The sequence below is a fragment of the Kitasatospora sp. NPDC093102 genome (genome assembly GCF_040683915.1).
Lineage (GTDB): Bacteria > Actinomycetota > Actinomycetes > Streptomycetales > Streptomycetaceae > Kitasatospora.
The window spans coordinates 56,993-112,549 of the sequence record NZ_JBFBFA010000008.1 but is presented as its reverse complement, the minus strand read 5'-3'; the positions used below and the strand labels follow the sequence as shown (position 1 = coordinate 112,549).

Annotated in this window: 51 protein-coding genes, 1 tRNA gene, 1 pseudogene and 1 riboswitch (2 of these 54 only partly in view); of the genes and pseudogenes, 15 read left to right on the top strand and 38 right to left on the bottom strand. The window is 73.4% G+C overall.

What is annotated here, in order from left to right; genetic code table 11:
* Positions 1 to 510, top strand: the 3' portion of a protein-coding gene (locus AB0O11_RS14305; protein ID WP_363385724.1) for an LLM class flavin-dependent oxidoreductase. Its footprint begins 777 nt before the window's first position; only the last 510 of its 1,287 coding nucleotides appear in the window; its start codon lies off the left edge, out of view; it ends in the stop codon at positions 508 to 510.
* A 202-nt stretch (positions 511 to 712) separates the two neighbouring features.
* On the opposite strand, the gene AB0O11_RS14300 is transcribed toward AB0O11_RS14305, so the two are convergent.
* Entirely contained in the window at positions 713 to 1,459 is a 747-nt protein-coding gene (locus AB0O11_RS14300; protein WP_363385721.1) for an MBL fold metallo-hydrolase, read from the bottom strand.
* Between the two features lie 245 nt (positions 1,460 to 1,704).
* On the bottom strand, positions 1,705 to 1,896 hold the full coding sequence (locus AB0O11_RS14295; RefSeq protein ID WP_224284985.1) for a MarR family transcriptional regulator: 192 nt from the start codon (positions 1,894 to 1,896) through the stop codon (positions 1,705 to 1,707).
* Between the two features lie 195 nt (positions 1,897 to 2,091).
* Here AB0O11_RS14295 and AB0O11_RS14290 point away from each other — a divergent pair, with 195 nt between their 5' ends.
* Positions 2,092 to 2,541, top strand: a complete 450-nt coding sequence (locus tag AB0O11_RS14290) for a type II toxin-antitoxin system PemK/MazF family toxin (protein ID WP_363386093.1) — start codon at positions 2,092 to 2,094, stop codon at positions 2,539 to 2,541.
* An 18-nt stretch (positions 2,542 to 2,559) separates the two neighbouring features.
* Here AB0O11_RS14290 and AB0O11_RS14285 read toward each other — a convergent pair whose 3' ends face one another.
* The 7 genes from AB0O11_RS14285 to clpS form a co-directional block, all read right to left on the bottom strand.
* A complete protein-coding gene (locus tag AB0O11_RS14285; RefSeq protein WP_363385717.1) occupies positions 2,560 to 3,528 on the bottom strand; it encodes a cysteine synthase in 969 nt (322 codons plus the stop codon).
* 74 nt (positions 3,529 to 3,602) lie between these two features.
* A complete protein-coding gene (locus AB0O11_RS14280; RefSeq protein WP_224282816.1) occupies positions 3,603 to 3,881 on the bottom strand; it encodes a MoaD/ThiS family protein in 279 nt (92 codons plus the stop codon).
* Positions 3,882 to 4,013: 132 nt separating this feature from the next.
* A complete protein-coding gene (locus AB0O11_RS14275; protein ID WP_310593142.1) occupies positions 4,014 to 4,133 on the bottom strand; it encodes a putative leader peptide in 120 nt (39 codons plus the stop codon).
* 139 nt (positions 4,134 to 4,272) lie between these two features.
* A complete protein-coding gene (locus AB0O11_RS14270) occupies positions 4,273 to 4,704 on the bottom strand; it encodes a M67 family metallopeptidase (RefSeq protein ID WP_363385714.1) in 432 nt (143 codons plus the stop codon).
* Positions 4,705 to 4,775: 71 nt separating this feature from the next.
* Positions 4,776 to 6,230 (bottom strand): amino acid permease, encoded by a 1,455-nt coding sequence (locus AB0O11_RS14265; RefSeq protein ID WP_363385711.1) that lies wholly within the window; start codon positions 6,228 to 6,230, stop codon positions 4,776 to 4,778.
* Between the two features lie 200 nt (positions 6,231 to 6,430).
* Positions 6,431 to 7,003: a DUF2017 domain-containing protein gene (locus tag AB0O11_RS14260; RefSeq protein ID WP_363385709.1), complete on the bottom strand. Its 573-nt coding sequence runs from the start codon at positions 7,001 to 7,003 to the stop codon at positions 6,431 to 6,433.
* Positions 7,004 to 7,149: 146 nt separating this feature from the next.
* Positions 7,150 to 7,443: an ATP-dependent Clp protease adapter ClpS gene (gene clpS, locus AB0O11_RS14255; RefSeq protein ID WP_363385707.1), complete on the bottom strand. Its 294-nt coding sequence runs from the start codon at positions 7,441 to 7,443 to the stop codon at positions 7,150 to 7,152.
* 139 nt (positions 7,444 to 7,582) lie between these two features.
* Between clpS and AB0O11_RS14250 the strand changes: the two genes are divergently transcribed.
* Entirely contained in the window at positions 7,583 to 8,917 is a 1,335-nt protein-coding gene (locus tag AB0O11_RS14250) for a nicotinate phosphoribosyltransferase (protein ID WP_363385704.1), read from the top strand.
* Between the two features lie 207 nt (positions 8,918 to 9,124).
* Positions 9,125 to 9,715 carry an isochorismatase family protein gene (locus tag AB0O11_RS14245; protein ID WP_363385701.1) on the top strand — a complete coding sequence of 197 codons (591 nt, stop codon included), beginning with the start codon at positions 9,125 to 9,127 and terminating at the stop codon, positions 9,713 to 9,715.
* Between the two features lie 342 nt (positions 9,716 to 10,057).
* On the opposite strand, the gene AB0O11_RS14240 is transcribed toward AB0O11_RS14245, so the two are convergent.
* Positions 10,058 to 11,062: a hypothetical protein gene (locus AB0O11_RS14240; RefSeq protein WP_363385698.1), complete on the bottom strand. Its 1,005-nt coding sequence runs from the start codon at positions 11,060 to 11,062 to the stop codon at positions 10,058 to 10,060.
* A gap of 256 nt (positions 11,063 to 11,318) precedes the next feature.
* On the opposite strand from AB0O11_RS14240, the gene AB0O11_RS14235 reads away from it, so the two are divergent.
* Together AB0O11_RS14235 and AB0O11_RS14230 are read left to right on the top strand one after the other, a co-directional pair.
* On the top strand, positions 11,319 to 11,918 hold the full coding sequence (locus AB0O11_RS14235; RefSeq protein ID WP_363385695.1) for a hypothetical protein: 600 nt from the start codon (positions 11,319 to 11,321) through the stop codon (positions 11,916 to 11,918).
* 648 nt (positions 11,919 to 12,566) lie between these two features.
* Entirely contained in the window at positions 12,567 to 13,007 is a 441-nt protein-coding gene (locus tag AB0O11_RS14230) for a hypothetical protein (RefSeq protein WP_363385692.1), read from the top strand.
* 45 nt (positions 13,008 to 13,052) lie between these two features.
* On the opposite strand, the gene AB0O11_RS14225 is transcribed toward AB0O11_RS14230, so the two are convergent.
* Complete coding sequence (locus AB0O11_RS14225; protein WP_363385689.1) at positions 13,053 to 13,652, bottom strand: DinB family protein; 600 nt, start codon at positions 13,650 to 13,652, stop codon at positions 13,053 to 13,055.
* 228 nt (positions 13,653 to 13,880) lie between these two features.
* Between AB0O11_RS14225 and AB0O11_RS14220 the strand changes: the two genes are divergently transcribed.
* Entirely contained in the window at positions 13,881 to 14,462 is a 582-nt protein-coding gene (locus AB0O11_RS14220; protein WP_363385687.1) for a GNAT family protein, read from the top strand.
* On the opposite strand, the gene mycP is transcribed toward AB0O11_RS14220, so the two are convergent.
* The 4 genes from mycP to AB0O11_RS14200 form a co-directional block, all read right to left on the bottom strand.
* Complete coding sequence (mycP, locus tag AB0O11_RS14215; protein WP_363385684.1) at positions 14,456 to 15,550, bottom strand: type VII secretion-associated serine protease mycosin; 1,095 nt, start codon at positions 15,548 to 15,550, stop codon at positions 14,456 to 14,458. The genes AB0O11_RS14220 and mycP overlap by 7 nt on opposite strands.
* Positions 15,551 to 15,754: 204 nt before the next feature.
* Positions 15,755 to 17,191 (bottom strand): hypothetical protein, encoded by a 1,437-nt coding sequence (locus tag AB0O11_RS14210; RefSeq protein WP_363385682.1) that lies wholly within the window; start codon positions 17,189 to 17,191, stop codon positions 15,755 to 15,757.
* Between the two features lie 38 nt (positions 17,192 to 17,229).
* The gene (locus AB0O11_RS14205; protein ID WP_363385679.1) at positions 17,230 to 17,679 is read right to left on the bottom strand and encodes a hypothetical protein; all 450 of its coding nucleotides are present in this window, start codon (positions 17,677 to 17,679) and stop codon (positions 17,230 to 17,232) included.
* A gap of 97 nt (positions 17,680 to 17,776) precedes the next feature.
* The gene (locus tag AB0O11_RS14200) at positions 17,777 to 18,490 is read right to left on the bottom strand and encodes an endonuclease V (RefSeq protein ID WP_363385676.1); all 714 of its coding nucleotides are present in this window, start codon (positions 18,488 to 18,490) and stop codon (positions 17,777 to 17,779) included.
* A 222-nt stretch (positions 18,491 to 18,712) separates the two neighbouring features.
* Between AB0O11_RS14200 and AB0O11_RS14195 the strand changes: the two genes are divergently transcribed.
* Positions 18,713 to 18,994 (top strand): hypothetical protein, encoded by a 282-nt coding sequence (locus tag AB0O11_RS14195; RefSeq protein ID WP_363385673.1) that lies wholly within the window; start codon positions 18,713 to 18,715, stop codon positions 18,992 to 18,994.
* A 36-nt stretch (positions 18,995 to 19,030) separates the two neighbouring features.
* Here AB0O11_RS14195 and AB0O11_RS14190 read toward each other — a convergent pair whose 3' ends face one another.
* Together AB0O11_RS14190 and AB0O11_RS14185 are read right to left on the bottom strand one after the other, a co-directional pair.
* Complete coding sequence (locus tag AB0O11_RS14190; protein WP_363385670.1) at positions 19,031 to 19,753, bottom strand: RDD family protein; 723 nt, start codon at positions 19,751 to 19,753, stop codon at positions 19,031 to 19,033.
* Positions 19,754 to 19,825: 72 nt separating this feature from the next.
* Complete coding sequence (locus AB0O11_RS14185) at positions 19,826 to 21,415, bottom strand: RDD family protein (RefSeq protein ID WP_363385668.1); 1,590 nt, start codon at positions 21,413 to 21,415, stop codon at positions 19,826 to 19,828.
* A gap of 405 nt (positions 21,416 to 21,820) precedes the next feature.
* On the opposite strand from AB0O11_RS14185, the gene AB0O11_RS14180 reads away from it, so the two are divergent.
* Positions 21,821 to 22,237 carry an SsgA family sporulation/cell division regulator gene (locus AB0O11_RS14180; protein WP_363385665.1) on the top strand — a complete coding sequence of 139 codons (417 nt, stop codon included), beginning with the start codon at positions 21,821 to 21,823 and terminating at the stop codon, positions 22,235 to 22,237.
* 128 nt (positions 22,238 to 22,365) lie between these two features.
* Here the strand turns inward: AB0O11_RS14180 and AB0O11_RS14175 are convergent, their stop codons facing one another.
* From AB0O11_RS14175 to AB0O11_RS14165, 3 genes are all read right to left on the bottom strand, one after another.
* Positions 22,366 to 23,766: a glycosyltransferase 87 family protein gene (locus tag AB0O11_RS14175; RefSeq protein WP_363385663.1), complete on the bottom strand. Its 1,401-nt coding sequence runs from the start codon at positions 23,764 to 23,766 to the stop codon at positions 22,366 to 22,368.
* Between the two features lie 150 nt (positions 23,767 to 23,916).
* Complete coding sequence (locus AB0O11_RS14170; RefSeq protein ID WP_363385661.1) at positions 23,917 to 25,425, bottom strand: HAMP domain-containing sensor histidine kinase; 1,509 nt, start codon at positions 25,423 to 25,425, stop codon at positions 23,917 to 23,919.
* Entirely contained in the window at positions 25,422 to 26,126 is a 705-nt protein-coding gene (locus AB0O11_RS14165; RefSeq protein ID WP_363385658.1) for a response regulator transcription factor, read from the bottom strand. The genes AB0O11_RS14170 and AB0O11_RS14165 overlap by 4 nt, the downstream gene beginning before the upstream one ends.
* 134 nt (positions 26,127 to 26,260) lie before the next feature.
* Here AB0O11_RS14165 and AB0O11_RS14160 point away from each other — a divergent pair, with 134 nt between their 5' ends.
* Positions 26,261 to 26,809: a hypothetical protein gene (locus tag AB0O11_RS14160; protein WP_363385655.1), complete on the top strand. Its 549-nt coding sequence runs from the start codon at positions 26,261 to 26,263 to the stop codon at positions 26,807 to 26,809.
* Positions 26,810 to 26,836: 27 nt separating this feature from the next.
* Here AB0O11_RS14160 and AB0O11_RS14155 read toward each other — a convergent pair whose 3' ends face one another.
* Positions 26,837 to 27,379: a VOC family protein gene (locus AB0O11_RS14155; protein ID WP_363385652.1), complete on the bottom strand. Its 543-nt coding sequence runs from the start codon at positions 27,377 to 27,379 to the stop codon at positions 26,837 to 26,839.
* A 204-nt stretch (positions 27,380 to 27,583) separates the two neighbouring features.
* Between AB0O11_RS14155 and AB0O11_RS14150 the strand changes: the two genes are divergently transcribed.
* Positions 27,584 to 28,141: an Lrp/AsnC family transcriptional regulator gene (locus AB0O11_RS14150; protein WP_363385649.1), complete on the top strand. Its 558-nt coding sequence runs from the start codon at positions 27,584 to 27,586 to the stop codon at positions 28,139 to 28,141.
* A gap of 374 nt (positions 28,142 to 28,515) precedes the next feature.
* On the opposite strand, the gene AB0O11_RS14145 is transcribed toward AB0O11_RS14150, so the two are convergent.
* The 3 genes from AB0O11_RS14145 to AB0O11_RS14135 form a co-directional block, all read right to left on the bottom strand.
* Positions 28,516 to 29,322 (bottom strand): S16 family serine protease, encoded by an 807-nt coding sequence (locus AB0O11_RS14145; RefSeq protein ID WP_363385647.1) that lies wholly within the window; start codon positions 29,320 to 29,322, stop codon positions 28,516 to 28,518.
* 38 nt (positions 29,323 to 29,360) lie between these two features.
* Complete coding sequence (locus AB0O11_RS14140; protein ID WP_049654777.1) at positions 29,361 to 30,011, bottom strand: helix-turn-helix domain-containing protein; 651 nt, start codon at positions 30,009 to 30,011, stop codon at positions 29,361 to 29,363.
* A 393-nt stretch (positions 30,012 to 30,404) separates the two neighbouring features.
* The gene (locus AB0O11_RS14135; RefSeq protein ID WP_363386091.1) at positions 30,405 to 32,237 is read right to left on the bottom strand and encodes a DEAD/DEAH box helicase; all 1,833 of its coding nucleotides are present in this window, start codon (positions 32,235 to 32,237) and stop codon (positions 30,405 to 30,407) included.
* Between the two features lie 310 nt (positions 32,238 to 32,547).
* On the opposite strand from AB0O11_RS14135, the gene AB0O11_RS14130 reads away from it, so the two are divergent.
* The gene (locus tag AB0O11_RS14130; RefSeq protein ID WP_363385645.1) at positions 32,548 to 32,973 is read left to right on the top strand and encodes an SsgA family sporulation/cell division regulator; all 426 of its coding nucleotides are present in this window, start codon (positions 32,548 to 32,550) and stop codon (positions 32,971 to 32,973) included.
* A gap of 125 nt (positions 32,974 to 33,098) precedes the next feature.
* On the opposite strand, the gene AB0O11_RS14125 is transcribed toward AB0O11_RS14130, so the two are convergent.
* From AB0O11_RS14125 to AB0O11_RS14115, 3 genes are read right to left on the bottom strand one after another with little or no spacing between them, the layout of a single operon-like run.
* Positions 33,099 to 35,660 carry a rhomboid family intramembrane serine protease gene (locus AB0O11_RS14125; RefSeq protein ID WP_363385642.1) on the bottom strand — a complete coding sequence of 854 codons (2,562 nt, stop codon included), beginning with the start codon at positions 35,658 to 35,660 and terminating at the stop codon, positions 33,099 to 33,101.
* Positions 35,657 to 36,982: an alpha/beta hydrolase-fold protein gene (locus AB0O11_RS14120; RefSeq protein ID WP_363385640.1), complete on the bottom strand. Its 1,326-nt coding sequence runs from the start codon at positions 36,980 to 36,982 to the stop codon at positions 35,657 to 35,659. The genes AB0O11_RS14125 and AB0O11_RS14120 overlap by 4 nt, the downstream gene beginning before the upstream one ends.
* Entirely contained in the window at positions 36,979 to 37,623 is a 645-nt protein-coding gene (locus tag AB0O11_RS14115) for a class F sortase (protein WP_363385638.1), read from the bottom strand. The genes AB0O11_RS14120 and AB0O11_RS14115 overlap by 4 nt, the downstream gene beginning before the upstream one ends.
* 402 nt (positions 37,624 to 38,025) lie before the next feature.
* Here AB0O11_RS14115 and AB0O11_RS14110 point away from each other — a divergent pair, with 402 nt between their 5' ends.
* On the top strand, positions 38,026 to 39,333 hold the full coding sequence (locus AB0O11_RS14110) for a hypothetical protein (RefSeq protein WP_363385636.1): 1,308 nt from the start codon (positions 38,026 to 38,028) through the stop codon (positions 39,331 to 39,333).
* A gap of 3 nt (positions 39,334 to 39,336) precedes the next feature.
* Here AB0O11_RS14110 and AB0O11_RS14105 read toward each other — a convergent pair whose 3' ends face one another.
* Both AB0O11_RS14105 and AB0O11_RS14100 read right to left on the bottom strand, forming a co-directional pair.
* Positions 39,337 to 40,776 carry an MFS transporter gene (locus AB0O11_RS14105; protein ID WP_363385633.1) on the bottom strand — a complete coding sequence of 480 codons (1,440 nt, stop codon included), beginning with the start codon at positions 40,774 to 40,776 and terminating at the stop codon, positions 39,337 to 39,339.
* Between the two features lie 94 nt (positions 40,777 to 40,870).
* Positions 40,871 to 41,185 carry an SMR family transporter gene (locus AB0O11_RS14100; RefSeq protein ID WP_363385630.1) on the bottom strand — a complete coding sequence of 105 codons (315 nt, stop codon included), beginning with the start codon at positions 41,183 to 41,185 and terminating at the stop codon, positions 40,871 to 40,873.
* Positions 41,186 to 41,229: 44 nt separating this feature from the next.
* Positions 41,230 to 41,295: riboswitch (guanidine-III (ykkC-III) riboswitch) on the bottom strand.
* A gap of 85 nt (positions 41,296 to 41,380) precedes the next feature.
* On the opposite strand from AB0O11_RS14100, the gene AB0O11_RS14095 reads away from it, so the two are divergent.
* Positions 41,381 to 41,452 (top strand) — tRNA-Cys (locus AB0O11_RS14095).
* A gap of 84 nt (positions 41,453 to 41,536) precedes the next feature.
* Here AB0O11_RS14095 and AB0O11_RS14090 read toward each other — a convergent pair.
* The 6 genes and pseudogenes from AB0O11_RS14090 to AB0O11_RS14065 form a co-directional block, all read right to left on the bottom strand.
* A complete protein-coding gene (locus AB0O11_RS14090) occupies positions 41,537 to 43,864 on the bottom strand; it encodes a xanthine dehydrogenase family protein molybdopterin-binding subunit (protein ID WP_363385627.1) in 2,328 nt (775 codons plus the stop codon).
* A 719-nt stretch (positions 43,865 to 44,583) separates the two neighbouring features.
* Positions 44,584 to 45,030: pseudogene (locus AB0O11_RS14085) on the bottom strand ((2Fe-2S)-binding protein); the annotation flags it as partial.
* 77 nt (positions 45,031 to 45,107) lie between these two features.
* Entirely contained in the window at positions 45,108 to 45,974 is an 867-nt protein-coding gene (locus tag AB0O11_RS14080; RefSeq protein ID WP_363386089.1) for an FAD binding domain-containing protein, read from the bottom strand.
* Between the two features lie 302 nt (positions 45,975 to 46,276).
* A complete protein-coding gene (locus AB0O11_RS14075; RefSeq protein ID WP_363385624.1) occupies positions 46,277 to 47,887 on the bottom strand; it encodes a beta-N-acetylhexosaminidase in 1,611 nt (536 codons plus the stop codon).
* A gap of 118 nt (positions 47,888 to 48,005) precedes the next feature.
* Positions 48,006 to 48,284: a DUF3039 domain-containing protein gene (locus AB0O11_RS14070; protein WP_359904233.1), complete on the bottom strand. Its 279-nt coding sequence runs from the start codon at positions 48,282 to 48,284 to the stop codon at positions 48,006 to 48,008.
* A 62-nt stretch (positions 48,285 to 48,346) separates the two neighbouring features.
* Positions 48,347 to 48,931 (bottom strand): YqgE/AlgH family protein, encoded by a 585-nt coding sequence (locus AB0O11_RS14065; RefSeq protein ID WP_363385622.1) that lies wholly within the window; start codon positions 48,929 to 48,931, stop codon positions 48,347 to 48,349.
* A 305-nt stretch (positions 48,932 to 49,236) separates the two neighbouring features.
* Between AB0O11_RS14065 and murA the strand changes: the two genes are divergently transcribed.
* On the top strand, positions 49,237 to 50,577 hold the full coding sequence (gene murA, locus AB0O11_RS14060) for a UDP-N-acetylglucosamine 1-carboxyvinyltransferase (protein WP_224282584.1): 1,341 nt from the start codon (positions 49,237 to 49,239) through the stop codon (positions 50,575 to 50,577).
* A 73-nt stretch (positions 50,578 to 50,650) separates the two neighbouring features.
* Here murA and AB0O11_RS14055 read toward each other — a convergent pair whose 3' ends face one another.
* From AB0O11_RS14055 to AB0O11_RS14045, 3 genes are all read right to left on the bottom strand, one after another.
* The gene (locus AB0O11_RS14055) at positions 50,651 to 50,935 is read right to left on the bottom strand and encodes an HU family DNA-binding protein (protein WP_030242980.1); all 285 of its coding nucleotides are present in this window, start codon (positions 50,933 to 50,935) and stop codon (positions 50,651 to 50,653) included.
* Positions 50,936 to 51,443: 508 nt separating this feature from the next.
* Positions 51,444 to 52,916, bottom strand: a complete 1,473-nt coding sequence (locus tag AB0O11_RS14050; RefSeq protein ID WP_363385619.1) for an NAD-dependent malic enzyme — start codon at positions 52,914 to 52,916, stop codon at positions 51,444 to 51,446.
* 351 nt (positions 52,917 to 53,267) lie between these two features.
* Positions 53,268 to 55,557, bottom strand: the 3' portion of a protein-coding gene (locus AB0O11_RS14045; protein ID WP_363385616.1) for a UvrD-helicase domain-containing protein. 14 nt of this gene lie beyond the right edge of the window; only the last 2,290 of its 2,304 coding nucleotides appear in the window; the start codon falls outside the window, past its right edge; the stop codon is at positions 53,268 to 53,270.

Here is a 55,557-nt window from a genome sequence, read left to right as displayed (position 1 = left end):
GGCGACACCGACACCGAGGCGGCCGAACGGGCCCACGAGATCCGCCGGGCCCAGGTCGGTCCGCAGACCGCCATCGCCTTCCTGGAGCAGGTCTGGGGCGTCGACCTGTCCGGCCACGACCCGGACGGCCCGCTGCCGGCCGTCGACCCCGACCCCGACAGCGGCCTGGTCCAGGGCCGGGTCCGGCACGCCGACCCGGTGGCCGTCGCCGAGCGGTGGCGGGCGGTGGCCGCGGAGAAGAAGCTGACCAGCCGCGAACTGGTGATCGAGCTGACCGGCCGGCAGTCCTTCATCGGCTCGCCGGCCACCGTCGCCGCGCAGATCGACCACTTCGTGCAGAACGACGCGGCCGACGGCTTCATCCTCGTCCCCCACCTCACCCCGGGCGGCCTGGACGAGTTCGTCGACCGGGTGGTGCCGCTGCTCCAGGAGCGCGGGGTGTTCCGCACCGACTACACCGGCCCCACCCTGCGGGACCACCTCGGGCTGCCCGTCCCCGGACGGCGCTGACCGGAGAGGGAAGCGCCGGATCCGCCGGACCGGCCGCCGGCAGGCACAGCACGGCGATCCGGCGGCCGGTCATCTCCGCTTCTCCCGCGCCGAGTTCGGTTGACCGCGCGGCCCGCCCGGGCGTTCCGGACGGGCCGCGCACGGCGGTCGGTCAGCTGGTGCGGCGACGACGGCTCAGGACGGTGGAACCCCGCCGGCCTGCTCAGACCTCGTACACCGCACCGGCCCGGGCGATCTCGACCGGACCGGGGTAGACGGCCGCGGCGTCCCGGCGGTTGTGCTCGGCGTCGGTCCACGGGGGGATGTGGGTGAGGACGAGCCGGCGGGCGCCGGCCGCGGCGGCGTGCTCGCCCGCCTCGCGGCCGTTGAGGTGGACGGCCTGGTAGGTGTCGCGCCCGTCGATGTACGCGGCCTCGCAGAGGAAGAGGTCGGTGTCGCGGGCGAGTTCGACGAGTTCGGCGCTCTCGCCGGTGTCCCCGCTGTAGACCAGCGAGCGGCCGCCGTGCTCCAGCCGGAAGGCGAAGGCGTCGACGGGGTGGTTGACCTGGGCGACGCCGATCCGGAACGGGCCGAGCTCGAAGCTGCCGGGGGTGAGGGTGCGGAACTCGAACACCTCCTTCATGCCGGGGTTCTCCGGCATGTCGTAGGCGCGGGCGAGCCGCTCGGCGGTGCCGGCCGGACCGTACACGGGCAGCAGTTCGGGGCAGCCCTCGGCGCGGTAGTTGCGGGCCACCCAGTAGGCGCACAGGTCGACGCAGTGGTCGGCGTGCAGGTGGCTGAGCAGGACGGCGTCGACGTCGTAGAGGCCGGTGTACTTCTGGAGGGCGCCGAGGGCTCCGTTGCCGAGGTCGAGGACGACGCGGAAGCCCTCGGCCTCGACCAGGTAGCTGGAGCAGGGCGAGTCGGCGGACGGGAAGCTCCCCGAACACCCCACCACGGTCAGTTTCATCCGAGCCCCTCCGCCCCGACACATCCTGGCTGCTGCTGGAAAACGGCATCGCCGTCCTCCACCGGAACCGCATGGAAAACAGCATGGAAAACGGCAGGCCGGGGCCGGTGGACCGGCCGGTGGCACTGCATTGGTGTGTCGAGGGTAAGGGCGGAGCGGCACTTTGCCCCCGTCTCCGTGCCGGGCTGTGGGCGGAATCACCAGAACGCCGGGAGCGGGAGCGGGGGCGGTTGACGGGCCGGGGATCAGCGGCGGCCGGGCCGGTTTCGGGCCCAGCTGCGGATGGTGGAGGGGTACCAGCGCGGGTGGCCGTTGCCGTCGATCACGTCCGGGTCGGGCAGCAGCCGGTGCCGGCGGTAGCTGCGGACGGTCGCGGGCCGGACGTTGATGTGACGGGCGATCTCGGCGCAGGACCACAGCTCGGGGCCACGGGTCACGGGGGCACCTCCGGGGACGGGGGCGGACGTTCGTGACGCAGCCTGGCCGGGCCGGTCGGGGCTCCGTGCGCAGAACGGGCATTGTGGCAGTTCCGTGACGAACCGGGGGCAATGCGCGGACAATTGCCCAATCGTCACAGCCGTCACGGTGGTGGCGTTCACCCTCGGCCCGGTACGGTTCGCCGCATGAACGGCATGACCGCTACCTGGCTCGTCCTGTCGCTGCTGGGCGTCGCGCTGCTGGCCGCCGCCGCGGCGGCGCTGGTGCGGCGCACCCGTCCGGCCCCGCGCCCGGCCGGGCCGACCGGTCCGCGGCCGCGGACGGGGGCCGGCCCGGAACCGCAGGAGATCTGGTGGGCGCAGGTGCCGTTCGAGGACGGGCCCGGGTCCAAGGACCGCCCGTGCCTGGTGCTGCGGGTGCACGGCCGGACCGTCACCGTCGCGAAGATCACCAGCAAGCACCACGCCGAACGCCCGGGCGTGCTGCCACTGCCGCCCGGTTCGGTGGGCGACCGGCAGGGCCGGGCCAGCTGGCTGGAGACCGACGAGCTGCGGGAGGTGCCGCTGTCGGCCTTCCGCCGCCGGGCCGGCGCGGTGGACCGGCAGGTCTGGGACCTCACCCGGAAGGTGCTGGAAGGCCGTTAGGGATTCGTCGGGCGCGCCCTACGCCCAGAGCTGGCCCTGCAGCGCCTCGACCGCGGCCTCGGTGGACTCGGCGGTGTAGATGCCGGTGGACAGGTACTTCCACCCGCCGTCGGCGACCACGAAGACGATGTCCGCTCGCTCCCCCGCGGCCGCCGCCTTGCGGCCGACGCCGATCGCCGCGTGCAGGATGGCGCCGGTCGAGACGCCCGCGAAGATGCCCTCCTGCTGGAGGAGTTCGCGGGTGCGGCGGACGGCGTCCGCGGAGCCGACCGAGAAGCGGGTGGTGAGCACCTCGGCGTCGTACAGCTCGGGGACGAAGCCCTCGTCCAGGTTGCGCAGCCCGTACACCAGGTCGTCGTAGCGCGGCTCGGCGGCGACGATCTTCACGCCGGGGACCTTCTCGCGCAGGTAGCGGCCGACGCCCATCAGGGTGCCGGTGGTGCCGAGGCCGGCCACGAAGTGGGTGACGGTCGGCAGGTCGGCGAGGATCTCGGGGCCGGTGCCGGTGTAGTGGGCGCCCGCGTTGTCGGGGTTGCCGTACTGGTAGAGCATGACCCAGTCGGGGTGCTCGGCGGCGATCTCCTTGGCGATCCGGACGGCGGTGTTGGAGCCGCCGGCGGCCGGGGAGGAGATGATCTCGGCGCCCCACATGCGGAGCAGCTCGCGCCGCTCCTCGCTGGTGTTCTCGGGCATCACGCAGACCATCCGGTAGCCCTTGAGCTTGGCGGCCATGGCCAGCGAGATGCCGGTGTTGCCGCTGGTGGGCTCCAGGATGGTGCAGCCGGGGGTGAGCCGGCCGGCGGCCTCGGCGCGCTCGATCATGTGCAGGGCCGGGCGGTCCTTGATCGAGCCGGTGGGGTTGCGGTCCTCCAGCTTGGCCCACAGGCTCACCAGGCCCTCGGCGTTGCCGGGGAGGGCGGCGGACAGCCGCGGCAGGCGGACCAGCGGGGTGTTGCCGACGGCTTCGAGCGGGCTGTCGTAACGCAAGGGAGGCCTCCGGCCAAGGCGGTGGGGGTGGAGGGGCGGCTCCCCCGTCGTGGGCGGCGGGGGAGCCCGGGACTTCAGCGGGCGCCGCCGGCCACGGCGGGCAGGATGGTGACGCTGTCGCCGTCGGCGACGGCGGTGGAGATGCCCTCCAGGAAGCGGACGTCCTCGTCGTTCAGGTAGACGTTGACGAAGCGGCGCAGCTCGCCGCCCTCGACCAGGCGGGCGGCGATGCCCGGGTGGCGGGCGTCGAGGTCGGTGAAGAGTTCCCCGAGGTTGCTGCCGTTGCCCTCGACGGCCTTGGCACCGTCGGTGTAGGTGCGGAGGATGGTCGGGATGCGGACCTCGATGGCCATGAGTGCGCTCCTGTGCGAGTCGTGGAGTGGGTGGGCCGCAGCGGACGCGGCAGGGCGGGCGGGCGCCCGGGGGCTCGGGGTGCTCGGCGGCGCCGGAGGGCGGCAGGCCCCGGGCGAGGTGTGAAGCGGCTCTCAGCGCGAGCGCGCGGGCGTACCGGGACAGATCGCGCCGGCGTGCCGGCACAGGTCGATGTGCAGGCGCGCCACGAGGCGGGTGCCCGGGGCCTGAGTGCTCACATCGACGGAACGCATGGGTTCATCGTATAGATTCCCGGGCCCGCTCGGACATGCCCGTCTCGGGATCCGGATGTTCGCGTCCCCAGGGCTGAGACGACGGCGGCCCGCCGCCCCTTCGCGAGGGGTCGGCGGGCCGGGTCCGCGGGGGTGCCGGTCAGGCCGGGTGGGCCTCGACCACCTGCACGTCTTCCTCCGTGATCTCGCCGTCCACGATGCGGAACGAACGGAACTGGTACGGGTCCCCCTCGCCGTTGCCCTCGGCGGTGGAGACCAGGACGTAGTGGGCGAACGGCTCGGAGGCGTAGCTCACGTCGGTGCGCGAGGGGTAGGCCTCGGTGGCGGTGTGCGAGTGGTAGACGATCACCGGCTCCTCGTCCCGGTCGTCCATCTCGCGGTAGAGCTTGAGCAGGTCGCCCGAGTCGAACTCGTAGAAGGTGGGCGAGCGAGCGGCGTTGAGCATCGGGATGAACCGCTCGGGCCGTCCGCTGCCGGCCGGTCCGGCGACCACGCCGCAGGCCTCGTCCGGGTGGTCGGCGCGGGCGTGGGCCACGATCCGGTCGCGGAGTTCTCGGGTGATGGTCAGCATGCGGTCAGGATAGCCACGCCCCGGCGGGCCCAGAACAGGTGTCCGGGCCCGCCGGGGCGTGCGGGGCGCGGTCAGTGTGCGTCCACGTTCCCGTCGCGGGCGGGCGCCCGGTCCGGGGCGGCGCCGTGGACGGCCTGCGGGTCGCGGCGCTTGAGCACCCGGTAGCCGACCACCAGCAGCAGGGCCCAGCCCGGGAAGACGAACAGCGAGACCCGGTTGTCCCGGTCCAGGCCGATCAGCACCACGACCAGGACGAGGAAGGCGAGCGCGCCCTTGCTGACCCAGGCGCCGCCGGGCGCCTTGAAGGTGGGCGGCGGCAGGTGGCCGGCCCGCCAGGCCCGGCGGTAGCGGATCTGGGCGATCAGGATCATCGCCCAGGTCCACAGGCCGCAGACCGTGGCGACCGAGGTGATGTACTCGAACGCCCGTGCCGGGACGACGTAGTTGAGCACCACGCCGACGCCCATCAGCAGGCAGGAGGCGGTGATCGCGAAGGCCGGGGTGCGGCGGGCGTTGAGCCTGGTGAGCCGCCGCGGGGCCTGGCCGCTCAGCGCGAGGTCGCGCAGCATGCGGCCGGTGGAGTACATCCCGGAGTTGCAGGAGGAGAGCGCCGCGGTGAGCACCACGAAGTTGATGATACCGGCCGCCGCCGGGATGCCGATCTTGCCGAAGGCGGCGACGAACGGGCTGACGCCGGGCTGGAATTCGGTCCACGGCACGAGCGAGAGGATGACCACCAGGGCGCCGATGTAGAACAGTGCGATCCGCCAGGGCAGGGTGTTGATGGCGCGCGGCAGGGTCTTCTCGGGATTCTCGCTCTCGCCCGCGGTGACGCCGACCAGCTCGACGCCCAGGTAGGCGAACATGACGATCTGAAGGGTCATCACGGTGGAGCCGATGCCCTGGGGGAAGAAGCCGCCGTCCTGCCAGAGGTGGCCGATCGACGCGGTGTCACCGGCCTTGCTGAAGCCGAGGGTCAGCACCCCGACGCCGATCAGGATCATGCCGATGATGGCGGTGACCTTGACCATGGAGAACCAGAACTCGATCTCGCCGAACAGCTTCACCGAGATCAGGTTGGCCGCGTAGAGCAGGACCAGGAAGGTCAGCGCGCTGATCCACTGCGGTATGTCCGGCGCCCAGAACCGCACGTAGACCGCGGCGGCGGTGGTCTCCGCCATGCCGGTGACGACCCAGAACAGCCAGTACGTCCAGCCGGTCACGTAGCCGGCGAAGGGGCCGAGGAACTCGCGGGCGTACTCGGCGAAGCTACCGGAGACCGGGCGGTAGGTGAGCAGTTCGCCGAGCGCCCGCATGATCACGAAGATCACCAGGCCGGCGACGGCGTAGGAGAGGATCAGGCTCGGGCCGGAGCGGGAGATCGCGGTGCCCGCGCCGAGGAACAGGCCGGTGCCGATCGCGCCGCCGATCGCGATCATCTGGATCTGGCGGCTGCCGAGCCCGCGCTCGTAGCCCTCCTCATCCGGCGTGTTGTCGACCATGTCGTCGTACAACTTCTCGGCCATGGTGCACCGTCCTGGTCGGTCTCGGGGGTGGAGAAGTCGTACCACGCGAAGTTCGGATAACGGTGTCCATCTGAGCGTTATTTGAGCATGACCTGATATGTTTTGCCCGATTTTCATAAGAAATGCCCCGGTCAATCGTCCACATTCTGGACGAAACGACCGGGGCTTGCCCGGAATCGGGCAGGATCTATCGCCAGGCCTCAGTCCGCCATGGCCTCCAGCAGCGACTCCTGGAGGGCGCCCAGCCACAGGTACGCCACCACCAACGGCTTGCGCTCGTCACCGTCCGGCAACTCGTAGAGGCCGTCCTCGTCGTCCTCGGAGACCTCCAGCCGGACGCCGACGGCCAGCCGCAGGTCGTTCAGCGCGCCCAGCCAGCGCAGGCACTCGGGCCCGGCCAGCTTGAGCACCCCACCGCCGCCGAGGCCGTCCAGCGCCCGGACGACGAACAGCGCGTCGTCCCGCTTGCGGGCCCGCAGGTCCAGCTCGGTGAAGCGGCGGAACTCCCCGGACGCGATCCTGGCCTCCTCGTCCTCCGGCTTCTCCGGGTCGCGGTAGGCGTCCGGGAAGAGCCGGGCCAGCACCGGGTCGGCGGGCGCCTCGGTCGGGCCCTCGGCGAACAGCGCGGCCAGCGGGTCGGTGCCCTCCCCGCCCGGGCCGGGGCCGATCAGCTCCAGCAACTGCACTTCCAGCGAGCGCAGGATGGAGGCCTCCCACTCGTCCAGCGCGATCGCCGCGCCGCCACCGCCGGTGCTCTCGAACAACCCAGCCATCTGTATCGGTCAGCCCGTCTTCGTCGTCTTCGGTCGTACGGCCGGCGCTCCGACACCGGTCCGGTCGGTGCCCGGTCGCCCCTGCGCCGGTCGGGTCGGCGTCCGCCCGGCCGGCGCCCGTCCTGCCGGCGCCGGTCGGGTCGGGGTCAGTCGTGCTGCAGCGTCGCCCAGAGGCCGTAGCCGTGCATCGCCTGGACGTCGCGCTCCATCTCCTCGCGGGATCCGCTGGAGACCACTGCCCGGCCCTTGGTGTGGACGTCCATCATCAGCTTCCGGGCCCTGTCCTTCGGGTAGCCGAAGTAGGCCTGGAAGACGTACTGGACATAGCTCATCAGGTTGACCGGGTCGTTGTGCACGATGGTCACCCAGGGCGTGTCCGGTTCGGTCACCGGCAGCCCCTCGACCTCCGGGCGCTCGATCTCCGCGGGCGCGACGCTCACGCCGGTCCTCCTCGCTGCACAGTCGTCCGTAACCCCTCATGCCCCATGCTGCCATCCGGGGGACACCCGAGCGATTCCGGCCCGCCGCAGTCCACGAGAAATCGTCACTCTGACGCTAAGTGGTAGTAGCATCATCCGCATGGACGCCACTTCCGTGCGAGCGGCCGGCTCGACCGCGCTGCTCACCGACCGCTACGAGCTCACCATGCTGCAGGCCGCCCTGCGCAGCGGGGCCGCCCACCGCCGCTCCGTCTTCGAGGTGTTCACCCGCCGCCTGCCGAACGGCCGCCGCTACGGCGTCATGGCCGGCACCGGCCGGGTGCTGGACGCCGTCGAGAACTTCCGCTTCACCACCCCCCAGCTGGACTGGCTGGCCGACCAGGACGTGGTCGACGAGGACACCCTGCGCTTCCTCGCCGACTACCGCTTCCGCGGCGACATCCACGGCTACCCCGAGGGCGAGGTCTACTTCCCCGGCTCGCCGCTGCTCACCGTCGAGGGCAGCTTCGCCGAGGCGGTGATCCTGGAGACGGTGATCCTCTCGATCCTCAACCACGACTCGGCCATCGCGGCCGCCGCCTCCCGGATGACCGCCGCCGCCGGCGGCCGTCCGGTGATCGAGATGGGCGCCCGCCGGGCCCACGAGCAGGCCGCCGTCGCCGCCGCCCGAGCGGCCTACGTGGCCGGCTTCGCCGCCACCTCCGACCTGGAGGCCGGCTTCGCCCACGGCATCCCGACCACCGGCACCGCCGCACACGCCTTCACGCTGGTGCACGACAGCGAGCGGGACGCCTTCACGGCACAGATAGCCTCCATGGGCAAGGGCACCACCCTGCTGGTCGACACCTTCGACCTGCGCGAGGCCGTGCGCACCGCGGTCGAGGTGGCCGGCCCCGAACTCGGCGCCGTCCGGATCGACTCCGGCGACCTCACCCTGCTGGCCCACCGGGTCCGCCGCCAGCTGGACGAACTCGGCGCCGACCGGACCAGGATCATCGTCACCTCGGACCTGGACGAGTACGCGATCGCCGCCCTGGCCGCGGCCCCCGTGGACGGCTACGGCGTCGGCACCAGCCTGGTCACCGGCAGCGGGCACCCGACCTGCGCGATGGTCTACAAGCTGGTCGCCCGGGCCGAGGCCGACGGCGGCCCGATGGTGCCGGTGGCCAAGCGCGCGGCCGGCGGCAAGACCAGCATCGGCGGCCGCAAGTGGGCGGCCCGCCGGCCCGACGCCGACGGCGTGGCCGAGGCCGAGGTGGTCGGCACCGGGCCCGTCCCGGACGAGCTGCGGCCGCACCTCATGCAGGTGCCGCTGGTGGTGGCCGGCGAGACCGTCGGCCGGGAACCGCTGAGCGCCGCCCGCGACCGGCACGTGCGCGCCCGCGCCGCGCTGCCGCTGTCCGCCACCCAGCTGTCCAAGGGCGACCCGGTCCTGCCGACCGAACTGCTCCTGCCCGCCGGGCCGGCCCACTGACCGGAGTCCGGGGCCGGGCCACCGGACCGGCTCCGGGGCTTCCGCCCCCGCCCGCCACTCCCTAGAGTCAGCCGTAGAGTTCCCCGAGTTCCCCCGGAGCTCCCCGAGGACCCCCCGCGCCCGGCACGGCCGGGCCGCGCACTCCCGAGGGCTCCCCCCACCGGGGCGCCGCCTTCCGCGGGCCCCCGAGATCCGAGGATGCGAGTCATGCACCGGGCACTGATCGTCGTCGACGTGCAGAACGACTTCTGCGAGGGCGGCAGCCTGGCCGTCGCCGGCGGCGCCGAGGTGGCCGCCGACATCACCGACCTGATCGCCGAGTCCTCCGCCGGCTACCAGCACATCCTCGCCACCCGCGACCACCACATCGACCCGGGCGACCACTTCTCCGCGGAGCCGGACTACGTCGACAGCTGGCCGCCGCACTGCGTGGCCGGCACCGAGGGTGTGGGCTTCCACCCCAACTTCGCGCCCGCCGTCATCTCCGGCGCGGTCGAGGCGGTCTTCGACAAGGGCGCCCACTCGGCGGCGTACAGCGGCTTCGAGGGGCTGGACGAGAACAACCGCGGCCCGGTGGAGTGGCTGCGCGAACGGCAGGTCGACGAGGTCGACGTGGTCGGCATCGCCACCGACCACTGCGTCCGGGCGACCGCGCTGGACGCCGCCCGGGCGGGCTTCACCACCCGCGTGCTGCTGGACCTCACCGCCGGGGTGAACCCGGAGACCACCGCCGCCGCGCTGGCGGAGCTGCGGGCGGCCGGGGTCGAGCTGGTCGGCACACCGGTGGTCCGTTCGTAGCGGATTCCGGGGCCGTGGTGCGGCTCCGCGGTCGCGGGACCGCAGGGGCTGGTCCGCGGTCGCGGGAGCGTGCTCGCGATGCCGTGGTGCGGCTCCGCGGTCGCGGGAGCGTGCTCGCGGTGCCGTGGTGCGGCTCCGCGGTCGCGGGAGCGTGCTCGCGGTGCCCTGGGTGCGGCTCCGCGGTCGCGGGAGCGTGCTCGCGATGCCGTGGTGCGGCTCCGCGGTCGCGGGAGCGTGCTCGCGGTGCCCTGGGTGCGGCTCCGCGGTCGCGGGAGCGTGCTCGCGGTGCCCTGGGTGCGGCTCCGCGGTCCGGCCGGGTTCCGGGCGGCCGGCGCCGGCCGCTCAGACGACCAGCAGCTCCACCACGTCCGTCCCGCCGACCCGGTACGCCTCGCGCAGTTCGCCGCCGACCGCGTCCGGGTCGGCTGCCAGCCCGGCCCCGGAGACGTACACCACCCGGATGCCCAGGTACTCCATCCGGTGCTGACCGCCACGCACCCAGGCGGCCTCGCCCTCGCTCACGCAGCGCAGCTCCGAGTCCACCTCCACCGCGACGCCCCGCTCCGGCCAGTAGAGGTCCGGGACGGCGATGTACGTGCCGCCGCGCATCCGCAGCTCGGGTGCGTTCAGCGGGGCGGGCAGCAGCCACTCGTCCACCAGGTGTCCGAGCTGCTCCAGCAGCAAGTCGCGCTCGGCGGCGAGCAGTTCGTCCAGCGCGGCCCGCACCCGCGGCTCGCCGGTCAGCCCGGAATCGGTCAGCTCGACCACCAACTCCCTTGCCGTGCAGAGGTTGTCGGGCAGGGCGACGGCCTCCCGCAGCACCTCGCGCACCGGCGCCGGGTGCCCCGGCTCCGCCGTCCACTCGGCCAACGCGTCGGCGACCGCCCGGGCCACCGGCGCACAGGCCAGCCCATGCACCGAGCGGGCCACCAACTCCCTTTCGGTGCGCCGGATCCGCACCTCGCCGATGTCCTTCAGCCGGCGCTGCCGGGGCACCAGGACGTCCACTTCGGTCACCGCGGGCAGCCGGGGCACGACGGTGAAGCCGTACAGGGACAGCGCGGCCGCGCCGGTGATCACCGCGCCCTCCCGGCGGCCCTCCTCGCGGCCGTTCTGCGCGGCGTACAGCAGCGCGGCCCACATCCGTTGCTCCGGGGTGGGTTCGGCGGACTGCAGCAGGTAGACCCGGGGCAGCATCCGCCGCCAGGGGCCGCCCCGGCGGCAGTGCTCGGTGATGATCCGGGCCGGCACGCCCCGGGCGCGCAGCTGGCTCGCGGTGACGACGTTCTGCTGACGCTTCGCCAGTTCCTCCAGGGACGGCGGCGGCGACGGAATCCGGTAGCTCATGCCGACACCATCCCCAACCGCCCGGACCTGCGACCGGGGGCCTGATGCACTGTTACTCAACCGTCGCGAAACCGGGATCAGCCCGCACTAAAGTCCTCATACCCTCACTCATTTGGAGTAATTGACGCTCATCAGGTTGTCATATGTGATCGAAAGCGATCGCCGACCTGGCCGCCTGACCCAGAGTGACCAAGGGCATACGGCGAGGGACCCTCAAGGCGTCAATCGCACCCCGGGGATTGCCTAGGCTTACGTCATGTCACGTGACGAGACCGCCGGCCTCCGCGCGGCCCAGCTCCGCCTCGGCCGCCTGCCCGGATACGTCCGCCGCCCGGACCCCGCCCGTCGCAGCGGCGAGAAGGGCCATACGTACAAGAAGGGCTGGGAGGTCCGCTTCACCGCCCGCAGTGAGGCCGAGATAGCAGAGATCCGCGACCTCGTGGTCGCCGCCGGGTTCGCCCCGGCCAGACCCTTCTTCAAGGGCCACCAACTCATCCAGCCCGTCTACGGCATGGCGGCCGTGCAGGCCTACCTGGCCGCCAGACAGGCCGCCGAGGAACACGCCGCCCGGGCCGCGCTCGGCCGCCGACGACGATCGGCGGGGCTGACCGCCGGGGGGCACTCCTCCGGGGCCCTCACGGGCGGCGGGCACGCCCCCGGGGCACACGCCGCGGGTGCGGCGCACCGGTGCGAGCGCGAGGAGGCCGCCGCCGGAGCAGCCGCGGCGGCTGCGGCCGCGGCTGCCGCAGCGGCACAGGCGGCCCGGCGACGAGCCGTCGAGGCGTTCCCCACCCAGGTCGAGCGGGACACCGCCGCCGACCGGATCTCCCCCACGGAGGCCCGGACGACCTCCTGACGGGCGGTCGCTCCGCCCCTCCCGCCCCGGCCGGTCCGGTCGAAGGCCGCCGGGGCGCGGTCGATGTGCACGGTGGCCGCCGGCAGTTGCGGGACCATCCGGACCGGCGCCCGCTCCACCGCCCCGGGGCGCGGCAAGCGCCCGTCCGGCGGATCCGCAGCGCGCCCGTCCCGCACACGCCGTCCACCCGCACTGCTCGGCCGTCACCGTGGTGACGACCACGACCCCGTCCGTGGTGATCTTTGCGGTGATCGTGAGTGCGGTTGTGCGGGTGGTTGTGCGGGTGGTTGTGCGGGCGCAGGTTCGCGCCCCGAGCGTGGACGCCAGCCTCCCCAGGGCCTACGGTGACACATCAACTGCCTTGCAGCCGCAGCCGCCCTACGGCGCCTGGCCAGCTGCGACACGCTCGCACCTACGACTCCCCCGCCACTGCGCAGCACTGCCCCGCCGGCCCTCGCCGGCCCTCGCCGGCCCCCCGCCCGGCCGTCCCGCCGCCGCACCCCGTGCCGGTCGCCACCGGAACCGGCCTGGCGGCGACGGGTTCCGGGCATTCCATCGGATTGGTCACCCAGCGCACCGAGGGCCTACCGTAGAGTGAGCACAGATGATCGACCGCCAGAAACCCATCTCCCTTTCCGAGAAGCCGAGATGACCAACCGTCACGAGAGTTCCGCCGAGCCGCCCCCGGGGCCCGGCGAGCCGGTGGACGTACCACTGGAGTTCACCGCGTTCTGCGAACTCCACCGCCCCCGGTACCTCAGCTACGCGCGCGTGTGGCTGACCGAGCACAGCGCCGCGGCCATCGCCGTCCAGCAGGCCTTCGCGGAAATCGCGGTGAACTGGCGGGAGTTGATGGGCAGCTCCAACCCGACCGCGCACGCCTGGGAGATCCTGCGCGGCACCGTCGCCGAACACACCCGCCAGGTGACCGCCGACCCGGACCGCCACCCGGCCGACGACGACCTGGCGATCCTGCACTACGTCGTCGGCCTCGCCGCCCCCGAGATCGCCGACGTCATCGGCACCGACGCCGCCAGCGTCGCCGGACGGCTGCGCCGCACCATGCTGCGGGAGGCTTCCGGCTGGTGACCCGGCAGCCCTGCCGTTCCGGGGACAGCCCTCCCCGGAAGGGCCTCAGACCCGCTCGCCCGTCACGTCGAACAGGTGGTGCACCGGGTCGTGGATCAGGTACCGGGAGAACGACTCGACCGTGAACCGCGCCCCGTCGCTGCGGTTCCCGGTCCATCCCCACTGCGCGCCGGCCACCCGCTCGAAGGCCGCGGCAAGCGTCTCAGCGGCCTCCGACAACTCCCCGGCCACCACCCGCGGGTCCTGGTCGCCGTAGCGCTCGGAGACGGCCGTCTCGTCCTGGTCCCAGTTGGGGAACAGCGGGCCGTCCTGGCCCAGCATCAGGTCCAGCCGGACGTGGAACAGCCGGAAGACGTCCCGGACGTGGCACGCGTACTCCAGGTCCGACCACACCCCCGGGGCGGGCCGCCGGCGCAGCCCGTCCGTGTCTCCCGCCAGCACGGTCAGCCAGCCCTCCGCATTGGCCCGGACCATCCCGGCGACGTCCTCCCGGACCACTCGCGGGGTGTCCAACCCGCAGTCGGGGCAGGGGCGTTCCAGCACCCAGGTCCAGTCCTTGGTGTCCGGGACGATCCCGTCGTCGGCGGTGGCGGTGGTGGTGACGATCGGCGCGTTCTCGACTGGCGTGCTCTCAGGAGTGCTCATGGGCCCAGCATCTCCACCGCTCGGGGGCGCCCACCAGCGGCAATGACGCCAGCGGTCGCCGAAATGCTGCCACCCCCGGCGCACTCACCCGGCGCAGTCCCCCATCACGCGCCCCCATCTCCCCGCGCACTCCAGCCCGGCGCGCGCCCGCACACCGTCCGCCACCCACCACCCGCCGAGCCGAAAATACATGGACGAACCGGAAACCGACCGTCCACCCTGGCTACCATGACCGCCGACGCCGCCGATCGCACCGATCTCGCCGCCCTCGCCGTGAAGCCCATCCTGCACGGCCCCACCATCCGGCTCGTCCCCCTCGACGAACGGCACACCGACCCGATGTGGGAACTCTGCGCCGACGAGACGACCAACCGGCTCACCGGCACCCGCACCGTCTTCACCCGCGACCGGATCCACCAGTGGTGCACCACCCGTGCCGAACAGCCCGACCGCCTCGACCTCGCCGTCGAAGACCCCGCCACCGGCCGCTTCCTCGGCGAGACCGCCCTCACCGACGTCGACCCCGACAACTCCTCCGCCAGCTTCCGGATCGCCCTCGCCCCGGACTGCACCGGCCGCGGCATCGGCACCGAGACCACCCTCTTGGTCCTGCGCCACGCCTTCGGGACCATCCGCCTCAACCGCGTCCACCTCGAAGTCTTCGAGTACAACGAACGCGCCGCCCGCTCCTACCGCAAGTCCGGCTTCACCCTCGAAGGCCGCGCCCGCCAGGCCCACCACTGGGACGACCGCTACTGGGACGTCCTCCAGATGGCCGCCCTACGCGACGAATGGCTCGCCACTCACTGATACGGCCTCCGCCGCCGCGCCCGCACCACGAGCGCCACGACAACACCGATCACCAACACCAAACCACCGGCCGCCGCCCCCACAACGACCCCCACCCCGTTCCCGCTGCTCCCCCCACCATCCGCCCCGGGGGCGACAGCCTCCTCCGACGCCCCATCCGTCGGATCGTCCACCGGCGGCGCCCCCTGCGACTCCTTCCGCCCCACCAACGGATTCTCGCGAGGCCCGTTGTCCACGGCAGGATTCGCCTGCAACGCCTTCGCCGGCGCCAGGACCCCGTACCCGTACCGGTCGTTCGGCACCGCAGACCCGTCAGCCGGAGGAGTGGCCGTCTTGATCATCCGATTGACCACCTGCCCGGCCGACAGGTTCGGGTACTTGGCCCTGATCAACGCCGCAGTGGCGGACACGTAGGCGGTGGAATCCGAGGTGCCGTTGGCCACTCCGTACCCTGCCGAGGACTTCGCACTCGCCCGGTAGACCTCCGCTCCGGGAGCTGTCAGCGTGGTCTCCGGTCCGTACGTCGACTTCTCCCACAGGTGTCCCTGCCGATCCACCGCACCAACCGCCACCACACCCGGAAACGCCGCCGGGTATTCAACCGGCGCAGCCTGTTGTCCGCTGTTCCCGTTGGACGCGACGAGGACCACATCATGGTCGACGGCGTACTTGACCGCCGCCCTGGTCTCCTGATCGGTCCCCGAGTAACCGCCAATCGACATGTTGATCACCTTGGCACCGCGGTCCACTGCGAACCGGATCCCCTTTGCCAAACCACTCTGCGCCACGGTGTCCGTGGAGGTCCAGCTCACCCTCACTGGAAGGACCTTGACCTTGGGCGCCAGTCCCATGATTCCCGCATTGTCACCATGTCCATGGCCTGCGATGAGGCTGGCCATCCCGGTGCCATGGCCATCCTTGTCGACCGTGCCGTCGCTGCCCTCGCCAGTGAAGTCGGCGCCGGGCAGGATCTGACCAACCAGATCCTGATGGTCCTTCATCACGCCGCTGTCGATGACGGCGACGGTGACACCGTTGCCCTGCGACACCGGCCACAGCACACTGTCGGCTCGGTAGCTGGCCAGCACCCATTGGGCGTCACGGGTGCCGTCCGCACAGGCCGGCCCTGCCCCGATCGCAGCGGCCAGGCAGCCTGCTGTCAGCGCAGCCGCCCCACGTCCAAGCCGCCAGTCTCCCAAGGCCGGTCACCTCACTCAGCACGGCGGTAGCCCACTGTGGTCCACAAACCACGAAGGCCCCGATCGAATCACCTGGTCTCTGAAGAACCAGAGTCATTTCACCACGTTCGAATTGGCGGACTCCCCCGACGCCCAGGTCTCCTCGTCCTCCACCAGGAAGTCCGGCCGCTTTCGAGCCTTCTCCTTTTCCCTGGCACGCCCATGAGACCCGCCGAGCGGGACTGCGGACCCCGAGGATGCTCCAGAGGCAGGGGTCGACTCCATCCGAGGCCGGTTGCGTTGCCCCAAGCCAGAACCGCCCTCGGTGAAGGACCGTTTGCTGCCAGGAGCCGCTTCACTCGCAGACGCCTTGCCCCCTGGTACCGCGCGCCCGCCGTCGCCGACTACCGTGCCGCCCGTTCGGCCGGCTCCGGGTCCGACCGGGCCGGGACTGCCTCCGTGGATACCCTCAGCGCCCCGCGCAGAGCCGCCACGAACTTCGCCCGGCACTCCCCGCTGGTCATTCCGGCCGGTCGTCCCCCGCTCGACGAGTGTCTGCTTCTCTCGTCCACCGGCGAACTGGCCGGGCATCGGTTCTCCATTACCAGGCCCGAGCCACGTGGGGCCAGCACCGGCCTGTGGCCCAGACGCGGTGGGGGCCGGCGTGCCCGTGACACCGACCGGCGACGGCCCAGCCACCGTGGGCTTCGAAACGGTGTTCACGCCGTCGACGGCGGTTCCCGCCCCGTAGTTGGCCGCCGCGGGATTCCCTGACGCCTTGGCCGTTCCGCCCTTGATCCCGGGTTCCGCCGGGATCGGCGTGCTTCCTGAGGTTGTCGACAACTTAGGAGCGACACCGCCGTTGCTCACGCTACGGGTCCGGGGCGCCGTCGGGGCATCCGCGGTCCTGCCGAAGGGCCCTCCGGCCGAATGCAAGTTGCCTGCGCCCAGGCCGGTCATCACACCGCCCGCCGCAACGAACGCGCTTTGATCACTGGCAGCCTGGTCGGAGAAGTCGTCCCGCCCCCCGGGGTTCACCGGCGGCTTCTTCGAGTCGTACGGCGGCGGGGGCTTCAGGGCCGGGGTGGCGATGCGGTAGTGCATGGCGAGGGTTTGCATGATGGCGGCCGCTTCGGCCTTCTTGCGGTCGGCGACGGGGATGTGTTCGTCCTCGTCTCCGAAGAGGGCGTCGCCGACGGTGTCCTTGACCTTGTCCCAGTTGCCGGGTTCCTCGGGCATGTCGCGCTTGGCCTTGGCCATGGCCTCGGAGGTGTTGTGGAGGATGTTGGCCGCGTCGTTGGCATAGGCGGCCGCGTTGTTGATGCTGGCGGCCAGCGTGAGCATGCGGGTGTGGAAGGCGTCGCTGGTGGTGCCTTCCCAGGAGGTGGCGGCTTCGGTGCTGGCCCTGGTGAGGGTCAGGCGGATCTGCTTGAGGGTGTCGGCGGCCTTGCGCCAGGGGTCGCCGGCGGCCATCACCGCGCCGGGGTCGAGGGCCTGCGCCATCTTGCGGAGCTGGGCGTGGCTGTACTTGGTGAAGTCGGTGTAGACCACGGGCGGTCGGCCTCCGTTCGGGTCCGGGCGGGCGGCGGTCAGGCGGTGGCGTTGCCGCGGTTGGAGGGGGTGGGGTTCTGCTGGGCCGCGGCCTGGCTGCTCGCGGAGGGGTGGGCGACGGACCAGCCGTCGTCGCCGAGCTTGAGCTTGGCGGCGGTGTGCTGGTCCTGCTCCTCGTAGTTGGTGGCGGTGAGGTCGGCCTTCTGCTGGGCCTCGTTCACGGCTTCCTGGAGCTGGTTGAGGACGTCGCGCAGCGCGTCCCGCATGGTGCCGTAGCGGCCGTGGATCTCGGTGGCCTCGGCGAAGGTCCCGAAGGCACTCTTGCCGATGCCGCTGCGGCCGTGCGCGTCGGTGCCGTCGGCGTGCTTCTGGAAGTCGGCGAGCAGCAGCCGTACTTGGCCGGCGAAGGTGCGGAGCTGTTCGACCTCGATGCGGTAGCCCTGTCCGGCTCCGCCGGTAGAACCGGTACCGGTGGTCCCTGATCCCATTTCGGCGCCTCCCCCGTGCGTCCGTCCCTGGCGGTCGGGGCCGGGCCCCGGTGTCTCATGTCTAACACACCGGGCCCGAATCCCGCCCGGGGCATGGTCAGTTCGCGGTCGTCCCGGTCCGCCGGGCGTCCGCGAGGGCGCGTCGGCAGAGGGAGTCCGCGTGCCTGGTGGTTTCGGGGAGGCGGTAGTGACGGGCGAGGTCGAGGGTGGTGCGGACGGCGGTGTCGAGGCCGGTCCGGTGTCCGACGGAGACGAAGACGGGCTTCACGCCGGCCCTGGTGCGTACGGCGCGGCCGACCTCCTCGCCGGTGGCGGGGTCGGTGAGCGGGGTCCAGGAGCCGCGTGCCGCGCCGGGTTCGTGGTGGTCGAAGGTGAAGGGGGTCTTGGCGACGCCGAGGGTGCGCAGCCCGGCGAGGACGCCGAGGTGGCTGGCGAGGCCGAGGCGGCGGGGGTGGGCGAGGCCGTAGCCGTCGCAGACGACGGTGTCGGGGGTGCGGGTGAGTGCGGCCAACGCGTCGAGGACGGCGGGGAGTTCACGGAAGGCGAGCAGCCCGGGGACGTACGGGAAGGCGATCCGGCCGACGGCGGTGGCCTGTTCCACCACGTCCAGGGTGTCCCGGTCGAGCAGGACGGCCGCGGCGGCGACGAGGTCGTGGTCGTCGTCGTAGGCGACGTCCACGCCCGCGATCAACTCGCCGGGCCCCTCGTCGTCGCGCCCCTCGTCGTCGTGGGCCTGGACGAGCGGACGCAGCCGCTCCTGTTCGGCGAGCGCCTCGGCCTCGGTGGTGGGCCAGTCGGCGGGGATGGGCATGGTCGGTTCCCCCGGGTGTGGTGGTGTGCGGTGGTGCGTGGTGTCGACAGGTTCCGGTTCACCGTACCGACCGGGCCGGACGACCCCGGGATGAGCCCGTGCGCCCCCTGTGCCCCCGCGCCCGGCGTCTAGCCTGGACGTACCCGGCTCCCCCGCGGGGCAGGACCACCGGAACCGCCACCACTCCCGCCCGTTTCCCCCGACGCGCGAAGGACCCCTGCCATGCCGCGCCCCTCCGTCGCCCAGGCCTGCCTCGGCTCGTTCACCGTCGTCGCCGCCACGGTGGCACTGCTGGCCGTCTCGGGCGCCTCGGGCGTCCTGGCGGTCTCGGTGCTGGTGGGGTTCGCGCTGGCGCTCGGCACCGTGGTGACGGTGCTCTCGATGTCTGCCGCCGCGGCCGGGTCCGGCGCCATGGAGGCGGACCCCGCGGGCCCCGCTGACCCGGCCGGGGCGGCGGGCCCCGCTCCGGCCGCTGCCGGACACGCGTACGCCCGGCAGCGCTGATCCGCCGCCGGGCGCAGGTGCGTCCCGCGTCGCCGCTCAGGCCTCCGTGGTGACCACCACGGTCTTCGCGGCCTTGTCGTGCAGGCACTGCCGGTAGGGCGTGTCGAAGACGCCGAAGAGTCCGTCGATGATCCACCAGAGCACGGCGCAGCAGAGCACGGCCGGGACGATGAACACCGCGGCACGGGTCCAGGCGGCGGACTGGGTGGGCTTGTTCCCGTCGACGAGCATGGCGACGCGGATCTTCATCGCCTTCTTGCCGAGGGTCTGGCCGTCCCGGCTGAGCATCAGGGCCTCGTAGACGAAGTAGATGGTGCAGCCGAGCCAGAACGCCTCGGTGGAACCGTTGCGCGCGCCGAGGTCGACGAAGGGCCCCACGATGATCACGGCGACGGCCTGCACCAGGAGGTAGTCGATCAGCCGGGCGAGGATCCGCCTGGGCCAGGTGCCGATCGGCGGCATTCCGGGGACAGGGCCTGCTCCGGGGGTGCCGTACGCGCCGGGGCCGTAGCCGGGCGGCGGCTGGTCGTACGGAGGTTGGCCGTACGGGTTCCGGTAGGGGTCCTGGCCGGGGGCCGGGCCGCCGCTCCCGCCGTAGGTGCCCTGGTAGGCGCCGGGGCCGCCGGACTGGTCGCTGGACGGGGTCGGGCCCGACGGCTCGCCTTCCGGCGTGCCGCCGCCCGGCTGCGGGGGCTGCTTGTCGAAGGAGGGCTTACCGCCCCCCTCCGGCTGGGGGCCTGAGGGGTCGTGGGTGCTCATGTCCCCGAGTAGAACATCACACATTCTCGATGTTCGGGACATTTTGTCCGTTTTGCTCGGGCCCAGCGAGCCTCAGCCGCGCACCACCCGGGTGCGGGCCGCGCGGTCCTGCCAGCCCCGCCGCGCCGCACGGTCGAACACCGGCCAGACCAGGCCGAGCAGCAGCACCGTGCCCAGCTGCCGCACGGCCCACCGGAGCAGTGAGCGGCCGAGGCTCAGCCGGGTCCGGGCGGCCGGGGCCGCGGCGTCCACCACGCGGATCCGGGCCAGCCGCTTGCCGAAGGTCTGGCCGGTGCGGGCGACCGGCAGCACCTCGTAGAGCAGGCTGACGAACAGCAGGATGCCGATCAGCACGGCGACCTTGCCCAGCACCACGTCGTCCACCAGCCAGACCTGGATCTGACGCCGGCTGAGGGCGCTGGCCATCCGGGCCTGGTCGAGCTTCCGGTGGAGGTGGTCGTAGACCGAGCGGCCGAGCGGAATGCCGGCGGCGACGGCGACCACCAGCAGTACGGCGGTGTCCACCGTCCGCGCCGCCAGCCGGCGGCCGAGGCCGGCCGGCCCGGCGACCCGGGCGGTCCGGGCCGCCCGGGAGGGCGCGGGGACGGGGTCGGCGCCGGACGGGCGGGGCTGGACGGCGGTCTCCCGGACCGTGCGTCCGGCGGGCAGCGGGGCGGTGGGGCCTGAGGTGGTCACCGCGACAGCGGCCACGGGCTGCGAGGCGACAGCGGCCGGGGCCGGGACGGGCGCCGGGGCCGGGGCCGGAACCGCCTCCTCACCGACCACCGGCACCGGGCCGGAGGCCAGGACGGCCGGCACCGGCGCCTCCCGCACCGCCACCCCCACGGCGGGAGCACCGGCGGCGGCCAGTTCCACGGCAACCGGAGCGCACTCGGGCTCCACAAGCCCCTCCTCCGCTTCGAGCGCCTCCGGAAGCACCCCCCAGGAGACCCAGCGCGGCGCGCCGCCCGTCTCCATCAGGCCCCGCTGCGCCCGCGGATCGGCCTGCCACCCGGACTCCCCGGCGACCGGCGCCGGACCCGGACCCGCCTCGGGCACCGCGCCGACCGCCACCGGACCGTCCATCGCCCCGGACGGCCCGGTGCCGGCGAAGCCCGACGGCACCCCCGACGACATCCCCGACGAAGCCCCCGGTCCGTCGACCGTCCGGAACACCGGCCCGCCGATCACCTCCGCCACCCGCGGCCCGAGCACGAAGGACGCCCCGCCCGAGGTCTGGTCGAAGTACACCGGTCCGGTGTCACCCCCACCCGCCGACAGCCCGACCTGTACCTCCGCCATCGGCCCCGAGACCATCGGCCCCGGGACCACCGATCCCGGGGCCACCGCCTCCGCGGCCGCCATCCCGGGCGCCACCACCCCCGGCGCCGACCCCTCCGGCAGCATCTCCCCCAGCAGCGCCGCCTCCGGCACCACCGGCGACGGCACCACCCGCGCCGCCCCGTCCGGAGCGGGCCGCCGGGTCGCGTACCGGGGCGGCTTCAGCAGCTCGCCCTCGGCGGGCGCGGGCCGGCTGGTGCCGGGCACCCAGGCCGAACCGCCCCAGTACCGGACGAAGCCGGGAACGGAGGGGTCGGGGTAGTAGCCGGGCTCGGGTGCGACGGCCGGGCCGCCGTCGGCGGCGAAGGGGCGGTCCGTCATCGGGTCTTCTTTCCTGGCAGGTCCTGACGAGGACGGTGCGGGCCGACCGGGCCCGACCACCGCAGACACGTCCGCCCGCGCGCATGACCAGGCGCGCGCCCGGCACTCGGCGCGCGAGGGGGCACCACCGATGGGCGGAAAGTCGCCGGACAGTCACAAAGGGTAGTGCCTCACCGGAGCCGCGACGGAAAGTTCGCGATTCCCCGGACAGCGAAGGGTCGCCCAAGGTAAAGAACCCGGCGCACGACGATTGCTCGCGCCAGGCGCCACCCTTCGTTCACCACCCCTCACCGAACTTCCCGAAGAAATCCCGGAAACGTGTGTAAGAGCCGGTGCGGACCGCCCTCTCAGAAGTCACAGGGGCCCGGAACCGGGCACCGCCCGAAGGCAGAGAGGAAGACGATCATGGAGCGTCCCGTCAGCGTCGTCGAGCACGAGCTGGAGCTCAACCTGGTGCTCTCGCCGGAGCAGAGCGTCCCCGTCCCGGCCCGGCTGTCCTACGGCAGCCACGACCCGTACGCGGTGTACATCACCTTCCACCTGGACACCGGGTCCCCCGTGACCTGGGTGTTCGCCCGCGAGCTGCTGGTCGAGGGCACCTTCCGCCCGTGCGGCCAGGGCGACGTGCGGATCTGGCCGACCCGTTCGGGCCGGCGCAGCGTGCTCTGCCTGGCGCTGAGCTCGCCCGCCGGGGACGCGCTGCTGGAGGCCCCGCTGCCGGCCGTCGCGGCCTGGCTGGAGCGGGCGCACCGGCTGGTCCCGCCGGGCAGCGAGCTGGCCGCGCTGGACATGGACGGCTCGCTCGCCGAGCTGCTCGCGTAGGCGTGCGCCGCAGCGTGCACCGGCACGTACAGCAGCACGGGCACGACCGCCCGCGGGAAGCACGGGGACGAGCAGCGGGCTCGGCGGAAGGAGCGGGAGCAGGGGGCAGCAGCGGCACCCCCGCCGGCTCAGCGGGTCGCGGGGGCCTGCTGACGACCGCGGGCGGCGTCCGGACCGCCCCCGTCCCGCTGTCCGGGCAGCCGGACCAGCGGTGCGCCGGCCGAACGCCGTCGGGCCCTTATCCGGACGGCGGCCGCGAGCAGGAAGCAGAGTCCGACCCACGGGTAGACCGAGGTCGGCAGCTGGCGCCACGGTGACATGTCGAGGACGGCCAGGCCGACCGGCTTCGCGGCCCACATCGCGAAGGAGAGGAAGGCGACCAGCGTGGCCCAGAAGACGGCCCGCCAACGCAGCCGGCGGACACCGGCCGGGCGGGCGTGCTCGGCCGAGGCCTCGGCGGCGAGCAGGACGAGCATCGGCACGCACCAGACCCAGTGGTGGGTCCAGCTGATCGGCGAGATCAGTACGGCGGTGACGGCCGCGCAGCAGACGCCCCAGGCCTCGGCCCGGGGCATCCAGCGGCCGCTGCGCACGGCCCAGGCGGAGACGGCGAGGCCGGCCAGCGCGACCAGGCCCGCCCCGAGGGTGGCGACGGTGCCGGGGTCGGTGGTGTGCAGCAGTCGGGCGAAGGCGCCGCGCATCGACTGGTTGTCGACGATCCAGGTCTTGCCGACCCGGGAGGAGTCGTAGAGGTACTTGGTCCAGAAGCCCCAGGTGGCGTCGGGCAGGACCAGGGCGCCGAGCAGGAAGGTGCCGAGGAAGGTGAGGCCCGCCACGAAGGCGGCCCGGATCCGGCCGGTGATCAGCAGGTAGACCGCGAACAGGCCGGGGGTGAGCTTGATGCCGGCGGCGATGCCGATCGCCACGCCCTTGCTCCGCCGGCTGTCCGGACGGGTGAGGTCCCACAGGATCAGGCAGGCCAGCGCGAGGTTGATCTGGCCGTAGCGGAGCGTGGTGAAGACCGGTTCGAGCCAGACCCCGAGGCCGGTCACCAGGATGACGCCGACCGGCCGCAGCTCACGGCGCGGCCAGCCGACCAGCTTGAAGGACAGGTGGGTCAGCAGGGCGAGCAGCCCGATGTTGCCGAGAGTGATCGCCACCCGGAGGAAGGGGACCGGGAACCAGGTGGTCGGGACGAACAGCATCGCCGCGAACGGCGGGTAGGTCGCGGGCAGGTTCCACTCGGTGACGCGCAGCGCGTACAGGTCGGTGCCGTTGGCCACGGCGGCGCCCTCGGCCCGGTAGACGATCATGTCCACCATCGAGGTGTGGACGAAGTGGCGGACCACCGCGTACACCAGCAGGGACAGCAGCGCCACGGCGGAGGCGGCCAGCAGCGGACGGCGGGGGGCCTCGCGCAGCGCCCGGACGGGAGCGCCGAGGGCCCGGCGCAGCCGGTCCGACAGGGGGGCGGGCGAGGGGTCGGGTGCGGTCCGCACCGGGCTGCGCTCGTCTTGCACCGCTGTCACTGTCCACTCCGTCCACGGCTGGGCCAACCAGCGACGATACCGGATGCCGTCCGGCCGGAACCGGACACGGCCGACTACTCGGCGTGACGAAGTGGCCCTGACCGGCCCTTCCGCCGGGCGGCCGTGTCGTCCGCCACCCCGGCCCACCCGTCACTTCTGGAACAGCGCGCCCATGGTCCGCCGCCGGCCGCCCCGCGCGGGCTCCGCCTCCTGCGGCCGGGTGTGCAGCCGCAGCCGGGTCTCGGCGCCGCCGAGCACCGCGGAGCGGCCGAGCGCGACGTCGCCGCCGGTGGACTCGGCGAGCTTGCGGACGATGTCCAGGCCGAGACCGGTGGAACCCTCCCCGCCGTGCCCCTCGCCGCGTCTGAGGGCGGCGGCCGGGTCGCTGTACCCCGGTCCGGCGTCCCCGACCAGCACGATCACCGAGCAGTCGGTGGCCAGCACGTCCACCGAGAAGTCGGTGCCGACCGCGGTGTGCCGGAAGACGTTGCCGAGCAGCGCGTCGACGGCGGCCGCCAGGTCCCCGCGCTGGACGGGCACCGGCGCCGCCCGCTCGGCGCCGGCCAGCTGCCAGCGGCGCCCCTCGTCCTCGGCCAGCGCCGACCAGAAGGCGACCCGCTCCCGGATCACCTCGGCCGCGTCGCAGCCGACGGCGACGGCGGGCGCGTCCTCGGGGGCACGGCGGGCCGAGCGGATGATCTGGTCGACCTCGCGCTCCAGCTGGGCGACCGCGTGCCGGGTGGCGTCGGCCGCGTCCCCCTCGCCGAGCGAGGCGGCGTTGAGCCGCAGCACGGTCAGCGGGGTGCGCAGCCGGTGCGACAGGTCGGCGGCCAGTTCCCTTTCGGCGGCGAGGAGTTGGACCACCCGGTCGGCCATGGTGTTGAACGCGTGGCCGGCCTCGCGCAGTTCCTCGGGGCTGCCCTCGACCTGCTTGCCCTCCACCGGGACCCGCACCGAGAGGTTCCCGGCGCCGAGCGAGCGGGCGGCGGCGGCCAGCCTCCGCGCGGAGGCGACGATCCGGCTGCCCATCCGGTCGGCGACCAGCACCGAGATGGCGACCAGGCCGAGCGCCACGGCGGAGAGCACCTGCCAGGCCGTGGCGACGCCCCGGGTGAGGTCGCTCTCGGCCACGAACACCTCGACCACTGCGGTCCGCCCGGTGTCCACCGCGACCGGCTGGAGCAGGACGTACCCGCCGGCCACCTTCACGGTGAAGGAACGGCCCTGCCCACCGGCCGTAGCCACGTCGGCCGCGGTGGCGTGCCCCTCCCCCAGCGTCGGCCCCCCGGGCTCGCCGGGACCGGCGAGCCCGGCCGTCCCGAGGCCGCTCCCGCCGCCGTGGACCGCGTCACCGCCACCCGCCCCGGCAGCACCCGCTCCGGCAGGCTGCCCGGCCGCCGGAAGGTGCACCGCCATCCGCCCCTGCCCGCCGGCGTCCGTACTGGCCAGGGCCCGGTTGACCGCCTCCTCGTCGGTGGTGATCGCCAGGGCCGGCCCGAGCGCCGCGGCCTGCCGCTCGGCGGCGGTGAACGCCCGGTCCCGCGCGGTCTGTTGGACCATCATCCCGAGCGGGATCAGGAAGGCCAGTGCGACCATGGTGGTCCCGGCCACGGCGGCCTTGATCAGGGCCCAGCGCAGCGAGCGCCCGAACCGCCTCATGTCCGGTGCTCCGCCAGGCCTCCGGCGGCTTCCAGCCGGACCCCGACGCCCCGGACGGTGTGCAGGTAGCGGGGGTTGGAGGCGGTCTCGCCGAGCTTGCGGCGCAGCCAGGAGAGGTGGACGTCGATGGTCTGGTCGCCGCCGTAGGTCTGCTGCCAGACCTCGGCGAGGATCTCCTTGCGGGGCACCACCACGCCGGGCCGGGCGGCCAGGAAGGCCAGCAGGTCGAACTCACGGCGGGTCAGGTCGAGCAGCCGCCCGTCCAGCGCGGCCTCCCGCCGCTGGAGGTCGATCGCGAGTCCGCCGACCCGCAGCACCTGGGCGACGGGCGCCGCGCCGCTGCCGAACCGGCGCAGCACAGCGGCCATCCGGGCGCTGAGGTGCTCACCGGAGAAAGGTTTCACCAAGTAGTCGTCAGCGCCGTCGTTGAGCAGCCGGATGATCTCGGCCTCGTCGTCCCGGGCGGTGGAGACGATCACCGGCACATCGGTCAGGCCCCGGATCATCTTGAGCGCCTCGCTGCCGTCCAGGTCGGGCAGGCCCAGGTCGAGGATCACCAGGTCGCAGCCGACCTGGGCGACCTCCCGCAGCGCCTCCAGAGCCGTGCCCACACTGCGGACCGCGTGACCGGTGTCGGTCAGGTGGCGGATGAGGGCGGAACGTACGAAGGGGTCGTCCTCGACCACGAGCACTGTTGCCATGGGCCTGCACGGTACGCCATCGCCGGTCAGTGGTCTGTACCTCGGGGGTGGGTCCGGACATTGTGCAACTCCCCTGCTGAATACCGGGGGTGCCGGTCTCCATCCGTATGGAAATACGGCAGGATGTGCGGACGATGCGGAACGGACTGGTACAGCTCGGCGCCTGGGCGGCGGCCACCGGGGCGGCGGTGGCGCTGTCCTGGCTCGGCGTGCACGCGGTGCTGACCGGCGCCGCGTTCGAGCGGCCCACGGCGCTGCCGCTGCCGTCCCTGAAGGCCGACGGCACGCCGCACTCCGCGCCCCCCACCCCCGATCAGCCGCGCTCCGCAGCACAGTCCACGATCGCCTCCCCGCCGGCCGCCCAGACCACCACCGCCGCCACCACCGCCCCGCACGACCCGGCTCCGGTCACCACCGCCGCACCGCCCACCCGCCGGCCCGCCCCCACCGCCACCACGACGTCCACGGTGAAGAGCTACCCGGTCCCGGGCGGCAAGGTCGCGCTGGACCTGAAGCCGGACCGGGCCACCCTGGTCTCCGCCACCCCGGACCCGGGCTGGCAGATGCAGGTGTGGACCAACGGCCAGTGGCTGCGGGTCGACTTCACCCGGGGCGACGAGGCCAACTCGGTCTTCGCCTCCTGGAACGGCCACCCGCCGATCGTGGAGACGGCGGTCCGCTGACGGGCCGTCCCGCCGCCCGGCGCTCCGTCAGAAGCCCTCGCACGGGACGTATCCCGGCAGGTACGGCCCCACGTACCCCGCCCGGTCCACCAGCGTGTGCCTGGTCCCGCCCGGCACCCCGATGGTGGCCAGCACCACCGCGCCGTAGTCGTCCCGCACCTCGTGCGGCTCGGCCAGCGACAGCGCGCCCCGGTCCACCGCGTAGTCGTAGGCGTAGTAGGCGTCCGGCACGCTCACCGCGAGGTCCAGCACCCCGTCCCCGTACCGGTCCAGGTACGCGGCCAGCTCCCGGCCGCGCGGGCCGGTGGTCCGCACCGGGGAGGTGAGCACGATCCGCGTCCCCGGCGCGACGAGCACGTACGAGAGCGTCTCCGGCTCACCGGTCTCCGGCCCGGCGTACGCGGTGCAGCGCAGCCCGAGCGCGGCGCAGTAGCGGCGGGCCGCCCGCTCGGCGTCGGCGACCGCGAAGACCACGGCGTCGGCGCGGCCCATCGGCAGCGGCCCCGCCTCCGCCGGGTCCGGCAGGAGGCCTGCCCCGAACAGGGTGGGTTCGGCGGCGGTGTCGGTCATGACTGCCCTCCCGGTAGGCGTACGGACCATCGTGGCCGCCCCCGGGCACCGGGGACGGGGCCCTGTGCGCGGGGGTGTGGCTGGAGGGTGGCGCCGGGCCGACCTGCGCGCAACTGTTCCGTTTCCTCCTGGTCAAGCTGTGCCCCGGAACGGAAGAATCGGCCGCACCGCTGTACAGAATGCCCACCACAGGACGGTGCCGCGATGCCCCCCGCTCACGTTCCGAGCTCTCCCGGCTCGCCCAACTCCGCCACCCCGCAAGGCGCTTCCACCTCCCCGGCGGGCGGCACCAACGACGCCATCGACACCCTGGACGGCCGGCTGATCCGGCTGCTCGCCGAGGAGCCACGGATCGGGGTGCTGGAATGCTCGCGCCGGTTGCAGGTCGCCCGGGGCACCGTGCAGGCCCGGCTGGACCGGCTCCAGGCCAAGGGGGTGATCGGCGGCTTCGGCCCGGAGGTGGACCCGGCGGCGATCGGTTACCCGGTGACGGCCTTCGCCACCCTGGAGATCTCCCAGGGCCAGGGCGCGGACGTGCGGGCGCACCTGGCGAGCGTGCCGGAGGTGCTGGAGCTGCACACCATCACCGGGATCGGGGACATGCTGGTGCGGATCGTGGCCCGGTCCAACGCCGATCTGCAGCGGGTGATCGACCGGGTGCTGGGCTTCGACGGGATCGTCCGCTCGTCCACCGCGATCGTGCTGGAGAACCCGGTGCCGTACCGGATCCTGCCGCTGGTGGACCAGGCCGCCGCCGAGTAGGAGGGTCCGGGCGGCCCTGCGGGACCCGGCGTGCCTGCCGCTGCTGCCGTGCCAGGGCCCGCGGCGGGCCGTCCCGATCACCCGGTTCCTGGGGGCACCTCCCGGCCGAAGGCTGGGGGGCGTACGCACTCGGCACGGCGGGGGCGGCGGCGCCGATCGTCGCGGGCAACGGCATCGGCACGATCTCGCTCTCCCTGCCGATGGCCCAGGCCCACCGGCCGGCCGGGATCGCCGCCCAGCTGCGCACCCGGATGGGCGACGACTTCGCCGCGGTGGCCTTCGGGATCCGACCCCGCCGGCCTCCGGGATGCGACCCCGCCCCTCCGGGATCCGACCCCCGCCGGCCGGGCCGACCTCGCGGGGGGGACGCCCGGTCAGCAGGAGGGGACGCTGCCGCCGCTGTTGAGCGCCTGGAGGGCGGAGACCGCCTCGCCCAGGGTGCCGACCGGCACCAGCCGCAGCGACTTCGGGGTGTTCACCTTGGCGTCCGTGCACTCGTCCTTGGGCAGCAGGAACACCGTCGCACCGTCCCGGGCGGCCGCCTGCGTCTTCAGGGGGACGCCGCCGACCGGGCCGACGGTGCCGTCCTCGTCGATGGTGCCGGTGCCGGCGATGGTGAGCCCACCGGTGAGGTCGCCGCCCTTGCCGTCGCCGGCCAGCTTGTCGACGATGCCCAGCGCCAGCATCTGGCCGGCGCTCGGGCCGCCGACCTCGCCCAGGTCGATCTTGACCTTCACCTGGTCCGGCGACAGGTGGAGGTAGTTCAGCGCGGCCACGGTGGCGGCGTCCTGCGACTCGGCCATCTGCCGGGCGGTCGCCTCGTCGGCCTTCACCGGGTTGCTCTCCGGGTAGACCGTCTCGGTCGGACGCACCGCCTCCTTCGGGTCGAACCACGCCTGCATCGAGTGCCAGAAGGAGTTCTTCTGCCCCGCGTTGGTCGCCGTGATGGTGACCATCCGCAGCTCGCCCTCGGTGGTGCGCAGCGGCGCCCCGGTGATGGTGATCACCGGCCTGTCCTGGAACGTGCCCAGGGTGTCCGCGGTCAGGCCCGGCCAGGTGATGGTGTACGGGAGCGGGACGAAGGCGGCCACGCCGAACAGCGCGGCGACCAGCGTGCCGCACAGCGTGAGCGCGCGGGTCCGCGGGGAGGTGAGGGCCTTGGGGAGCTTGGTGTCGGACACAAGGGGAATCCAAACACACCCGACACCCTGCGCGGGTGCTACCTCAGGGCGTCGGCCACCTCGGTCGCCGCCTCCACCACCCGGGGGCCGACCCGCTCGGGCACCATGCCGTTCAGCATCACCACGCCGACGCTGCCCTCGATGCCGCTCAGTCCGACCAGCGCGGCGGCCGCCCCGCTCGCCCCGGACTGCTCCTCCGCGCGGGTGATGACGAAGCCCTGCTCGGGCCGGCGCTGGCTGGGGAAGGTGCGCGCCTCCAGGATCGCCCGGCCGGCCGCGCTCTCGGTGAGCGGGTGGCGCAGGCCGGTCCGGTAGGCGACGTGGAAGTCGGTCCAGCTGGGCTCGACCACGGCGACGGCCAGCGCCTCGTTGCCGTCCACCAGGGTCAGGTGGGCGGTGGCGCCGAGGTCCTCGGCGAGGCTGCGCAGGGCCGGCAGCGCGGCCTCGCGCAGCAGCGGGTGCACCCGGTGCGCCAGCCGCAGCACGCCGAGGCCCACCCGGGCGCGTCCGCCGATGTCCCGGCGGACCAGGCCGTGCTGCTCCAAGGTGGCCAGCAGCCGGTAGACCACGGTCCGGTTGACGGCCAGCCGGGCGGCCAGCTCGGTCACGGTGAGCCCCCGCTCGGAGTCGGCGAGGAGCTTGAGGACCCGGACGCCGCGGTCCAGGGTCTGGGAGGTCTCGGCAGTCACGACGGGCAATCCTTTCCGCGGCGCTCGCGGCGGGCGGCGCCGTTCCAAGGCCGGTGTCGCGCGCAGGTGGGGGTGGCCGCGCTCGGGCCGCACGGCGTCGCCCTTGACGCGCACGGCCCTGCGGCGCCGTCCCGCGGGGGTTGCCCGGCGGGAAGAGCGTGGGGGAAAGCTAGTGAAGGAAATGACGCGGCGGAAGTGGTTGTCCAAAATTCGGGCGTGATCGACTTCAACGCCGCCTCGGATTCCGGACAAACCCCCGCGATCCACCGGGTGCGTCAGGGTGCGGGCGCGCCCCCGGTCCGATGTCCGGACGCGCCGGAGCGGACGGGGCGTCCGGACACGACCGGGGGCGCGCCCTCCGCCTGAGCGTCCCTCCGCCCGCTTCCGGCTCCGCTACTTGGCCCACTCCCGGATCTTCGCGATCCGCGCCTTGAGCTGGTTCGCGGTGGCCTGCGCGGTGAGCGGCCCGCCGCACTGGCGGCGCAGCTCGTTGTGGATGGTGCCGTGCGGCTGGCTGGTGCGGTGGTGCCAGGCGGCCACCAGCGCGTTCAGCTCCTTGCGCAGCTCCCGCAGCTCCTGGTGGGTGACCACCGGCCGCTGCTCGGCCGGCAGCTCCAGCAGGTCGGCCTCCTCGGCGGGCTTGGTCTTGCTGCGCTGGATCTGCCGGTGCTGGCGCTTCTGGAGCAGCATCTGCACCTGGTCCGGCTCCAGCAGGCCCGGGATGCCGAGGTAGTCCTCCTCCTCCTCGCTCCCCGGGTGGGCCTGCATGCCGAACTCCATGGCGTTGTACAGCACCCGGTCGAAGACCGCGTCGGAGCCCAGCGCCTCGTAGGAGAACTCCTCGCCGCCCGCGCCGTCGGGCCCGTCGTTGGCCCGCTCGGCCTCGGCGAGCAGCCGGTCCTCCTCGTCGAAGAGGCCCTCGCCTTCCTTCTTCGGCCGGTCCAGCACGTGGTCGCGCTGGAGCTCCATCTCGTTGGCGAAGCCCAGCAGCAGCGGGATGGTCGGCAGGAACACCGAGGCGGTCTCGCCGCGCTTGCGGGCGCGCACGAAGCGGCCGACGGCCTGGGCGAAGAACAGCGGGGTGGAGATCGAGGTCGCGTACACCCCGACGCAGAGCCGGGGCACGTCGACGCCCTCGGACACCATGCGGACCGCGACCATCCAGCGCGAGGTCCCCTCCGCGTAGTCGGAGATCCGCTTGGACGCCTCGGCCTCGTCCGAGAGCACCAGGGTGACCTTCTCGCCGCTGATCTCGCGCAGCATCTTGGCGTACGCGCGGGCCACGTTCTGGTCGGTGGCGATGACCAGGCCCCCGGCGTCCGGGATCGCCTTGCGGACCTCGGTGAGGCGCCGGTCGGCGGCCTGGAGCACGGCCGGGATCCACTCGCCCTGCGGCGACAGCGCGGTGCGCCAGGCCTGGGCGATCAGGTCCTTGGTCATCGGCTCGCCGAGCCGGGCCTCCAGCTCGTCGCCGGACTTGGTGCGCCAGCGCATGTTGCCGCTGTAGCTGAGGAAGATCACCGGGCGGACGACGTGGTCGGCCAGCGCGTGCCCGTAGCCGTAGGTGTAGTCGGCGACGGACTTGCGGATGCCGTCGCCGCCCGCCTCGTACGCCACGAACGGGATCGGGTTGGTGTCCGAGCGGAACGGCGTCCCGGTCAGCGCCAGCCGGCGGGTGGCCGGCTCGAAGGCCTCGAAGCAGGCCTCACCCCAGGACTTGGAGTCACCGGCGTGGTGGATCTCGTCCATGATCACGAGGGTCTTGCGGGCCTCGGTCCGGTTGCGGTGCAGCATCGGGTTGACCCCGACGCCCGCGTAGGTGACCACGATGCCGTGGTAGTCCCGCGACAGCGGCCCGGAGGAGTACGCCGGGTCCAGCCTGATGCCTATCCGCGCGGCGGCCTCGGCCCACTGCTTCTTCAGGTGCTCGGTCGGCGCGACGACGGTCACCTGCTGCACCAGGTGGTTGTGCAGGAGGTACGAGGCCAGGGTGAGCGCGAAGGTGGTCTTGCCTGCGCCCGGGGTGGCGACCGCGAGGAAGTCGCGCGGCTGCGTCTCGATGTACTTGTCCAGCGCACCCTGCTGCCAGGCCCGCAGCTTGCCCGCGGTGCCCCAGGGGGCGCGGCCGGGGAAGGCCGGGGAGAGGTGGTGCGAGCCGGTGGGCGCGGCGTGGCCGACGGACCGGACGGGCGCCTGCGGCTCCGATACGTCGGAGAACAGCGGCATCGAGGAGGCGGCGGCAGTACTCACGGTCTCCGAGGGGGATCATCGCAGGTCAGAGGCGGTTTATCGGCCTCGCCCCGCGGTCGGGCGGCGATCGGACAACCCGCCCAGCGTACCGGCCCGCCGCCGTTCGGACCTCCAGGCGAGGCTCCGCGCCGGGCCCGCACGGCCGGAAATCGATGTGACCCGGATCACGTCGAATACCTCGTGGAACCGGGTAAGCACCACGGGTCCCGGGACTCTCACCAGGGTGAGGCCGCACCAACCCCACCTGCCCTAGCGCGGCCTCGCACCGAACCGAAGGGACCCGTCCGTGCGCACCGCCGAAGAGACCGTCCAGGCCCGCCTGATCCTCTCCGCCCACCGCTCCGTCCGGCTGCGGGTGGTGCTGTCCTACCTGCCGGAGGACCCGCTGGCCGTCCGGATGGCCTTCCCCGCCGAGTTCTCGCTGGACGACCCCGCCGAGCGCCGGGACAGCGAGGACATCGTCTGGATCTTCGCGCGCCAGCTGCTCTCGGCCGGCATCGAGCTGCCGGCCGGCGTCGGCGACGTCCACGTCCGGCCCGCGGTCGGCCGGCGGACCATGATCGAGCTGCGGGCCCCCGAGGGCACCGCGCTGCTCCAGTTCGACACCGCCGACCTGCGCCGCTTCCTGTGGCGCAGCCGGCTGCTCGTCCCCGAGGGCGAGGAGCACCTGCACCTGGACGCCGACCGCGCGCTCGCCCAGCTGCTCGGCTGACGGGCGCAGGCGTCCGGGAGCGCCCCCGCGCTTCCGGGCCGCCGTTCGCCCACTCGGCGACTCCCTCCTCGGCAACCCGGGTCCGGGGCCCGGGAAGCCCGTGCGGCCGCCCGCCCCGGGGCGGTTCAGCCCGAGAGCCTGCGCATCAGCCGGACGCCCTGTGCCGCCGTCAGGTGCGGCAGGTACGCCTTGCCGATGGCCCTGGTGATGCCGGGCAGCGCGGCCGGGTCGGGGTACGCCATGTACATCGGCCGGTACTCCGGCTGGAACTTCGCCTTGAACGCCAGCAGCGACCGGAAGCCGTACACCGGCTCCAGCACCTTGCCCATCCAGTCCAGCATCCGCTGCAGCCCGGTGGGCTCCTCGCCCTGCCCGGTGCGGGCCAGCGGCGCGCCCGACAGCGACAGGAAGCGCGCACCCTCCTCCTTGAAACCGAGCGCGGCCGAGGCGATCAGGAACTCGCTGACGCCGCGGAACCCGTCCGAGCGCCTGCGCATGAAGTCCAGCGTCCAGCCGACCGGCACGCCGTCCTCGTACACCGGCATCCAGCTGGTCAGCCCGTGCACCGTCCGCTGCTCGTCCACCGCGACCAGCACCCGCACGTCCGGGTCGTCCAGCTCGTCCAGCCCGCCGAGCGTGAAGCCCATCTCCGGCAGGCCCTTCTCGGAGACCCACTCCTCGGAGATCGCCCGGATCTGCTCCCGCAGCGCGAGCGGCGCCTCGTGGTACGACCACCACTCCGCGGAGATGCCCTGCTTGCCGGCCTTGTTGAGGGCGGTGCGGATGTCCTGCCACTTGCGACCGGTGAAGGCCAGCTCGGGCAGCGGCACCACGGTGTCCTCGGCGACCTGCACCGAGCGCCAGCCGAGCTGTGCGGCGGCGGCCCTGGTCTCGCCGCAGACGCTGTAGAAGCACGGCGTCCAGCCGCGCGCGTCGCAGTACCGGGCGAAGCCGGCCACGGCCCGGGCCCGGTCCTCCGGCGCGCCGAACGGGTCGCCGGTGGTCAGCGCGACGGTGCCCACCACCCGGTAGGCGACGGCCGTCCGGCCCTGCTCGTCGAACCAGTAGTGGTTGCCGTCCCAGGTGGCGATGAACGAGAGCGTCCCGCCGCCGTGCTCGGTCAGCAGCGCCCGCGCCCGGCCGGCCGCCGCCGCGTCGGTGTGCAGCACCGGACGGCGGAAGACCGACAACAGCACGGCCAGCGCGACCGCCCAGAACGCCAGCCCGCAGTACGTCTCCAGGAAGCGCGCCACCGGTCCGACCGCGATCGGGTAGTCCGGCAGCAGGTCGTTGTACGCGGGCGGCAGGAACTGGGCCGGCAGCCCGGCCACCAGCCGGCGGACGGTCGCCCCCGGCTCGAACTGCCCGGCCACCAGGCGTCCGAGCCCCACATAGGCGGCCGCGGAGGCGAGCGCCGCGCCGCCGAGCACCAGGGCCAGCCGGCGCACCGATCGGCCGGACAGCCGCAGCAGGAACCGCTGGCGGGTGGCCACCAGTAGGACGGTGGTCAGCAGCGGCAGCAGCAGCGCCTCGACGAAGTACTGCACCACGTCCCGGCTGACCGGCCCGGCGTCCAGGTACAGCCAGCACAGCAGCGCCGCCCAGAGCAGCTCGGTGGCCACGGTGACCAGCCAGGCGAACCGCAGTCCCCGGCGCAGCCCCTCGGCGAGCACCAGCAGCAGCGCCGGGAACAGCGCGGCCATCATCCGGCCCGGGGTGTCGAAGATCCGGACGACGGCGTGCGCGCGGGCGCAGTCGTGCGCCGACAGCGCACAGAAGTCGGCCACCTCGTCCGGGCTGAGCCGGTGGGAGAAGTACAGCTCGGAGAAGGTGTTGAACGGCCCGGTGGCGTTGTCGTACAGCGAGGCGAGCAGGGGCCCGAAGGCGGCGGCGACCAGGCAGAGCGCGACCAGCACCCGGGTCTCGGAGTGCGAGGAACGGTGCGTGCGCAGGTGCGGGCGGCCGCGGCTGACCAGCGCGCCCAGGCCGAGCCCGACCAGCGCGCCGGCGCACCGCTGGACGCTCTGCAGGTGGCCCACGTACAGCGTCATCACCAGCGGGCCGAGCAGCACCAGCAGGTGCAGCCGCCGGCGCCAGAGCACGGTGAGCCGGTACCCGAGCACCCCGGCCAGCGCGAACACGCCGACGCCTGGGCCGACCGAGATCTGGTCGGCCACCGAGGCGGTCCACTGCTCCCCCGCCGAGGAGCCGAACGCGACCAGCGCGGTGCCCAGCAGCGTGCCGGCGACCTGCCCTCCGACCAGCACTGCGAGGGTGCGCGGCCACCCGAGCCGGTGCTCGGCGGCCGGGCCGACCAGGAGCAGCAGCAGGCTGGTGAACACGTACGAGCCGCTGCCCGAGCACCAGAACATCGAGGTGACCGGCGTCCACCAGTGGCCCTCGGCCAGCGTGGACAGGCCGATCCCGGCCCTCTCCAGCAGCCGGTCGGACGGGCCGTGGCCCAGGCTGCCGGTGGCCGCGCCGAGCAGCCAGAGCCCGGCCAGCAGGGTCAGCGTCAGCGGCGCCGAGCGCAGCCGGGAGCCGAGCACCCGGGCCGCCCGCCGGACCCGCTGCGGGCGCGGCTCCGGCGTCCGGGTGACCGGGGCCCGGTCGGTGCCGCGCTCGGTCGGGCGCTCCGCGTCCGGCCCGGACCCGTGCTGCTCGCCGACGGCGACCAGGGCGTTCACCGGGTCAGCCCGATCTGCTGGGCGAGCCACGGGAGCTGCTGGGCGATGCCGGGGCGGAAGACGACCCAGCCGTGGCCGCCCGGCATCAGTTCGAACTTGGACTTCATTCCGGCCGCCTGTGCGGCCTGGTAGACCTTCTCCATCTGCGGTCTGAACTCCTCGTCGGTCTCGCCGACGACCAACGCGACGTTGGTGTCCGGGAACTTCTTGCGGGCCATCACCTGGAGCGGATCGACCGCGTCGAACTTCTTCTCGTCACCACCGAACGCGGCCTTGACCGTCTGCTCCCGGCTGCCCAGGGTCGGTTCCTCCTGCCCGGACATGTCGAGGACGGTGCCGTACACCTCGGGCGCGTTGACGCCGAGCTGGAGCGCGCAGGTGCCGCCCATCGAGGCGCCCCCGATCGCCCAGGACTTCCGGCCGGTCGCGGCCTGGAGGTTCTGGTGGACCCAGTCGGGGACGTCCACCGCCAGATAGGTCTGGGTCTTGGCGATCTTCGAGTCCAGGCAGAGCGTGTTGGCCCAGGTGGAGCCGAGCTGATCGGGCATCACCACGATCGGCGCGAGGCCGCCGTGGTCCGCCGCGAAGGCGTCCAGCGCCTCGTTGATCTGGGCGGAGAGCACCCAGTCCCCCGGGACGCCGGGCTGACCGGTGATCATCACGACCACCGGCAGCAGCGGCCGCGGGGTGGCCTGGTAGGCGGGCGGGAGGTAGACGTAGGCGTCGCGGGCCTTGAAGCCCGACTTGGTGCCGGGGATCGGCATCACCGAGACGGTGCCCTTCTCGGGCAGGTCCGCCGGGGGCTGCCAGACGTCCTCCAGCGGCTTGCCCGGCGGGGCGGCCATGACCTGGCCCGCCTTGGCGGCGACCATCCCGTCGGTCTTGGTCAGCCACGGCGCCAGCATCACGCGCCCGCTCGGGAACTGGCCGAAGCCGATGTTGACCTCGGAGGAGGCCATCAGCACCACCAGGCCGCTCAGGCCCAGCGCGAACCCCCGCCGCCGCCAGTCGAGCCGGCGCATCCGGTAGCCGGCCAGGCAGAGCCCGAGCAGGGCGACGGCTATCCACCAGGTGACGTACCGGGGCGTGCCCTCCGGGAAGGGGTGCCACCAGCCGTCGACCACGACGTCCAGCAGCAGGCTGAGCGCCGCGGCGGTGAGCAGTGCGGCGGGCAGGCGGACCCGCCACCAGCTCCGGCCGCGGCCGACGGCGAGCGCGAACAGCGCCGCCCAGCCGACGGCCAGCACGGCGTGCGGAATCAGGCCCTCGGTGAGCGGCCAGTCGATCGGGTTCCAGCGGGAGGCAAGGGTCTGCGTGCTCATGCGGCTTTGCCCGGCGGGGTGGTGTCGGCCAGGAACCCGTAGGCGACGACGTTGCCGTCGTAGCCGTGTTCCTCGCTGTACGAGCCGCCACAGGTGATCACCCGCAGCTGCGCGTCAGTGGCCTGACGGTAGACCCGGTCGTCCGGGAAGTCCTTTCGGTCGTGCACTTCGATGGCGTAGAGCTGGTAGACGGCGGTGGCGCCGTCCACCCGGGCGATCTCGATCCGGTCCCCCCGACGGAGCGCGCCCAGATGATAGAAGACCGCGGGGCCGGCCTTGTTGTCGACGTGTCCCACCAGGATCGCGGTGCCGCGCTGTCCGGGGCCCGCCCCGCCGCGGTACCAGCCGGCGAGGTTCCGGTCCGCCTCGGGAGGGGTCTGGAGGTGGCCGTCTGCGTCGAGTCCGAGCGCGGTGACCGGAGCGTCCAGCCGCACCGCCGGGATGCGGATCCGGGTCGGCACGGACGGGCCCAGCGGCGGGACGACCGAGACCGGCGCGATCCCGGCCTGGGCCTGGCCGGCCCCCGGTGCAGGCGGCGGCACCGACGAACCTCCGTCGTGCAGCAGCCAGGCACCGAGCACCAGAGCGGCTCCGGCCGCCAGGGTGCCCGGCCAGGGCCCCCTGCTCTGCTGGACGCCCACGGGCGCTCCCCTCTGCCGACGGAACCCCGCTTCCTGGGAGTTTCCTGGGAACAATTCAACCGGAACGGACTGTAAAGCACGTCCGTACGACGGTCGTATCGGCACCCGCCGATCGGCAGGTCCGACGGCCTCTTCTCTGCACTGCGTGGGCGTCCGGTCGCGGAGCGCAACGGCCGCCTCCCGCATGCGATCGCCGCGGGAACACGCCCGACAGAGCTATCGACGGTTCAACAGGTCCGATCGGTTGCGTCGTTCGAGCGATCGCACACGACCGCGCGCCGTGCCTCTTCGACCGGTCTCACCCTCATGCCATGCTGACCCGGTTACGGGTTCTATCACCCACGTGTCCGGCTGGACTCCGCACTCCCCCATGCTGCCCACCGCCCCACGAACGGAGTGACCATGGAAGCCCTCTCCCGCCGCACCCTGCTGACGGCCGGCGCCGTCACCGCCGCCACCCTGGCGGCCGGCTGCGGCAGCAACCACGCCGCCGGCGGGGAGCGGGTGAGCGGCACCGCCGTCCCGGCCACCGGCACGGCCCAGGAGCAGGGCAGCACCGCCACCCCGGCCCCGGCCCCGATCCCCCCGCCGAAGGCCGTCCTGATCGGCGACGGCTCCACCTCGGACACCGGCGCCCAGCCGCACCAGCCCGTCCCCGAGCAGCTGCGGCCCGGCCGGCGCCCGCCGCAGTTCGTGGTCTTCTCCTGGGACGGCGCCGGCGAGCTCGACAACGGCCTGTTCGCCCGCTTCCGCCGGCTGGCCCGGGAACACGACGCGAAGATGACCTTCTTCCTCAGCGGCCTCTACCTGCTGCCCGAGTCCAAGAAGGACCTCTACCGCCCGCCGCAGCACCGGGTCGGTGCCTCCGACATCGGCTACCTGAGCGACCGGCACATCCGCGACACCCTGGAGAACGTGCACGCGGCCTGGCTGGAGGGCCACGAGATCGGGACCCACTTCAACGGCCACTTCTGCGGCTCCACCGGCGTCGGCAAGTGGTCCCCGGAGGAGTGGGACAGCGAGATCGAGCAGGCGATGGGCTTCGTGACGAACTGGCGCACCAACACCGGCTTCACCGACCTGCCGGCGCTGCCCTTCGACTACCGCAAGGAGCTGATCGGCAGCCGCACCCCGTGCCTGGAGGGCCAGCGCAACCTGCTGCCCACCGCGGTCAAGCGCGGCTGGCGCTACGACAGCAGCGGCAACGGCACCCAGGTGTGGCCGCAGAAGATCCAGGGCGGCGCGCTCTGGGACCTCCCGCTGCAGTCCATCCCGTTCCCCGGGCACACCTTCCAGGTGCTCTCGATGGACTACAACATCATGTACAACCAGTGCGGCCCCAACACCAAGGCCGACCCGGCGCTCCACCCCGGCTTCCAGGCCCAGGCCCGCGACGCCTACCTGATGGGCTTCGACCGCACCTACAACGGCAACCGGGCGCCGTACGTCATCGGCAACCACTTCGAGGAGTGGAACGGCGGCATCTACATGAACGCCGTCGAGGAGGTCCTCAAGGCCATCGCGGACAAGCCGGAGGTCCGGCTGGTCTCCTTCCGGCAGCTGGTCGACTGGCTGGACGCCCAGGACCCGGCGGTGCTGCGCAAGCTCCGGACCCTCGCCCCGGGCCAGTCCCCGGCCGGCGGCTGGGAGGCCTTCCTCGGCGCCCCGGCGGGGGCCGGGGCCCCCGCCGTCGCCGCCGCCACCGGCTGACCGTCAGGTCCGGGTGCGGACCCGGCCGGAGAGCAGCGCCCCCAGCAGCGACACCCCGATGCTGGTCAGGAACACCACCGCGAAGGCGCCGGGCGACCCGGCGCCTTCCGCCGTGTCGTGGAGGGCGGCCACCGAGCCGCCGCCCAGCGCCGCGAACAGCACCCCGGCCAGGCCGGTGAGCAGCACGTTGCCCAGCGCGTCGCTCATCTGGAGCGCGGCCGAGTTGGCGCCGGCGTCCTCCGGCCTGGAGAGCTTCATCATCAGCACGCTGACGGACGCGATGGTCAGTCCCATCCCGAGGCCGCCGACGCCCCAGGCGACCGCGGCCACCCAGGCCGGCACCGCCGGGACGAGCACCAGCGCGGCGCCCCCGATCGCCACCACGGTCAGCACGAAGCCGCCCCGGATCATCGGCACCCGGAAGCGCTCGGCGGCGGGCCGGCCCTGGAGCCACGAGCCCAGCGCCCAGGTGAGGCCGCCGCTGGTCAGGGTCAGCCCGGCCAGCGTCGGCGAGAGGCCGCGCCGGCTGGTCATCATCAGCGGGATGAACACCTCGGCGGAGAAGAACGCCCCCGCCGACACCCCGCGCAGCAGGATCACCGCCGGCAGCCCGCGCACCGCGCGCAGCGTCCCGGCGGGCAGCAGCCCGAGGACGGCCGGCACCAGCAGCGCCGCCCCGGCCGCCCCGGGGATCAGCCCGATCAGGTCGAGGCGCTGGCCGGCGTACTGCACCAGGCCGGCGCCGACCGCCGCCATCGCGGCCAGCCGGGTGCGGCGGCGGTCGAAACCGCCGCCCTTGGCCACCGGGTGCTCACGCTCGGAGCGGGCCAGCGCCGGGCCCATCACGGCCAGCGGCAGGAGGATCAGCACCGGCACGGCCAGGAACACCCAGCGCCAGCCCAGGTGCTGGGTGACGGCCCCGGCGACCAGCGGGCCGACGATCGAGGGCAGCACCCAGGCCGAGGAGAAGGCCGCGAACACGGACGGCCGCAGCCGCTCCGGATAGGCCCGGCCGACCACCACGTACAGCGCGACGATCACCAGCCCGCCGCCCAGGCCCTGGATCGACCGCCCGGCCACGAACACCCACATCCCGGGCGCCGTCCCGGCCACCACCAGGCCGACGCCGAACACCGCGATGCCGGTGAACAGCGGTTGCAGCGGGCCGCGCCGGTCGCACCACTGACCGGAGACGACCAGGGCGAACAGCGTGCTGGTGAAGTACCCGGAGAAGGCGAAGGCGTACAGCGAGACGCCGTGCAGCTGGCGGGCCGCCGTCGGCATCGCGGTGTTGACGGCGGTCGCCTCGAAGGCGATCACCAGGACCACCGAGACGATCCCCAGGGTCAGCGCGCGGTAGCGGCCGCCGAGCACCCCGCCACCGGGGTCGTCGTCGAGGGGTATCGGCACGGGGTCGACCGAGGTGGGGGAGGCAGTGGTCATACGTAACATCGTAAGAGCCGTCTGCCTCGATGGCCCCTGACCCCGGTCGGTGATCGGCTCGGTCCCGCGTCCTGGGACGGCGGCGCGGCGCAGGTCAGTGCAGCACCTTGAGACCCACCACGCCGGAGACGATCAGCAGCAGGCAGACGATCCGGGCCATCGTCGCCGGATCCCCCAGGACGGCCATGCCGTAGACCGCGGTGCCGACCGCGCCGATGCCGACCCAGGCGGCGTAGCCGGTGCCGATCGGAATGGTGCGCATCGCGTACGCCAGACCGCCCATGCTGAGCAGCAGCGCGACGCCGAAGACAAGGCTGGGGACGAGGCGGGTGAAGCCCTTGGACGATTCCAGGGCGACCGCCCACACGGTCTCCAGGAAACCCGAGACGATCAGAACGAGCCAGGCCACGACAGCGACACCTCCGCAGTCCACAGCGGCCGGATTGCCGCTGAACTGCGCCGTCTTGTCGTCACCGGGTACGACGCGCTCGTCCGGGGTGACGGAAATGCCGCCACCTGTCCCCGACGGTAGCACACACTGCCATACAGAATTTACAAAGGGGCGTTGACCCCTCTCCCCCGGATCGGCCACTATGAATTCACTGGCCGTGTGCCCGAGTGGCTTAGGGAACCGTCTGCAAAGCGGTGCACGCGGGTTCGATTCCCGCCATGGCCTCACCGGAAAAGGAATTGCCGGTCGACTCCGAAAGTCGCCCGGCAATTCCTTTTCGCTATTTCCGTTGCCGTCCGGGGAATCCGGTCAGGCCGTGACGGCGTCCTCCGCCCGGATCGGCAGCCGGCCGACCGGCAGGCCGGTGGCGGCGCGCACGGCCGCGGCGACGGCCGCCGGGGCGACCACCGCGGGGACGGCGCCGACCGCCTTGGCGCCGAACGGGGCCACCACGTCGCGTTCCTCCAGCAGCGTGGCGATCCGCACCTCCGGGGTGTCCAGCGCGGTGGGCAGCCGGTAGCCGGTGAACGAGGGGTTCTGGAGCACCCCGCCCTCCGTCCGCAGGTCCTCCAGCAGCGCCAGGCCCACGCCCTGGGCCACCCCCGCCTCGATCCGGTCCTCGATCTGGCGCGGGTTCAGCGCCCGGCCGACGTCCTGGGCGACCGTCATCTCGACCACCCGCACGGTGCCCAGCTCGATGTCCACGTCCACCACCGCGCGCATGGCGCAGAACGAGATGGAGACGAAGGCGTCGCCCTGCCCGGCCTCGTCCAGCGGCTCGGTGGGGTGCGGGCGGCACTGCGCGGTGGCCCACAGCTCCTTGCCCTCCAGCGCCTCGGCGACCGGCATGCCGAGCACCCCGTCGTACGAGGTGATCTTGCCGTCGGCGATCTGGAGCAGCTCCGCCGACATCCCGAAGTTCGCCGCGATCGGCTGGAGCAGCTGGTGGCGGACCATCAGCGCGGCCCGCTCGACGGCACCGCCGGAGACCCAGGTGTGCCGGCCGCGGGCGGACGGGCCGGCGATCGACTGGTCGCTGTCGGCCGGCGCGATGTAGACCTCGCTGACGCCCAGCACGGTCTGCACGATCTGCCGGGCCAGCGTGGCGAAGCCCTGTCCGGCGTCGACCGCCGCGCAGATCACCGTGGCGTGGTCGCCGCTGACCCGCACGGTCGCCGTGGAGACCTCGTCCTCGCCCTCGGCGCCCAGCATGTGCACCATGCCGACGGCGTAGCCGATGCCGCGCCGCACCGCCGCCGGGTCGCCCGCGCCGCCGGGCCCGCCGGGCAGCAGCCACTCGGCGTCCGGGTCGTCCACCGGCAGGGCCGGCAGCGGCTCGGCGGCGACCGCGTCGAGCAGGGCCCGCACCGGCGCCGGGCAGGTGACGGCCTGTCCGGTGGGCAGCGGGTCGCCGGTGGACATCGCGTTGCGACGGCGGATCTCCACCGGGTCCACACCGATCCGGGCGGCCAGCTGGTCCAGCTGCGACTCGTACGCGAAGCAGGCCTGCAGGGCGCCCTCGCCGCGCATCCGGCCGGCCGGCGGATTGTTGGTGCGCACCGCCCAGGCGTCCACGAAGACGTTCGGGCAGACGTACGGGCCAGCCGAGAAGGCCGTCGCGGCGGCCAGCGCCTCGGCGGAGACGTCCGCGTAGGCGCCGCCGTCCAGCAGGATCTGCGCCTCGACCTTCACCAAGGTGCCCTCGGCGTCGGCGTGGTGGCGGTACCGCAGGAGCGCGGGGTGGCGCGAGGTGTGGGTGTGGAAGGACTCCTCGCGGGTGAGCGTCATCTTCACCGGGCGGCCGGTGCGCAGCGCCAGCAGGGCCAGGGTGACCTGGAAGGAGAGGTCCTCGCGGTCGGTGGTGGCTCCGGGCACGCCGGTGACCACCAGCCGGACCCGGTCCGGCTCCAGGCCGAGGCAGGCGGCGGTGCGGTCGCGGTCGCCGTGCGGGTCGGTGGAGGACAGGTGCAGCTCGACGCCGCCGTCCGGGCGCGGTACGGCCAGCCCGGCCTCGGCGCCGAGCGGGGCCGGGTCCTGCCGGCCGACCTGGTAGAGGCCCTCGACGACGATCTCGCCCACCGCGTCCGGGTCCCCGCAGCGCAGCGGCAGGTGGCGGAACAGGTTGCCGTCCGGGTGCAGCGGCGGCGCGGTGAAGGACTGCTCGGGGTCGGTGACGGCCTCCAGCGGCTCGTAGTCGACCGCGATCAGCCCGACCGCCAGCCGGGCGGTGTCCGGGTGGTCGGCGGCCACCGCGGCGATCGGCTCGCCGTGGTGGCGCACCACGCCGGCGGCCAGCACCGGCCGGTCGGCGACGATCGGCCCGGCCGGGGCGCCGTCGGGGGTGCCGTCCGGGCCGGGCGGCAGGTCGGCGGAGGTGACCACGGCGTGCACCCCGGGCAGCGCCAGCGCGGCCGAGGTGTCGATCCCGCGGATCCGGGCGTGCGGGTGCGGTGAGCGCAGCACCGCGCCCCACAGCAGCCCCTCGGCCCACAGGTCGGCCGCGTACGGGTAGATGCCGAGCGCCTTGGGCAGCGCGTCGCTGCGCAGCGGGGAGCTGCCCAGGCCGGTCGGCTCCGGTGCGCCGCCCTCGCCGCCGTCCTGCTGGATTGCTGCGCCGATGTCGGTAGGCGACGTCATGATGCGTGGTCGTCCTCGGGGAGCCGGATGCCGTGGGCGGGGGTGGCGCCGTACGGGACACCGGCCGGGGCGCCGCCCTCGGCCGGGGCACCGTGCGGGTGCGGGGCGGCGTACGGGGTGCCGTGCGGCGGCGTGCCGTCGTAGGCGGCGCCGGGCAGCGGGGTGCCGTGCGCGGGGGTGGGCTCGTAGACCGGGGCGTCGTACCCGGTGTCGTAGCCGTTCTGCTGCTGGTGGCCGTCCGGGTAGGGCACGTAGGTGCCGTGGGCGGGGGTGGCCTGGTACGGCTGCTCGGGGTAACCCTGCGGCGGGTAGTACACCTGGTCGTCGGCGGCCTGGGCGGGGATGACGTCCCGGATCGGGGCCAGCACGGTGGTGTCGTACACGCCGGTGTCGTAGCCGCCCTGGGGGTCGCCGTACGGCAGTCCGGCCGGGTCCTGCTGGACGGCGTGCGGCGCGGCGGGGTGCGGCTCGACGGGGTGCTGCGCCGCTGGGTGGGCGGCCGGGTGGGGCTCGACGGGCTGCTGCGGGACGTGCTCGATCCAGGCCTCGGCGTCGGTGTAGACCGGCGGCTCGACGGCCTGCCCGGGTTCGACGGGCGGGTCCACCGGCAGCTCGGCGACCGGGCCGGCGGCCGGCTCGGCCGGCGCCTCGGGAGCGGGCTCGACGGCCTGCGCGGCGGCCTCCTCCGTCTGCTCGGCCTCCAGCGCGCGGGCGTCCGCGACGGTCTGGACGGCGGCCAGCACGCCCCGGTAGCCGGTGCAGCGGCAGAGGTTGCCGCAGAGCGCCTGGCGGGCCTCCACCTCGGTGGGCCGGTGGTTGCGCTGGAGCAGGTCGTGCACCGCCATCGCCATGCCGGGGGTGCAGTAGCCGCACTGGACGGCGCCGGAGGCGGCCAGCGCCTGCTGGACGTCGCTCGCGCCGCCGGCGGCCGACAGGCCCTCGACGGTGTTGATCTCGCTGTCGGCGGCCAGTGCGGCGGGCACCAGGCAGCCGGCCACCAGCTGGCCGTCCACCTGCACCGAGCAGGCCCCGCACTCGCCCTGCTCGCAGCCGTCCTTGGCGCCGGCCAGGCCGAGCCGCTCGCGCAGCACGTAGAGCAGGCTCTCGCCGATCCACGCGTCGGTGACGGGCCGTTCGAAACCGTTGACCCGCAGCGTGTACGAGGCGCACGGGCGCAGCTCGCGGCTGACCTGCGGGGAGGGGCCGAGCGGGTCGGCGTCCAGGGTCTCGATGGGGTCTGTGGTCACTTCAGCGCCCTTCCCAGTGCCCGTCGGGCCAGCACCGATACGGTACGCCGCAGCCGAACGGCGGCCGCGGTCGGCCCCTCGGTCACGGCCTCCCAGGCGCCCTCGGCGCCGTAGTTGTCGGGGACGCAGGCGGCGGCCACGTACTCGCCGAAGGCGGCTGTCGCGGCCGGGTCGATCTCCCGGCTGCCGTCCCAGTCGATGCAGCCGGCCACCCAGGCCTCGGCCTCCAGCGGGCGCAGCGGCACCGGTGCGACGGCACCGACGGCGCAGCGCACCGCGCGCCGGGCCGGGTCGAGGACGAGCGCGACGGAGGCGGTGGCGCGGGCGGGGCCGCTGCGGCCGGTGGCCTTGAGGAAGACCTGCGGGGCGTGCAGCAGCGGGACGCGCACCCAGGTGAGCAGTTCTCCGGGGCGCACCGGGTCGAGTCCGGTGAGCAGGTGACTGACCGGCACCTCGCGGGTGCCGCCGGCCCGCGCCAGGGTGACGCTGGCCTCCAGCGCGGTGAGCACCGGGAGGGTGTCGCCGGCCGGGGCGGCGCTGACGATGTTCCCGCCGAGGGTGCCGACGTTGCGGACCTGCGGCGGGCCGGCGGTGCGGGCGGCGTCCGCGAGCGCGGGGATGAGCGCGGCGAAGTCGGGGCGGTCCATCCGGGCGTGGGTGAGTCCGGCGCCGAGCACGGCGGTGCCGCCGTCCTCGTAGCGCCAGCCGCGCAGTTCGGTGATCCGGCCGAGGCCGACCAGGGCGGCGGGGCGCAGTCGTCCGGCGTTGACGGCCTCCATCAGGTCGGTGGCTCCGGCCACCGGTACCGCGGCCGGGGCGGCGGCCAGCGCGTCGACGGCCTCGTCGAGGGAGGCCGGCAGCATGATCGTCCGGTTCACCTGGGTCCCACCGTGCTCCACTTGCTCATCGATCGCCTGCCGCCCGCCGGCCTTCGGCCGCGCTGTCCTGCGTCAGCAGCCCGGCCTGGCCCGTAGGGTACGGGCGATCGGGCCGGGTTGGGCAACTCTGGCACACAATGCTCGATGATCATTTCGGGACCGGTGAACGGGACTGCCCGATTGGGACTGATACCGGGCGGTATCTGCCCCGACCCGCCTCGGGCCAGGGCAGATGTTCATCTGTTCTTGACGTCGGATGACCGCTCAGAAGTTCCCGATGAGTAGGACTAACGGACCGGCGGGGGTCCCTCGATCGGCCGGCCGGCCACCCCGGGCCAACGCTGCCAGGGGTGCGGCCCGCCGGCCGGGCGGTACTCGACGCCGAGCGCGTCCAACGCCTTCAGGTGCGTCGCCAGCCGCTGCTCGAAACCGGCGAAGTCCCGCTCGGCCGGCTCGGCGGGCAGCTCGGACCAGGCGACCTCGGCGAAGGCGACCAACCGGGGGAAGGCCCGGTAGTCGATGTCCCGGGCGCTGTCCATGAACTCGCTCCACAGGTTGGCCTGGGTGCCGATCACGTGCCGGGCGGCGGCCTCGTCCAGCTGCTTCGGGACCGGCTCGAACCGGTAGACGTCCTCCAGCGTGCGCACGAAGCCGACCGGGATCGGCTCGTCCGGCCCGTCCGCCTGCCGGTGGTCGAAGTAGACGTGCTGCTCGGGGCACATCACCACGTCGTGGCCGGCCTTCGCGGCGGCGATCCCGCCGCCGAAGCCGCGCCAGGAGGAGACCGCGGCGCCCGGGGCGAGGCCGCCCTCCAGGATCTCGTCCCAGCCGATCAGCCGGCGGCCGCGCTCGGCCAGCCAGCGGTCGAAGTGCCGGATGAGGTGGCTCTGCAGTTCGTCCTCGTTGGCCAGGCCCAGCTCGCGTATCCGCGCCTGCGCGGCGGCACTGTCCTTCCACTGCTCCTTGGGGCACTCGTCGCCGCCGAGGTGGATGAACTCCGAGGGGAAGAGTTCCAGGACCTCCTCCAGCACCGCCTCGAAGAAGCGCAGGGTCTCCTCGGAGGCGTTGAGCACGTTGTGGCTCACCCCCCAGTCGGTCCAGACCCCGAGCGCGGCGGTGTCCACCACGTCGGTGTTGCCCAGCTCGGGGTAGGCGGCGACGGCTGCCTGGGTGTGGCCGGGCAGGTCGATCTCCGGGACGACGGTGACCCCGCGGGCGGCCGCGTAGGCGACGATCTCGCGCAGGTCGTCCTGGGTGTAGTAGCCGCCGTGCGGGCGGTCGTCGCGGCGCTGCCCGGCCCGGTATCCCACCATCGAGCGATCCCGCCAGGCGCCGCGCCCGGTCAGCCTCGGGTAGCGCTTGATCTCCACCCGCCAGCCCTGGTCGTCGGTCAGGTGCAGGTGCAGCACGTTGAGCTTGTGCGCGGCCAGCAGGTCGACGAAGCGCAGCACGTCCGACTTGGGCAGGAAGTGCCGGGCGACGTCGAGCAGCACGCCGCGCCAGCCGAACCGGGGGGCGTCCGCGATGTCGGCGCCGGGCAGCACCCAGCCCTCGCGGCGCAGCGGCGAACGGCGGTGGGCGTCCGGCCCGAGCAGCTGCCGCAGGGTCTGCGCGCCCCACAGCGCGCCGGCCGGGCCGCCCGCGGCGAGCAGGGCGTGGCCGGGGCGCACCGTGATCCGGTACGCCTCGGCGGCGAGCGCCCCGTCCTGGACCAGCTCGATGCCCGCACCCGGCCGGCCCGGGCCGAGCGGCAGCCCGGTGGCGGCGGTCAGCGTGGCCCGCAGCCAGTGCTCGGCGTCGGCCAGCGCGGGGGGTGCGGTCAGCGTGGTGGCGGCATCGAGCGGGTAGTCCTCGTCCGGGCGGCGCACGGCACTCGAAGGTGCGGGAATGAGGTCCATTCCGACATCCTGCCCACGCCCCGGACGATTGGCATAGACCACCGGGGAAACCGGGTGCTATGCAAAACGGCGTTGTGCGGGGCGCCGCGCGGAACGTCGTCGTGCGGGGCGCCGCGGACTACTTGTTGTCGCCGTCGCCGCCCTGCGGCTTGCCGATGCCGTCGTAGATCTCCTTGCACATCGGGCAGACCGGGTACTTCTTCGGGTCGCGCCCGGGCACCCACACCTTGCCGCAGAGCGCCACCACGGGAGACCCGGAGAGCGCGCTCTCCATGATCTTGTCCTTCTGGACGTAGTGCGCGAAGCGCTCGTGGTCGCCGTCCCCGTGGGACACCTGCGGGACGGGCTCGACCAGGGTGCCGGTGCCGAGGCCGCGCTCGGGCTCAAGAGTGCTCATGGGTGCCAAGTCTATGGGCGCCTCCGGAAACCCGGCCAGTGTCGCGCCGCCGGGCCGGTGGCTCAGTTCATCGTCGGGTCGTCCGGGTAGGTCGCCAGCAGGGCGAGCGGACCGCGCTGGCGGCGCAGCACCGAGCGCCACAGCCGCTCCGGCTCGGGGCTGGAGACGTCCCCGGGCTCGCAGTCCACCAGGTACCAGGCGCCGCTCTCCAGCTCGGTCTCCAGCTGCCCGGGCGACCAGCCGGCGTACCCGGCGAAGATCCGCAGGCTGCCCAGCTCACCGGCCAGCACCTCGGGCGGCGCCTCCAGGTCGACCAGGCCGATCGCGCCGTGCACCCTGCGCCAGCCGAGCGGTTCGCCGGTGCCGGGCTCTCCCGGCGCCACCGCGAGGCCGAGCGCCGAGTCCAGCGCCACCGGGCCGCCCTGGAACACCACGGCCGGCTGCCCGACGAGTCTGTTCCAGCCGTCCAGCACGCTGCCCACCTCGACCGGCGTCGGCCGGTTGAGGACCACGCCGAGCGCCCCCTCGGCGTCGTGGTCGAGGAGCAGCACCACCGCCCGCGCGAAGTTCGGGTCGGTGAGCAGGGGCGTCGCGACGAGCAGACGGCCGGTGTGGGACCGGCCTCCGTTGGATTGGGCCGCCGTCATGCCCACATGATCCCGCAGAACTGCACCGCTCGGACACCGCAACACCCGGAAACCCGCCACGCCGGACGAACACCCGTACGGCCGCACCGGAGGGGCGGGTACGGACCCGGAGAGAGCACCATCACGGGAGAGGCTCACGGGAACCGACCGCACGCCTACTACCATCTACGTCTGGTGGACGCCCTTATACGGTGCCGACTCGGTTTCGCCGGGGGCCCGAACGCGCCCGTACGACCGGCCCACCACCGGCTCCCTCCCGGAGCCCACTCCCCCCGACTCCTCTGGCACCCCGGATTGCGAGAACGATGACCGACGACGTCCTGCTGGTCCATGGCGGAAACCCGCTCGAAGGCGAGATCCGCGTCCGCGGTGCGAAGAACCTGGTACCCAAGGCCATGGTCGCCGCCCTCCTCGGCCAGGGCCCCAGCAGACTGCGCAACGTCCCGGACATCCGCGACGTCAAGGTGGTCCGCGGCCTGCTGCAACTGCACGGCGTGACCGTGCGCGCCGGCGACGAGGACGGCGAGCTGATCCTCGACCCCTCGCACGTCGAGAGCGCCAACGTCGCCGACATCGACGCGCACGCCGGCTCCTCGCGGATCCCGATCCTGTTCTGCGGCCCGCTGCTGCACCGCCTCGGCCACGCCTTCATCCCCGGCCTGGGCGGCTGCGACATCGGCGGCCGCCCGGTCGACTTCCACTTCGAGGTGCTGCGCCAGTTCGGCGCCACCATCGAGAAGCACCCGCAGGGCACCTACCTGGTCGCGCCGCAGCGCCTGCGCGGCACCAGGATCGAGCTGCCCTACCCCTCGGTCGGCGCGACCGAGCAGGTGCTGCTCACCGCGGTGCTCGCCGAGGGCGTCACCGAGCTGCGCAACGCGGCCATCGAGCCGGAGATCGTCGACCTGATCTGCGTCCTGCAGAAGATGGGCGCGATCATCACGCTGGGCACCGACCGGACCATCCTGATCACCGGCGTGGACGAGCTGAACGGCTACAACCACCGCGCGCTGCCGGACCGCCTGGAGGCCGCCTCCTGGGCCTGCGCGGCGCTCGCCACCAAGGGTGACATCTACGTCCGCGGCGCCCGCCAGCTGGAGATGATGACCTTCCTGAACACCTTCCGGAAGGTCGGCGGCGCCTTCGAGGTGGACGACGAGGGCATCCGCTTCTGGCACCCGGGCGGCGAGCTCAAGGCGATCGCCCTGGAGACCGACGTGCACCCGGGCTTCCAGACCGACTGGCAGCAGCCGCTGGTGGTCGCGCTGACCCAGGCCACCGGCCTGTCCATCATCCACGAGACGGTGTACGAGTCGCGGCTCGGCTTCACCGGCGCGCTGAACCAGATGGGCGCGCACATCCAGCTCTACCGCGAGTGCCTGGGCGCCACCCCGTGCCGCTTCGGCGCCCGCAACTTCCTGCACTCCGCGGTCGTCTCCGGCCCGTCCAAGCTGATCGGCTCCGAGCTGGTCATCCCGGACCTGCGCGGCGGCTTCTCGTACCTGATCGCGGCGCTGGCGGCCGAGGGCACCTCGACCGTGCACGGCATCGACCTGATCAACCGCGGCTACGAGAACTTCATGGACAAGCTGCGCGACCTGGGCGCCCACGTCGAGCTGCCCAGCGAGCAGCTGGTCGACGCCTGACGGTCCGGTCACGACGGCGAGAGGCCGGGCTCCCCAGCGGGGAGCCCGGCCTCTCGGGCGTTCAAGGGGTGGCTCAGGCAGCGCCCTTGGCGGCTTCCTTCAGCTTGGAGCCGGCGCTCACCTTGGCGCTGTAGCCCGCGGCGATCTGGATCGGCTCGCCGGTCTGCGGGTTGCGGGCGGTGCGGGCAGCGCGGTGGGTGCGCTCGAAGGTCAGGAAACCGGGGATGGTGACCTTCTCGTCGCCCTTGGCGACGACCTCGCCGACGATCTCGGCGAAGGCGGCCAGAACGGCGTCGGCGTCCTTGCGGGTCACCTCGGCGCGCTCGGACAGCGCGGCCACCAGCTCACTGCGGTTCATGTGTACTCCTGTGGTCTGTTCGCTTGCGGTGCGCGGGGGCCCATCGGTACTCCCACCGGGGGGCACCCGGATGGGCCGCAGGTCCGCACACTGTGCTCATGCAGGCAATGCGTGGTCGCAGGCCGGGTCCGTACCCGATGCCGCGCGCCGGAGCCGTCGAAGGCCCGCCCGCCCGCCTGAATACGAATCCTGCCCCGACCGGCCCCGAGAAAGCCAATCGGGCCCCGGCCGAGCCACCCGAACACAGCCCGCCCGTTGGAGGTATGACGCTCCGTCGGCTCCGGCGGACCGGGCGCGGGCGGCGGTCGGGACGACACGCCGGAAGACCAGGGGGACGTTCCGTACTTGTCGGACACGCCTGCCCCGTGCAGGGCTACGGTACGCCCTAGGACTGACAAGCCCAAACACGCCCCTCGCCCTTGTGTCGCAAGGGTTCGGGGCGGGCTGGGCAGGTATGACCACTATTCGCACATTTGAGCGATCTACGACACGTCGCCCGGTCCCGCCGTCAGAGCTTGACGGTGGGGAACGCGGCGGTGTCGAGGGTGCCGACGATGCCCGGGGTCGGACGGGCCGGCACGGGGTCCTCCTGGGCCCCCGCCAGGGCCGCCTCGCGCACCGCCGAGGCGACGGTCTTGGCGACGTCCTTGTGGAACACGCTCGGGATGATGTAGTTCGCGTTCAGCTCGTCGTCGGCCACGGTGGTGGCCAGCGCCCGGGCGGCGGCGATCATCATCTCGGTGTTGACGGTGCGGCTCTGGGCGTCCAGCAGGCCGCGGAAGACGCCCGGGAAGACCAGCACGTTGTTGATCTGGTTCGGGAAGTCGCTGCGGCCGGTGGCGACCACGGCGGCGGTCTGCCGGGCGACGGCCGGGTCGACCTCCGGGTCCGGGTTGGCCAGCGCGAAGATGATCGCGTCCTCCGCCATGGTGGCCAGGTCGTCGCCGTCCAGGACGTTCGGGGCCGAGACGCCGATGAAGACGTCGGCGTCCGCCACGGCCTCCTTGAGGCTGCCGGTGCGGCCCGAGCGGTTGGTGTGCTCGGCGATCCAGCGCAGGTTCTCGTTGAGGTCCCCGCGGCCCAGGTGGACCACACCGTGCACGTCCGCCACGGTGGCGTGCTCGACGCCGGCCGCCATCAGCAGCTTGAGGATCGCGGTGCCGGCGGCGCCGGCGCCCGACATCACCACGCGGATGTCGCTGATCTCCTTGCCGACCACCTTCAGCGCGTTGGTGAGGGCGGCCAGCACCACGATCGCGGTGCCGTGCTGGTCGTCGTGGAAGACCGGGATGTCCAGGGCCTCGCGCAGCCGGGCCTCGATCTCGAAGCAGCGCGGCGCGGAGATGTCCTCCAGGTTGATCCCGGCGAAGCCCGGGGCGATCGCCTTGACGATGGCGACGATCTCGTCGGTGTCCTGGGTGTCCAGGCAGATCGGCCAGGCGTCGATCCCGGCGAAGCGCTTGAACAGGGCCGCCTTGCCCTCCATGACCGGCAGCGCGGCCTCCGGGCCGATGTTGCCCAGGCCCAGCACCGCCGAGCCGTCGGTGACCACGGCGACGCTGTTGCGCTTGATGGTCAGGCGGCGGGCGTCCTCCGGGTTCTCCGCGATCGCCATGCAGACCCGGGCGACACCCGGGGTGTAGATCATGCTGAGGTCGTCACGGTTGCGGATCGGCAGCTTGGAGGACATCTCGATCTTGCCGCCGAGGTGCATCAGGAAGGTGCGGTCCGAGACCTTGCCGATCGACACGCCGTCGATCGCGCGCAGCTTCTCGACGATCTCCTCGCCGTGCGCGACCGAGGAGGCCGCCACCGTGACGTCGATCCGCAGCGCCTCCAGGCCGGAGGCGGTGACGTCGAGACCGGTCACCGATCCGCCGGAGGACTCCACGGCCGTGGTGATCGCACTGACGGCGTTGCCCCGGGCCGGGACCTCCAGCCGTACCGTGATCGAGTTGGAGACACTGGGCACCGTCGCCATCGACGCTTCCTTCTTCCGTCTGTCCCGCAGGCTCAACATTTTGTTGAAGGCATCGCCTGCGCATGCTAGACCTCGATCGTCGCACCTTCCAAGGGGCAGCCAGAAATAACGTTCATTGAGTGTGCGGACCCGACAATCCCGCCCGACCGCCGCCGGTCTCCCGCCGCTCACTCCTTGCCTCTCCCGGCCGATGCGTTACATTGGACGGGACACCGGCTCGATCCAAGCCCCCGGGCCCAACCTTCGTCCCTTCGAGGGACCACTTGCCGCGAGGCGAGCATGGCGGGTCGGTGTCGTCAACGTCTGAAGGCCCCTCACCAAGCGGTGAGGGGCCTTCTTCCGTAGGGGCCGTCAGCCGTGCAGCATCGCCGGCACGCCGGCCGCGTCCGGCAGGTCGTCCGGGCCGGAGAGCACGGTCAGCCGCTGGGTCGCGCGGGTCAGCGCCACGTACAGCACCCGCAGACCCGCCTCCGACTCGCCGGCGATGCCGGTCGGGTCGGCCACCACGGTCGCGTCGTACTCCAGGCCCTTGGCCTCCAGGCTGCCCAGCGCCACCACGCGCCCGCCCAGGCCCTCGGCCCAGCCGGCCGCCTCGTCCCGGCGGTCCATCGGCACCACGATCGCCACGGTGCCGTCCACCTCGGCCAGCAGCCGCTCCAACTCGACCCGGACGGCCGCACCGAAGGCCTCCGGCGAGGGGTCGGCGACGGCCGCGAAGCGCGGCTCCACGCCGACGTGGCGCACCGCGCTCGGCGACGGGGTGCCCGGCGCGGCCAGCGCCAGCACCTTGGCCGCGACCTCGGCGATCTCAGCCGGGTTGCGGTAGTTCACGGTCAGCGTGAAGCGGCGGCGCGGCTTGCCGGAGAGCACCTCGTCCAGCGCCGCCTGGGCCTCCTGCGGGAACGGCCAGGAGGACTGCGCCGGGTCGCCGACGATCGTCCAGGTGGCCATCCGGGCCCGGCGGCCGATCATCCGCCACTGCATCGGGGTGAGGTCCTGCGCCTCGTCCACGATGACGTGCGCGTACTCCCTGCGCTCGACCGGCTGGCGGTCACGCTGGCGGGCGCTGCGGTCGGCGAAGGTGGTGACCTCCTCCAGGCCGCTCAGCAGGTCCACCGCGTCCACCTCGCGGACCTTCGGGCGGGCCGGCTCGCCGAGCAGCACCTGGAGCTCGTCGATCAGCGCGACGTCGTGCGCGGACAGCGCGCCTTCGCCCTCCGCGGACAGGTGGCGCCAGGAGGCGGCCAGCAGCCTGGCCTCGTCCGGGGTGACGGCGCGGCCGGCGATCCGGTTGGTGTGCCGGTGCTGCCGCAGCGTGCCGAGCACCCGGCGCGGGGTCAGCGCCGGCCACCAGGCGTCCAGGAAGTCCAGGAACGACGCCTCGTCCGAGACGTACTCGTCGAAGGACTCCTTCTCCTCCTGGCGCTGCTCGCGGGCGTAGTGGTCGGCGGGCTTCGGCAGGTCCCTGGTGGCCTGCTGCCACAGGGCGTCCAGCAGCAGCCTGCGGGCCCGCGGGCGCAGCAGGTTCAGCGGGGTGCCGCCGGAGCCCACCACGTTGCCGCGCACGGCCTTCAGCCGGCCGGCGTCCAGCTTCAGCACCTCGCCGCGGGCGACCACCTTCAGCTCCTGCGGCGCGCCCAGCTCCAGGGCCGCGCGGGCGGCCCGGCGCAGCAGCTGCACCATCCGGCCCGAGCCCTTGACCCGAGCCGCCTGGGGGGTGTCGTAGGTGCCCGCCTCGATGCCGTCCACCAGCGAGCCGACCGCCCGGATGGCGACCTGGCCCTCCTCGCCCAGCGCAGGCAGCACGCCCTCGGTGTAGGAGACCAGCAGCGGGGTCGGCGAGACCACCAGGATGCCCCCGGCGTAGCGGCGGCGGTCCTGGTAGAGCAGGTAGGCGGCGCGGTGCAGGGCGACGGCGGTCTTGCCGGTGCCGGGGCCGCCGGTGACCAGGGTGGCGCCCGCGGCGGCGGCGCGGATCACCTCGTCCTGCTCCTTCTGGATGGAGGAGACGATGTCGCGCATCGAGTGGCTGCGGGCGCGGCCCAGCGAGGCCATCAGCGCGCCGTCGCCGACCACGGCCAGCTCCTCGCCGTCCAGGGTCGGGGTGAGGTCCGGACGCAGCAGGTCGTCCTCGACGCCGATCACCTTGCGGCCCTTGGACCGGATCACCCGGCGGCGGATCACCCGGCCCGGCTCGACCGGGGTGGCGCGGTAGAACGGGGCGGCGGCGGGCGCGCGCCAGTCGATCACCAGCGGGCCGTACTCGGCGTCCAGCACGCCCAGTCGGCCGATGTGGAGGGTCTCGGCGACGGCCGGGTCGGCCGGGTCGAGCGGGGTGTTCGACGGGATGCCGTGCTCCTCCGGGGCGTCCGCCCGCTGGAGGTCGATCCGGCCGAACAGGAAGTCCTCGAACTCGCTGTTCAGGCGCTGGAGGTGGGCGCCGGCCCGGTAGACCTGGGCGTCGCGTTCGGCGAGCGCGCCGGGGGTGCCGACCTGGACCCGCTTGGCGGCGTCCTCCAGGATGTACTCGGCTTCGGCGAGCTTCTCCTCCAATCGGTGGTAGACGGTGTCGAGGTGCTGCTGCTCACCGGCGATCTCGCGCGCGCGGACGGTCTCGTGGTCGGTGGCGGGGGTGGTGGGC

Coding starts and splice junctions, on each gene's coding strand:
- AB0O11_RS14050 (WP_363385619.1), bottom strand. CDS start 52,916: ATGGCGACGGTGCCCAGTGTCTCCAACTCGATCACGGTACGGCTGGAG.
- AB0O11_RS14070 (WP_359904233.1), bottom strand. CDS start 48,284: ATGAGCACTCTTGAGCCCGAGCGCGGCCTCGGCACCGGCACCCTGGTC.
- AB0O11_RS14120 (WP_363385640.1), bottom strand. CDS start 36,982: ATGAGCACGCAGACCCTTGCCTCCCGCTGGAACCCGATCGACTGGCCG.
- AB0O11_RS14270 (WP_363385714.1), bottom strand. CDS start 4,704: ATGCTGACCATCACCCGAGAACTCCGCGACCGGATCGTGGCCCACGCC.
- AB0O11_RS14225 (WP_363385689.1), bottom strand. CDS start 13,652: ATGAGCACTCCTGAGAGCACGCCAGTCGAGAACGCGCCGATCGTCACC.
- AB0O11_RS14135 (WP_363386091.1), bottom strand. CDS start 32,237: ATGCCGCTGTTCTCCGACGTATCGGAGCCGCAGGCGCCCGTCCGGTCC.
- AB0O11_RS14190 (WP_363385670.1), bottom strand. CDS start 19,753: ATGAGCACCCACGACCCCTCAGGCCCCCAGCCGGAGGGGGGCGGTAAG.
- AB0O11_RS14290 (WP_363386093.1), top strand. CDS start 2,092: ATGACCGCTACCTGGCTCGTCCTGTCGCTGCTGGGCGTCGCGCTGCTG.
- AB0O11_RS14250 (WP_363385704.1), top strand. CDS start 7,583: ATGGACGCCACTTCCGTGCGAGCGGCCGGCTCGACCGCGCTGCTCACC.
- AB0O11_RS14200 (WP_363385676.1), bottom strand. CDS start 18,490: ATGCCCATCCCCGCCGACTGGCCCACCACCGAGGCCGAGGCGCTCGCC.
- AB0O11_RS14065 (WP_363385622.1), bottom strand. CDS start 48,931: ATGACGGCGGCCCAATCCAACGGAGGCCGGTCCCACACCGGCCGTCTG.
- AB0O11_RS14220 (WP_363385687.1), top strand. CDS start 13,881: ATGACCGCCGACGCCGCCGATCGCACCGATCTCGCCGCCCTCGCCGTG.
- AB0O11_RS14280 (WP_224282816.1), bottom strand. CDS start 3,881: ATGGCCATCGAGGTCCGCATCCCGACCATCCTCCGCACCTACACCGAC.
- AB0O11_RS14245 (WP_363385701.1), top strand. CDS start 9,125: ATGCACCGGGCACTGATCGTCGTCGACGTGCAGAACGACTTCTGCGAG.
- AB0O11_RS14180 (WP_363385665.1), top strand. CDS start 21,821: ATGGAGCGTCCCGTCAGCGTCGTCGAGCACGAGCTGGAGCTCAACCTG.
- AB0O11_RS14075 (WP_363385624.1), bottom strand. CDS start 47,887: ATGGACCTCATTCCCGCACCTTCGAGTGCCGTGCGCCGCCCGGACGAG.
- murA (WP_224282584.1), top strand. CDS start 49,237: ATGACCGACGACGTCCTGCTGGTCCATGGCGGAAACCCGCTCGAAGGC.
- AB0O11_RS14265 (WP_363385711.1), bottom strand. CDS start 6,230: ATGGCCGAGAAGTTGTACGACGACATGGTCGACAACACGCCGGATGAG.
- AB0O11_RS14235 (WP_363385695.1), top strand. CDS start 11,319: ATGTCACGTGACGAGACCGCCGGCCTCCGCGCGGCCCAGCTCCGCCTC.
- AB0O11_RS14275 (WP_310593142.1), bottom strand. CDS start 4,133: ATGCGTTCCGTCGATGTGAGCACTCAGGCCCCGGGCACCCGCCTCGTG.
- AB0O11_RS14185 (WP_363385668.1), bottom strand. CDS start 21,415: ATGACGGACCGCCCCTTCGCCGCCGACGGCGGCCCGGCCGTCGCACCC.
- AB0O11_RS14240 (WP_363385698.1), bottom strand. CDS start 11,062: ATGAGCTACCGGATTCCGTCGCCGCCGCCGTCCCTGGAGGAACTGGCG.
- AB0O11_RS14230 (WP_363385692.1), top strand. CDS start 12,567: ATGACCAACCGTCACGAGAGTTCCGCCGAGCCGCCCCCGGGGCCCGGC.
- AB0O11_RS14155 (WP_363385652.1), bottom strand. CDS start 27,379: ATGACCGACACCGCCGCCGAACCCACCCTGTTCGGGGCAGGCCTCCTG.
- AB0O11_RS14150 (WP_363385649.1), top strand. CDS start 27,584: ATGCCCCCCGCTCACGTTCCGAGCTCTCCCGGCTCGCCCAACTCCGCC.
- AB0O11_RS14110 (WP_363385636.1), top strand. CDS start 38,026: ATGGAAGCCCTCTCCCGCCGCACCCTGCTGACGGCCGGCGCCGTCACC.
- AB0O11_RS14300 (WP_363385721.1), bottom strand. CDS start 1,459: ATGAAACTGACCGTGGTGGGGTGTTCGGGGAGCTTCCCGTCCGCCGAC.
- AB0O11_RS14080 (WP_363386089.1), bottom strand. CDS start 45,974: ATGCTGCCGGCCTCCCTCGACGAGGCCGTCGACGCGCTGGCCGCCGCC.
- AB0O11_RS14165 (WP_363385658.1), bottom strand. CDS start 26,126: ATGGCAACAGTGCTCGTGGTCGAGGACGACCCCTTCGTACGTTCCGCC.
- AB0O11_RS14090 (WP_363385627.1), bottom strand. CDS start 43,864: ATGACGTCGCCTACCGACATCGGCGCAGCAATCCAGCAGGACGGCGGC.
- AB0O11_RS14195 (WP_363385673.1), top strand. CDS start 18,713: ATGCCGCGCCCCTCCGTCGCCCAGGCCTGCCTCGGCTCGTTCACCGTC.
- AB0O11_RS14170 (WP_363385661.1), bottom strand. CDS start 25,425: ATGAGGCGGTTCGGGCGCTCGCTGCGCTGGGCCCTGATCAAGGCCGCC.
- AB0O11_RS14105 (WP_363385633.1), bottom strand. CDS start 40,776: ATGACCACTGCCTCCCCCACCTCGGTCGACCCCGTGCCGATACCCCTC.
- AB0O11_RS14205 (WP_363385679.1), bottom strand. CDS start 17,679: ATGGGATCAGGGACCACCGGTACCGGTTCTACCGGCGGAGCCGGACAG.
- AB0O11_RS14260 (WP_363385709.1), bottom strand. CDS start 7,003: ATGGCTGGGTTGTTCGAGAGCACCGGCGGTGGCGGCGCGGCGATCGCG.
- AB0O11_RS14055 (WP_030242980.1), bottom strand. CDS start 50,935: ATGAACCGCAGTGAGCTGGTGGCCGCGCTGTCCGAGCGCGCCGAGGTG.
- AB0O11_RS14160 (WP_363385655.1), top strand. CDS start 26,261: ATGCGGAACGGACTGGTACAGCTCGGCGCCTGGGCGGCGGCCACCGGG.